At 63.5% G+C, this 44,219-nt stretch carries 40 protein-coding genes and 2 tRNA genes (1 of these 42 running past the window's edge); 12 read left to right on the top strand and 30 right to left on the bottom strand.

Annotation, left to right across the window (positions count from 1 at the left end; all coding sequences use genetic code 11):
* Positions 1–65: 65 nt before the first annotated feature.
* The 3 genes from ACSW29_RS13015 to leuC form a co-directional block, all read right to left on the bottom strand.
* Positions 66–752 carry an HU family DNA-binding protein gene (locus tag ACSW29_RS13015; RefSeq protein ID WP_387404952.1) on the bottom strand — a complete coding sequence of 229 codons (687 nt, stop codon included), beginning with the start codon at positions 750–752 and terminating at the stop codon, positions 66–68.
* 157 nt (positions 753–909) lie between these two features.
* Positions 910–1,518: a 3-isopropylmalate dehydratase small subunit gene (gene leuD / locus ACSW29_RS13010; RefSeq protein ID WP_019747937.1), complete on the bottom strand. Its 609-nt coding sequence runs from the start codon at positions 1,516–1,518 to the stop codon at positions 910–912.
* 28 nt (positions 1,519–1,546) lie between these two features.
* The gene (gene leuC / locus ACSW29_RS13005; RefSeq protein WP_019747936.1) at positions 1,547–2,968 is read right to left on the bottom strand and encodes a 3-isopropylmalate dehydratase large subunit; all 1,422 of its coding nucleotides are present in this window, start codon (positions 2,966–2,968) and stop codon (positions 1,547–1,549) included.
* Positions 2,969–3,146: 178 nt separating this feature from the next.
* On the opposite strand from leuC, the gene ACSW29_RS13000 reads away from it, so the two are divergent.
* The 3 genes from ACSW29_RS13000 to ACSW29_RS12990 all read left to right on the top strand — a co-directional run bounded on the left by ACSW29_RS13000 (position 3,147) and on the right by ACSW29_RS12990 (position 4,688).
* Positions 3,147–3,848, top strand: coding sequence for an IclR family transcriptional regulator (locus tag ACSW29_RS13000; protein WP_230812834.1), 702 nt, complete (start codon positions 3,147–3,149; stop codon positions 3,846–3,848).
* A 55-nt stretch (positions 3,849–3,903) separates the two neighbouring features.
* Positions 3,904–4,416: a pyridoxamine 5'-phosphate oxidase family protein gene (locus ACSW29_RS12995; protein ID WP_230812831.1), complete on the top strand. Its 513-nt coding sequence runs from the start codon at positions 3,904–3,906 to the stop codon at positions 4,414–4,416.
* Positions 4,417–4,490: 74 nt separating this feature from the next.
* Positions 4,491–4,688: a DUF5302 domain-containing protein gene (locus ACSW29_RS12990; RefSeq protein ID WP_095969209.1), complete on the top strand. Its 198-nt coding sequence runs from the start codon at positions 4,491–4,493 to the stop codon at positions 4,686–4,688.
* A 139-nt stretch (positions 4,689–4,827) separates the two neighbouring features.
* On the opposite strand, the gene ACSW29_RS12985 is transcribed toward ACSW29_RS12990, so the two are convergent.
* The 10 genes from ACSW29_RS12985 to ACSW29_RS12940 form a co-directional block, all read right to left on the bottom strand.
* Positions 4,828–4,900: transfer RNA gene (locus ACSW29_RS12985), tRNA-Glu, on the bottom strand.
* A gap of 96 nt (positions 4,901–4,996) precedes the next feature.
* Positions 4,997–5,068: transfer RNA gene (locus ACSW29_RS12980), tRNA-Gln, on the bottom strand.
* A gap of 156 nt (positions 5,069–5,224) precedes the next feature.
* Positions 5,225–6,700, bottom strand: coding sequence for a glutamate--tRNA ligase (gltX, locus tag ACSW29_RS12975; RefSeq protein WP_347872159.1), 1,476 nt, complete (start codon positions 6,698–6,700; stop codon positions 5,225–5,227).
* Between the two features lie 72 nt (positions 6,701–6,772).
* Positions 6,773–7,933 (bottom strand): alkane 1-monooxygenase, encoded by a 1,161-nt coding sequence (locus ACSW29_RS12970; RefSeq protein ID WP_448277382.1) that lies wholly within the window; start codon positions 7,931–7,933, stop codon positions 6,773–6,775.
* 390 nt (positions 7,934–8,323) lie between these two features.
* A complete protein-coding gene (locus ACSW29_RS12965; protein ID WP_095969206.1) occupies positions 8,324–9,097 on the bottom strand; it encodes a fumarylacetoacetate hydrolase family protein in 774 nt (257 codons plus the stop codon).
* Positions 9,098–9,181: 84 nt separating this feature from the next.
* The gene (locus tag ACSW29_RS12960; RefSeq protein WP_448277381.1) at positions 9,182–10,195 is read right to left on the bottom strand and encodes a 3-isopropylmalate dehydrogenase; all 1,014 of its coding nucleotides are present in this window, start codon (positions 10,193–10,195) and stop codon (positions 9,182–9,184) included.
* 75 nt (positions 10,196–10,270) lie between these two features.
* Positions 10,271–11,863, bottom strand: a complete 1,593-nt coding sequence (gene serA, locus ACSW29_RS12955) for a phosphoglycerate dehydrogenase (protein WP_230812823.1) — start codon at positions 11,861–11,863, stop codon at positions 10,271–10,273.
* Positions 11,864–12,113: 250 nt separating this feature from the next.
* Complete coding sequence (gene ilvC, locus ACSW29_RS12950; protein WP_172436500.1) at positions 12,114–13,115, bottom strand: ketol-acid reductoisomerase; 1,002 nt, start codon at positions 13,113–13,115, stop codon at positions 12,114–12,116.
* A 53-nt stretch (positions 13,116–13,168) separates the two neighbouring features.
* A complete protein-coding gene (gene ilvN, locus ACSW29_RS12945) occupies positions 13,169–13,672 on the bottom strand; it encodes an acetolactate synthase small subunit (protein WP_003944718.1) in 504 nt (167 codons plus the stop codon).
* Entirely contained in the window at positions 13,669–15,609 is a 1,941-nt protein-coding gene (locus ACSW29_RS12940) for an acetolactate synthase large subunit (RefSeq protein ID WP_019747929.1), read from the bottom strand. The genes ilvN and ACSW29_RS12940 overlap by 4 nt, the downstream gene beginning before the upstream one ends.
* Positions 15,610–15,874: 265 nt before the next feature.
* Between ACSW29_RS12940 and ACSW29_RS12935 the strand changes: the two genes are divergently transcribed.
* Entirely contained in the window at positions 15,875–16,408 is a 534-nt protein-coding gene (locus ACSW29_RS12935) for a PH domain-containing protein (protein WP_230813218.1), read from the top strand.
* A gap of 72 nt (positions 16,409–16,480) precedes the next feature.
* Positions 16,481–18,322 (top strand): dihydroxy-acid dehydratase, encoded by a 1,842-nt coding sequence (gene ilvD, locus ACSW29_RS12930; RefSeq protein ID WP_230812822.1) that lies wholly within the window; start codon positions 16,481–16,483, stop codon positions 18,320–18,322.
* 191 nt (positions 18,323–18,513) lie between these two features.
* On the opposite strand, the gene ACSW29_RS12925 is transcribed toward ilvD, so the two are convergent.
* Positions 18,514–18,738 (bottom strand): hypothetical protein, encoded by a 225-nt coding sequence (locus ACSW29_RS12925; RefSeq protein ID WP_448277380.1) that lies wholly within the window; start codon positions 18,736–18,738, stop codon positions 18,514–18,516.
* 424 nt (positions 18,739–19,162) lie between these two features.
* On the opposite strand from ACSW29_RS12925, the gene ACSW29_RS12920 reads away from it, so the two are divergent.
* A complete protein-coding gene (locus ACSW29_RS12920; RefSeq protein ID WP_448277379.1) occupies positions 19,163–20,698 on the top strand; it encodes an amino acid permease in 1,536 nt (511 codons plus the stop codon).
* A gap of 68 nt (positions 20,699–20,766) precedes the next feature.
* On the opposite strand, the gene ACSW29_RS12915 is transcribed toward ACSW29_RS12920, so the two are convergent.
* Positions 20,767–21,594 carry a DoxX family protein gene (locus ACSW29_RS12915; RefSeq protein WP_230812817.1) on the bottom strand — a complete coding sequence of 276 codons (828 nt, stop codon included), beginning with the start codon at positions 21,592–21,594 and terminating at the stop codon, positions 20,767–20,769.
* A gap of 90 nt (positions 21,595–21,684) precedes the next feature.
* Here ACSW29_RS12915 and ACSW29_RS12910 point away from each other — a divergent pair, with 90 nt between their 5' ends.
* Together ACSW29_RS12910 and ACSW29_RS12905 are read left to right on the top strand one after the other, a co-directional pair.
* Positions 21,685–22,815, top strand: a complete 1,131-nt coding sequence (locus tag ACSW29_RS12910; RefSeq protein WP_230812815.1) for a PQQ-dependent sugar dehydrogenase — start codon at positions 21,685–21,687, stop codon at positions 22,813–22,815.
* A 139-nt stretch (positions 22,816–22,954) separates the two neighbouring features.
* A complete protein-coding gene (locus tag ACSW29_RS12905; RefSeq protein ID WP_448277378.1) occupies positions 22,955–24,001 on the top strand; it encodes an NAD(P)-dependent alcohol dehydrogenase in 1,047 nt (348 codons plus the stop codon).
* An 86-nt stretch (positions 24,002–24,087) separates the two neighbouring features.
* Here the strand turns inward: ACSW29_RS12905 and gatB are convergent, their stop codons facing one another.
* The 4 genes from gatB to ACSW29_RS12885 all read right to left on the bottom strand — a co-directional run bounded on the left by gatB (position 24,088) and on the right by ACSW29_RS12885 (position 28,718).
* On the bottom strand, positions 24,088–25,599 hold the full coding sequence (gene gatB / locus ACSW29_RS12900; protein WP_230812813.1) for an Asp-tRNA(Asn)/Glu-tRNA(Gln) amidotransferase subunit GatB: 1,512 nt from the start codon (positions 25,597–25,599) through the stop codon (positions 24,088–24,090).
* A 25-nt stretch (positions 25,600–25,624) separates the two neighbouring features.
* The gene (locus ACSW29_RS12895; protein ID WP_230812812.1) at positions 25,625–26,656 is read right to left on the bottom strand and encodes an ATP-dependent 6-phosphofructokinase; all 1,032 of its coding nucleotides are present in this window, start codon (positions 26,654–26,656) and stop codon (positions 25,625–25,627) included.
* 115 nt (positions 26,657–26,771) lie between these two features.
* Positions 26,772–27,434: a response regulator transcription factor gene (locus tag ACSW29_RS12890; protein ID WP_317827898.1), complete on the bottom strand. Its 663-nt coding sequence runs from the start codon at positions 27,432–27,434 to the stop codon at positions 26,772–26,774.
* Between the two features lie 9 nt (positions 27,435–27,443).
* Positions 27,444–28,718, bottom strand: coding sequence for a sensor histidine kinase (locus ACSW29_RS12885; protein WP_347872152.1), 1,275 nt, complete (start codon positions 28,716–28,718; stop codon positions 27,444–27,446).
* 164 nt (positions 28,719–28,882) lie between these two features.
* Between ACSW29_RS12885 and ACSW29_RS12880 the strand changes: the two genes are divergently transcribed.
* Together ACSW29_RS12880 and ACSW29_RS12875 are read left to right on the top strand one after the other, a co-directional pair.
* Positions 28,883–29,557 (top strand): hypothetical protein, encoded by a 675-nt coding sequence (locus ACSW29_RS12880; RefSeq protein ID WP_448277377.1) that lies wholly within the window; start codon positions 28,883–28,885, stop codon positions 29,555–29,557.
* A complete protein-coding gene (locus tag ACSW29_RS12875; RefSeq protein ID WP_448277376.1) occupies positions 29,554–30,948 on the top strand; it encodes an alpha/beta-hydrolase family protein in 1,395 nt (464 codons plus the stop codon). The genes ACSW29_RS12880 and ACSW29_RS12875 overlap by 4 nt, the downstream gene beginning before the upstream one ends.
* A 57-nt stretch (positions 30,949–31,005) precedes the next feature.
* On the opposite strand, the gene gatA is transcribed toward ACSW29_RS12875, so the two are convergent.
* Both gatA and gatC read right to left on the bottom strand, forming a co-directional pair.
* Complete coding sequence (gatA, locus tag ACSW29_RS12870; protein ID WP_030535403.1) at positions 31,006–32,484, bottom strand: Asp-tRNA(Asn)/Glu-tRNA(Gln) amidotransferase subunit GatA; 1,479 nt, start codon at positions 32,482–32,484, stop codon at positions 31,006–31,008.
* The gene (gene gatC, locus ACSW29_RS12865; RefSeq protein WP_003944747.1) at positions 32,481–32,780 is read right to left on the bottom strand and encodes an Asp-tRNA(Asn)/Glu-tRNA(Gln) amidotransferase subunit GatC; all 300 of its coding nucleotides are present in this window, start codon (positions 32,778–32,780) and stop codon (positions 32,481–32,483) included. The genes gatA and gatC overlap by 4 nt, the downstream gene beginning before the upstream one ends.
* A gap of 253 nt (positions 32,781–33,033) precedes the next feature.
* Between gatC and ACSW29_RS12860 the strand changes: the two genes are divergently transcribed.
* A complete protein-coding gene (locus ACSW29_RS12860) occupies positions 33,034–33,684 on the top strand; it encodes an amino acid-binding protein (protein WP_230812806.1) in 651 nt (216 codons plus the stop codon).
* A gap of 13 nt (positions 33,685–33,697) precedes the next feature.
* Here ACSW29_RS12860 and ACSW29_RS12855 read toward each other — a convergent pair whose 3' ends face one another.
* The 9 genes from ACSW29_RS12855 to ACSW29_RS12815 form a co-directional block, all read right to left on the bottom strand.
* The gene (locus ACSW29_RS12855; RefSeq protein WP_230812805.1) at positions 33,698–34,186 is read right to left on the bottom strand and encodes a GNAT family N-acetyltransferase; all 489 of its coding nucleotides are present in this window, start codon (positions 34,184–34,186) and stop codon (positions 33,698–33,700) included.
* Positions 34,187–34,233: 47 nt separating this feature from the next.
* Positions 34,234–36,315, bottom strand: coding sequence for an NAD-dependent DNA ligase LigA (gene ligA / locus ACSW29_RS12850; protein ID WP_448277441.1), 2,082 nt, complete (start codon positions 36,313–36,315; stop codon positions 34,234–34,236).
* Between the two features lie 69 nt (positions 36,316–36,384).
* Positions 36,385–37,407 (bottom strand): methionine synthase, encoded by a 1,023-nt coding sequence (locus ACSW29_RS12845; RefSeq protein ID WP_448277375.1) that lies wholly within the window; start codon positions 37,405–37,407, stop codon positions 36,385–36,387.
* On the bottom strand, positions 37,404–38,516 hold the full coding sequence (gene mnmA, locus ACSW29_RS12840; protein WP_317827904.1) for a tRNA 2-thiouridine(34) synthase MnmA: 1,113 nt from the start codon (positions 38,514–38,516) through the stop codon (positions 37,404–37,406). The genes ACSW29_RS12845 and mnmA overlap by 4 nt, the downstream gene beginning before the upstream one ends.
* Positions 38,516–39,745 (bottom strand): cysteine desulfurase family protein, encoded by a 1,230-nt coding sequence (locus ACSW29_RS12835; RefSeq protein ID WP_347872148.1) that lies wholly within the window; start codon positions 39,743–39,745, stop codon positions 38,516–38,518. The genes mnmA and ACSW29_RS12835 overlap by 1 nt, the downstream gene beginning before the upstream one ends.
* Positions 39,746–39,797: 52 nt before the next feature.
* The gene (locus ACSW29_RS12830; protein WP_317827906.1) at positions 39,798–40,697 is read right to left on the bottom strand and encodes a lysophospholipid acyltransferase family protein; all 900 of its coding nucleotides are present in this window, start codon (positions 40,695–40,697) and stop codon (positions 39,798–39,800) included.
* Entirely contained in the window at positions 40,697–41,533 is an 837-nt protein-coding gene (locus ACSW29_RS12825) for a GNAT family N-acetyltransferase (protein WP_317827907.1), read from the bottom strand. The genes ACSW29_RS12830 and ACSW29_RS12825 overlap by 1 nt, the downstream gene beginning before the upstream one ends.
* Before the next feature lie 135 nt (positions 41,534–41,668).
* Positions 41,669–42,625 (bottom strand): electron transfer flavoprotein subunit alpha/FixB family protein, encoded by a 957-nt coding sequence (locus ACSW29_RS12820; protein ID WP_003944698.1) that lies wholly within the window; start codon positions 42,623–42,625, stop codon positions 41,669–41,671.
* A gap of 48 nt (positions 42,626–42,673) precedes the next feature.
* Positions 42,674–43,474, bottom strand: a complete 801-nt coding sequence (locus tag ACSW29_RS12815) for an electron transfer flavoprotein subunit beta/FixA family protein (protein WP_019747906.1) — start codon at positions 43,472–43,474, stop codon at positions 42,674–42,676.
* Positions 43,475–43,745: 271 nt separating this feature from the next.
* On the opposite strand from ACSW29_RS12815, the gene ACSW29_RS12810 reads away from it, so the two are divergent.
* Positions 43,746–44,219 carry the 5' portion of a class I SAM-dependent methyltransferase gene (locus ACSW29_RS12810; RefSeq protein WP_448277374.1) on the top strand. It continues 336 nt past the right edge of the window, so the window shows 474 of its 810 coding nt (coding positions 1–474); it begins with the start codon at positions 43,746–43,748; its stop codon lies off the right edge, out of view.

Below are 44,219 nucleotides of genomic sequence, written 5' to 3'. Positions count from 1 at the left end.
CGGGGGCTGCCCGCGGCCCCGCCACCTCTTTGTCTTACGGCATCGGGTTTTTCACCCGAACGCGACTACTTGCCGCGCTTGGCCGGAGCCTTCTTGGCCGGAGCCTTCTTGGCTGCGGTCTTGGCCGGAGCCTTCTTGGCGGGAGCCTTCTTGGCCGGAGCCTTGGCTGCGGTCTTGGCCGGAGCCTTCTTGGCGGGAGCCTTGGTGGCAACCGTCTTCTTGGCTGCGGTCTTGGCCGGAGCCTTCTTGGCGGGAGCCTTGGCGGCAACCGTCTTCTTGGCTGCGGTCTTGGCCGGAGCCTTCTTGGCGGGAGCCTTGGCGGCAACCGTCTTCTTGGCTGCGGTCTTGGCCGGAGCCTTCTTAGCCGGAGCCTTCTTGGCTGCGGTCTTCTTGGCAGCAGCCTTCTTGGCTGCAGCCTTGGTGGCCGGTGCTGCTACGCCACGCTTGACTGCCGGGCCGGTGGCCGGAAGCTTCTGTCCACCAGCGATAACAGCCTTGAACTGCGCACCCGGACGGAAAGCCGGAACCGACGTCGGCTTGACCTTGACGGTCTCGCCCGTACGCGGGTTGCGTGCAACACGTGCTGCACGACGACGCTGCTCGAAGACTCCGAAGCCGGTGATGGTCACGCTCTCGCCACGGTGGACGGCGCGGACGATGGTGTCCACGACGTGCTCCACTGCGTCGGTCGCTGTGCGCCTGTCCGAACCCAGCTTTTCAGTCAGAACATCGATGAGCTCTGCCTTGTTCATTGAAATTCCTCCGCTAATTGTGGTCCACCGTCGGACCGACTGAGAACCACGGTAAACCTGATAACGGCAAGAGTCTATGTGCCACGCCAATTCTCATTCAACGTGACTGCGAAATGGTGACCTATTTCTCTTCCCGCGCGGAGTTGCGGATTTCGGTTCAGCCCTGCGAAATTCGAGCCGGAAGGGTAGTCGGTTTCCATGAAGGCCTTGACTTTTCGAACTCGGAAATCGCTTCTACCTGCCGCAATGTCAGTCCGATGTCGTCGAGACCCTCCAGCAGACGCCACCGTGTGTAGTCGTCAATATTGAACGGCACCACCGTAGTTCCGGCGCTCACGGTCCGATTCTCGAGATCTACTGTCAATTCCAGTCCGGGCTGCTCTTCGAGCAACTTCCAGAGCAATTCGACGTCGCTCTGCTCGACCTGTGCCGCTACGAGACCGGCTTTTCCGGCGTTCCCGCGGAAGATGTCGGCGAACCGGGAAGCGATGACGACCCGAAATCCGAAGTCGGAGAGAGCCCACACGGCATGCTCACGCGAAGAGCCCGTGCCGAAATCGGGACCGGCTACGAGGACACTTCCCTTGTCGTACGGAGCCAGATTGAGAATGAAGTTGGGGTCGGTGCGCCAGCCTGCAAACAGCCCGTCCTCGAATCCCGTGCGCGTCACCCGTTTCAGGTACACGGCAGGGATGATCTGATCGGTATCGACATTCGAGCGTCGCAGCGGGACGCCGATACCCTTGTGCGTGGTAAAGGATTCCATCGAAATTCTCCTCGAGATGGTAAGTGGGTCAGACCAGATCGGCCGGTGCCGAGAGCGTTCCGCGGACCGCAGTGGCAGCCGCGACGAGCGGGGAAACCAGATGGGTCCGACCGCCTTTACCCTGTCGGCCTTCGAAATTCCGGTTGGACGTCGATGCCGAACGCTCGCCGGGAGCAAGCTGGTCAGGGTTCATTCCCAAGCACATCGAGCAACCGGCCTGGCGCCATTCGGCCCCTGCCGCCGTGAAGATTTCACCGAGACCTTCACTTTCGGCTTGAGCACGCACCCGCATCGAGCCGGGAACGATGAGCATCCGAACGCCCTCTGCCACATGGCGACCCTCGAGCACCTCGGCCACCGCGCGCAAATCTTCGATGCGTCCGTTGGTGCACGAACCGACGAAGACGGTGTCGACAGCAACATCCCGAAGCGCCATGCCGGCGTCGAGACCCATGTAGGTGAGCGCCTTCTCGGCAGCCTGACGCTCGCTCTCGTCGACGATCAGTTCCGGATCGGGAACACGGTCACCGAGCGGTGCACCCTGTCCCGGATTGGTTCCCCACGTGACAAAAGGTGTCAATGCGCTTGCGTCGATGTGGACCTCGTTGTCGAATTCGGCGCCCTCGTCGGTCTTGAGCAACTCCCACGCGGCGACGGCTTCGTCCCACTCTGCGCCCGACGGTGCATGCGGACGGCCCTTGATGAACTCGTAAGTGGTCTCGTCCGGTGCGATCATGCCCGCACGGGCTCCGGCCTCGATCGACATGTTGCAGATGGTCATACGGGCTTCCATCGACAGTTTGCGAATGGCCTCGCCGCGGTACTCCAGGACGTAGCCCTGGCCGCCGCCGGTGCCGATCTTGGCGATGACTGCCAGGATCAAGTCCTTGCTCGTGACGCCAGGAGGCAGCTCGCCGTCGACCGTGATCGCCATGGTCTTGAAGGGGCGCAACGACAATGTCTGCGTCGCCATCACGTGCTCGACCTCGCTGGTGCCGATTCCCATTGCGAGCGCACCGAATGCGCCGTGCGTCGACGTATGACTGTCGCCGCACACCACGGTGGTTCCCGGCTGAGTCAGGCCGAGCTGCGGTCCGACCACATGCACGATGCCCTGATCGAGATCGCCCATGCGGTGCAAGCGAACTCCGAACTCCTCGCAATTTCGGCGCAAGGTGTCGACCTGAGTCTTGGACACGGGATCGGCGATCGGCTTGTCGATGTCGATCGTCGGAACATTGTGGTCCTCGGTGGCGATCGTCAGGTCGGGACGGCGCAACGGGCGTCCGGCCAAGCGAAGTCCGTCGAATGCCTGCGGGCTCGTCACTTCGTGAACGAGGTGGAGATCGATGTAGATGAGGTCGGGATCCTGCCCCTCCCCTTTCACGACAACGTGGTCGTCCCACACCTTCTCGGCGAGAGTGCGTGCTTTCTGTGCCATGTCTTCCACCTCTGTACGTAGCCTCGCGTCGGCGGACTACGGGCTGGCCCGCCGCGCGTGAAGTAGGTCCCCAGCCCTCGCAGCAGATGCAGACTGCCCCTAGGAAATGCACTAGCCCTTCAGCAAATGCGCTAGTCCACCAGGAAATGCGCTATCATCCCACTATGCGAGAAACTGGTATCGACCTATGAGACAGCATAGCGGCATCGGCGTCCTGGACAAAGCAATGGGCGTGCTTCATGCAGTAGCTGAGGAACCATGCAGCCTCACCGAACTCTGTGCACGAACCGGTTTGCCGCGCGCAACCGCCCATAGACTCGCCGTCGGCCTCGAAGTCCACCGACTCCTCACCCGCGACTCGGACGGTCAGTGGTGCCCGGGGCCCGGACTCGCCGAACTCGCTGCCACCGCTAATGATCCACTCATTGCGGCGGCCGGACTCATCCTCCCCCGCCTTCGCGAAATCACCGGCGAAAGCGTCCAGCTGTACCGCCGAGAAGGCACACAACGCATCTGCGTCGCATCGATGGAACCTCCGACAGGTTTGCGCGACACGGTTCTCGTCGGGGCCCGGCTGCCGATGAATGCCGGATCCGGCGCCAAGGTCCTTCTCGCATGGGCAGATCCACAAACCCAACGGACCGTTCTCGCCGATGCGTCGTTCGGCGAACGAGTGCTCCTCGAGGTGCGTCGGCGCGGCTGGGCACAGAGCGCAGCCGAACGTGAGCCGGGTGTCGCCAGCGTCGCGGCTCCCGTCCGCGACTCCGCAGGTACTGTCATTGCCGCGATTTCGGTCTCCGGCCCCATCGACCGGATGGGTCGGCGACCGGGAGCGCGCTGGGCCGCCGACCTTCTCGCAGCTGCCGAAGCGCTCCACAAGCGTCTGTAATTCGTGACAGAGTAAGGTCTTCAGATCCTCGAGCACGTAGGAGTACGACGCGACCATGGCAGGAAAGCAGCGTAGTCAGATCACGATGACCGAGGCCGAAATTTCGAGCTTCGTCGAAAAGAGCCGCACGGCAACGATGGCGACGTTGAGCGCAGACGGAATGCCTCACCTGATCGCGATGTGGTTCGCGATAGTCGACGGCGAAATCTGGTTCGAGACCAAAGCCAAGTCGCAGAAGGCCGTCAATCTTCGCCGGGACGCCCGTATGTCGGTGCTGATCGAAGACGGCCTGACGTACGACACGCTCCGAGGGGTCTCGATGGAAGGCACGGGAGTGATCGTCGAGGATCCCGATGCCCTCTTCGCCGTGGGAATCAGCGTCTGGGAGCGATACACCGGCCCGTACACCGACGATGTCCGCCCGGCCGTCGACGCGATGCTCCACAAACGCGTCGCGGTACGGTTCGTTCCCGATCGAACTCGTTCGTGGGACCACCGCAAGCTCGGGATGCCTGCGATGCCTCTATCCGGCTCTACCGCACCGCCGCCGCAGCCCCGAGATTCGTGAGCAACAAAATCACGAGCATTCGAATTCGGGCCGGCGTAGTTTCACCAACAGGCCCAACAACAAGGAGTGAGCATATGAGCGATCTCGACAGCAACACCCCGTCCGAATCCGAATCCCAATCGGAGGAGACCAAACGAAAGTTCCGTGAGGCCCTCGAACGGAAGAATCATCAGAACGCAAAATCGACCGACCATCGCGACGGACAGTCCAAGGTCCACAACACGCATGGCCCTGCCGATCACAAGCGAGAGTTCCGCCGCAAGAGCGGATAGCCTTTAGCGGACGACAGAGTGAGATAACGATCACCCCCAGTCGAATTCGATTGGGGGTGATTGCTTTTCGTGACCCGATGAAAGTTTCCTGGACATACGAAAAGACCCTCCGATCGATGATCGAAGGGTCTTTCCTTTGTAGCCCCGACGGGATTCGAACCCGCGCTACCGCCTTGAGAGGGCGGCGTCCTAGGCCGCTAGACGACGGGGCCAGAACACGCTTTTAACCGTGGTATTTCAGTCTTGCTCTTGGATGCTCAGCAAGCTTAGCTTGTCTGAGTCCGGCCACAAAATCGACCGGATTTCCGCTGGGGTACCAGGACTCGAACCTAGAATGGCGGTACCAGAAACCGCTGTGTTGCCAATTACACCATACCCCAAGGTCTTGCTCACCAGCCTTACCCGATCCGCTTCGCTGTTGTGCTCGGCGGCTCGTCTCCGGCCGAAAAGAAGATTACCAGTACCCCTGCCCCAAACACCAAATCGTATGGTCACGGGAGGTTTTTGCTTCATTTTCGGCCGGAAGACCGCCCAATCTAAGCGGTTACGGCTGCCCTACCTGCTCGCAGCCGCGCGAGAGAGACGTCCCGACCGAGCAATTCCATCGACTCGTAGAGCGGAGGGCTGATGTGAGAGCCCGTGATCGCCACTCGCACCGGGGCGAAGGCCTTACGCGGCTTGAGCTCCAGATCCTCGATGAGGGCTTTCTTGAGAGCTTCCTCGATGCTTGCCGCCGTCCACTCCGAGACACCGTCGAGCGCAGCAAGCGATGCGTCCAGAACCGGTCCCGCATCTTCCTTCAGGTTCTTTGCCGCTGCAGCCGGATCGAGGGCAAACGACGCCTCGTCGACGAACAGGAACTTCAGCAGATCCCACGCGTCGGACAGAACGACGATGCGCGTCTGCACGAGGTCCGCAGCAACAGTGAACGTCGCCTCGTCGACGTCGGCGCCGATGTGGCCATGCTCCACCAGGAACGACTTCAGTCGGGCCGCAAAGTCGGCCGGCTCGAGCAAGCGAATGTGCTCGGCGTTGATCGCGTCGGCCTTCTTCTGGTCGAAGCGCGCGGGGTTGGAGTTGACCTTGGAGACGTCGAAGGCCGCCACCATCTCGTCGAGCGAGAAGACGTCGTGATCGTCGGCGATGCTCCACCCGAGCAGAGCCAGATAATTCAGCAGTCCCTCGGGAATGAAGCCCCGATCACGGTGAATAAAGAGGTTGGACTCGGGATCGCGCTTGGAAAGCTTCTTGTTGCCCTGACCCATCACGAACGGCAGGTGCCCGAACGACGGTGTGAAATCGGCAACACCGATGCGGATCAATGCCTCGTACAACGCGAGCTGACGAGGAGTCGAGGACAGCAGGTCCTCACCGCGTAGTACGTGGGTGATCTTCATCAACGCGTCGTCGACCGGGTTGACCAGCGTGTACAGCGGAATGCCGTTGCCGCGAGTCAACGCGAAGTCCGGAACGGTGCCTGCTTTGAACGTGGTCTCGCCGCGGACCAGGTCGTTCCATGTCAGGTCGTGATCGGGCATCCGGAGTCGGACGACGGGCTTGCGACCCTCGGCAATGTAGGCGGCGCGCTGCTCTTCGCTGAGGTCGCGATCGAAATTGTCGTATCCGAGCTTCGGATCGCGGCCGGCAGCCTTGTGCCGTGCTTCCACTTCTTCGTTGGTCGAGTACGACTCGTAGGCCTCACCCGCGGCAAGCAGCTTGGTTACGACGTCGAGATGCAGGTCACGACGCTCGGACTGGCGATACGGCGCGTGCGGCCCACCGACCTCCGGGCCCTCGTCCCAGTTGAGCCCCAACCAGCGGAGGGCGTCGAGGATGGCCTGGTAGGACTCTTCACTGTCGCGCTGCGCATCGGTGTCTTCGATACGGAACACGAACGTGCCGCCGTGGTGTCGTGCGAATGCCCAGTTGAACAAGGCGGTGCGCACCAAACCTACGTGCGGGGTTCCGGTGGGTGACGGGCAGAAACGGACGCGTACTTCGCTGTTGGTCATGGCTCACTTGGCTCGGCGATGGTGGATGGTCGTACTACAGGTTAGTCCGGTAGCGCTTCCTCCATCCCCCGATCACCTACCCGGTAGGACGTTGATTCTCGTCATGTCACCGTCGTAGTAGGCGAGTAGTCGCTTGTCCATGACCTTTCGCCACAGCGGTGGCACCCACGCGCACACGATCATGACCGCGTAACCCGCAGGAAGTTGCGGCGCTTCGTCCGCGCTGCGCAGGCTCTGATACCGCAGACGCGGATTCGCGTGATGGTCGCTGTGGCGTTGAAGCTGATAGAGGAAGAGGTTGCTGACCACGTGGTCACTGTTCCAGCTGTCCTCTGGTGAGCAGCGAACGTACGAGCCGTCAGGCCTCTTTGCGCGAAGCAATCCGTAATGCTCGATATAGTTGGCGGTCTCGAGGAACGTGAATCCCGCAATCGCCTGAACGGCCAGCCACGGAGCGATTTCCCACCCGAACAGCGCAATCAGGCCGCCGAACAGAACAACGCTCATCGCCCACGCGTTCAAGATGTTGTTCCGACAGCTCCAGGTTCGCCGTCCTTGACGCTTCAGTCGAGCGCTTTCGATCCGCCATCCCGAGCGCAGACCGCCGACGACACTGCGAGGCAGGAAGAACCAGAAATTCTCCTTGTAGCGCGAACTGGCCGGATCCTCCGGCGTCGCGACGCGGACGTGGTGACCATGGTTGTGTTCGACGTAGAAATGGCCGTAGAAGGACTGCGCCAGCGCTAGTTTCGCGAGCCACTTCTCGAGCTTCTCACTCTTGTGCCCCAGTTCATGTGCCGCATTGATCCCCACACCGGCAACAACACCGGCGGTCATCGCGAGAGCGAACTTCTCCCCCGCAGCCATCGGCGCGTTCACCCAGCACCACGCGACGAACACGAGACCGAGGTATTGAAGTGGCAGGAACAAGTACGTGCACCAGCGGTAGAAACGATCCTCCTGCAGATGTGGAATCGCTTCGTCCGGAGGACTGTTCCCGTCCTCGCCTGCCAGGAGATCAATCAGAGGAATGACGATGACGATCAGCCACGCCCCGATGGCCCAGAAGAGCCCCAGGCTGAACTTGTCGACCAGGAACCAGGCAGCAAAGGGACTGAGAGGCACCAGCAAACCCAACGGCCACAGGTAGCGCTTCTTGTCTCGCCACACCGGCCGCTGCCCGTTTCGTGCTTCCCCTGTCGCTGACCGGGAGGCTTCCGCGAAGGTCGTCATGTATCACCACGTTTCTGCGCAATCCACTCGATTGCCCCATCGGCTTCTATCCAGTTATCGGTCACCTTACTGCTCAGCGTTACATTTCAGGGAATCTGGTCTGTTACGGGCCGTGGCAGCAAACCGAGGGGCGAACCCTCCCAACCTGACCAATTCAGACATAACGCCAGGAGGATCAGTGGCGAAGCTTCGCCTGGCTCACAAAACTCGCAGGTCAGTCCCAGGGACTGATCACCTCGATCCGAAAGGTAATCCCCATCAATCCCCCGGCGATAGTTACTATCCTGCAACTTTTCTTCGACAGACACCTCTCGACTCACCCCACGACGGAGGCCCCATCCAGTTGGGATGGGGCCTCCGTAGTCACATGACTGAAAGAACCGGGTCAGATCACTTCTTGGCGGTCACCGGGTTGGTGAGCGTGCCGATCCCTGAGACCGTGACCGACACCGAATCACCGTCGACGATCGGGCCCACTCCGGCGGGGGTGCCGGTGAGGATGACGTCGCCGGGCAGGAGGGTCATCACCGCCGAGATCCACTCGATGATCTTCGGAATGTCGTGAAGTAGGAATGCGGTGCTGCTGTCCTGCTTGACCTGACCGTTCACCTCGGTCTTGATGTCGACGTCGGACGCATCCAGGCTGGTCTCGATCCACGGACCGAGTGGGCAGAAGGTGTCGTGCCCCTTCGCGCGCGTCCACTGCCCGTCGTGACGCTGATGATCTCGTGCCGACACGTCGTTGGCGATCGTGTAGCCGAGAACCACGCTCAACGCCTTTGCCGCCGGAACGTCCTTGCACGGTTGACCGATGACTACCGCGAGTTCACCCTCGAAGTGCACCTCGTTGGAGGTGGGAGGCAAGACGATCGGGGCACCCGGGCCGACGATGGACGTATTGGGCTTGAGGAAGATCACGGGATCCGCGGGGGCCTCGCCGCCCATCTCCGCGATGTGATCTGCATAATTCTTGCCGATGCAGATCACCTTGCTGGCGAGAATCGGAGCCAGCAGACGAACATCGGCGAGCGGCCAACTTCGGCCGGTAAATGTGGGGTTCCCGAACGGGTGCTCCGCAATTTCCTTGGCAACGAGGGCATCCTCTTCACCTTCGATACTGACGAACGCAACACCATCGGGACTGGCAATTCGACCAAGACGCATGCCGGCCAGTCTATCGGGGTGTCGGAAACGATTGACGCGCGCAAGCCGAAAGGCTTACGCGCGTCAGTCTCGTGAAAGAAATCCTTACAACGCTGCGGTGATCCGGTCGCCGATCTCCGTGGTGGAGATGGGGCCTTCGCCGCGGGTAGCCAGGTCAGCAGCGACCACAGCCTCCACCCGAGCGGCGTCGTCCTCGCGCCCGAGATGGCGAAGAAGCAGTGCGGCCGAGAGGATCGCGGCGGTGGGATCTGCGATTCCCTTGCCGGCGATGTCCGGGGCACTACCGTGAACGGGCTCGAACATCGAGGGGTTGGCCCCCGACGCGTCGATGTTTCCGCTTGCGGCCAAACCGATTCCACCGGTCACCGCGCCGGCGAGATCGGTGATGATGTCACCGAAGAGGTTGTCCGTGACGATCACGTCGAAGCGCGACGGGTCGGTGACCATGTAGATCGTGGCCGCGTCGATGTGGCAATACGCGGTTTCGACGTCCGGGAACTCGGCGCCGACGGTCTCGATTGCACGCGTCCAGATTGCGCCCGCGTTGGAGAGCACGTTGGTCTTGTGAATCAAGGTGAGGTGCTTGGACCGGGTCTGCGCCAAGGCAAATGCGTAACGCACCACGCGCTCGGCACCGAACCAGGTGTTGATCGACACCTCGGTCGCGATCTCGTGATCGGTACCGACGCGGATCGCTCCACCGTTTCCGGTGTACGGACCCTCGGTTCCTTCACGAACGACGACGAAATCGATCTCCGGCTGAGCCGCCAACGGCGACAACGCACCCGGATACAGCTGTGCGGGGCGAAGATTCACGTGATGATCGAGCTGGAAACGCATGTTCAGCAGCAGACCACGCTCGAGGATGCCGGGTGCGACGATCCGCGGATCCCCGATGGCGCCCAACAGGATTGCGTCGTGCTGACGAATCTGGTCCAGCTCGTCGGCCGGAAGCAGCTCGCCGGTGGCGTTGTAGCGACGGGCACCGAGATCGTATTCGGTGGTTTCCAGATCCGGAACCAACTTGCCGAGCACCTTGAGCGCTTCGGCTGTGACCTCGACGCCGATTCCGTCACCCGGAATGACCGCAAGCTTCATGGAGTCCTCATCTCAGTAGAACTGTGCGCCTTTATTAACCGCAGGCGGTCAACAAAGGCGCACAGCAAAAACAAATCAGGAAAGGTCGACCTGGGCGACGCGAGCGTCGAGCTGCGAGACGATTGCGTCGACCTCGGTGTCACCGACGACGCGGTCGACGCGCAGGATAACCGTTGCGCCTTCGCCTTCGGCGTCCTGGCTCAACGCTGCGGCGAGAATATCGACGCTCGCGTTACCGAGAACCGTGCCGAGCACACCGAGAACGCCCGGACGATCGCTGTAGTGAACGACGATGTTGTGACCCTCGGCGCGCAGGTCGAAGCTGCGTCCGTTGATGTTGACGATCTTCTCGACCTGCTGCAGGCCGGTGAGTGCGCCCGTGACCGACGTGACCGTGCCGTCGGCGGCAACTGCACGAACCTCGACCGCGCTGCGGTGAGCAAGAGCCTCGGAGTGCTTCTCGACCGACACGGTCACGCCGCGCTGCTCGGCAAGTGCCGGAGCGTTGACGAACGTGACAGCCTCGTCGCTGCTGGCGGAGAACACGCCGCGCAGTGCAGCCAGGCCGAGGATGTCGACGGTCTCGGCCGACAGCTCGCCGGTGGCGACAACCTGCACGGTCTGAACTGCCTCGGGCGACAGCGTCGCAGCGAGGAGACCGAGCTTGCGGACGAGCTCGAGCCACGGAGCAACTTCTTCGCCGACGGGGCCGCCGGAGACGTTGACGGCCTCGGGAACGAATTCGCCTGCCAGAGCAAGGAGAACACTCTTCGCCACGTCGATGCCTGCGCGGTCCTGAGCCTCGGACGTCGATGCACCGAGGTGCGGGGTGACAACGACGTTGTCGAGACCGAAGAGCTTGGAATCGGTGCACGGCTCGGTGCTGAACACATCGAGGCCGGCGCCGCGAACCTTGCCGGAGACCAATGCGTCGTAGAGCGCATCTTCGTCGATCAGACCACCGCGTGCGGCGTTGACGATGATGACGCCGTCCTTGGCCTTGGCGAGACGCTCGGCGTTGATCAGGCCGGCCGTTTCCTTGGTCTTGGGCAGGTGCACGGAGATGAAGTCGGCGCGCTCTACGAGCTCGTCGATGGTGACCAGTTCGATGCCGAGCTGCGCTGCGCGCGCTGCGGGCAGGTAGGGGTCGTACGCGATGATCGTGGTCTCGAACGCAGCGAGACGCTGCGCGAAGAGCTGGCCGATGCGGCCGAGTCCGACGACACCGACGGTCTTGCCGAGGATCTCGACACCGTTGAACTTGCTTCGCTTCCAGGTGTTCTCACGCAGGGTCTTGTCTGCTGCGGGAATCTGGCGAGCGGTCGACATGAGGAGCGCGACAGCGTGCTCGGCAGCGGAGTGAATGTTGGAGGTCGGTGCGTTGACGACCATCACGCCGCGCTCGGTGGCTGCGGGGATCTCGACGTTGTCCAGGCCGACACCGGCGCGGCCGATGATCTTCAGCTTGGTGCCGGCAGCCAGAACCTCGGCGTCGACGGTGGTGGCGGAACGGACGAGAATCGCGTCGGCCTCGGGTACCGCGGCGAGCAGCGCCGGGCGGTCGGGTCCGTCGACCCAACGCACCTCCACACCGTCACCGAGCGCCTCGACTGTGGACGGCGCGAGCTTGTCGGCGATCAGAACAACGGGACGGCCAGGCTGGCTCACGTGCAAACTCCCTGATTAGGTGGGCGTGAAGGTGGTTTAACCACCGACAGTTTAGTGCGCGCTGACTTCGAATCCACAACGCGGTAGGCAATACCACATAGTGGACACTTTCGCGGGCAAATTCTCGATGCAATATGAATCCGGGCTCAATCAGCCCGGAAAACAACTCCGGCCCAATGCCGCGCTGGTTCAACGGAATTGAACCGGCGCGGCATCAGGCCAGTGGAGACGTGGAGCGTGAAACTGCGAATTACGCGGTTTCGGTGATCGGACGATCGACCCAGCTCATCAGGTCGCGCAGCTTCTTGCCGGTGACCTCGATGGGGTGCTCGGCATTTGCCTTGCGCAGGCCCTCGAGCTCGGTGTTGCCGTTCTCGACGTTGGCAACCAGACGACGGGTGAACTCGCCGGACTGGATGTCGGCCAGGATCGCCTTCATGCGCTCCTTGGTGTCGGCGTCGATGACGCGCGGTCCGGAGAGGTATCCACCGAACTCAGCGGTGTCGGACACCGAGTAGTTCATGCGTGCGATGCCACCCTCGTACATGAGGTCGACGATGAGCTTGAGCTCGTGCAGAACCTCGAAGTACGCCATCTCGGGTGCGTAGCCGGCCTCGACCATGACCTCGAAACCGGTCTTGACCAGTTCCTCGGTGCCGCCGCACAGCACGGCCTGCTCGCCGAAGAGGTCCGTCTCGGTCTCTTCCTTGAACGTGGTCTTGATGACGCCTGCGCGGGTTCCGCCGATACCCTTGGCGTAGGACAGAGCGAGAGCCTGGCCTTCGCCCTTGGGATCCTGGTCGATGGCGATGAGCGCGGGAACGCCCTTGCCGTCGACGAACTGACGACGCACCAGGTGGCCGGGTCCCTTAGGGGCGACCATGCCGACGGTGACGAACTCCGGAGCCTTGATCAGGTCGAAGTGAATGTTCAGGCCGTGACCGAAGAACAGCGCGTCGCCGTCCTTGAGGTTCGGCTCGATGTCGTTGGTGAAAATGCTCGCCTGAGCGGTGTCAGGTGCGAGCACCATGATGACGTCGGCCCACTCCGAAACCTCGGCCGGCGTACCGACTGTCAGGCCCTGCTCCTGCGCCTTCTCACGCGACTTCGAGCCTTCCTTGAGGCCGATGCGCACATCGACGCCCGAGTCACGCAGGCTCAACGAATGGGCGTGGCCCTGGCTTCCGTAGCCGATCACAGCAACCTTGCGGCCCTGAATGATCGACAGATCGGCATCGTCGTCGTAGAACATCTCGACTGCCACAGTTCTCAACCTCTCCTTGGATTTTTACGTGTCTAAAAGTACTAGCGGGTGGCCGTGATCGACTTCGGCCCTCGACCGACTGCCACGACCCCGGACTGAACGATCTCCCGGATACCGTACGGATCGAGCATCCGCAGCAGTGCATCCAGCTTGGACCGAGTACCGGTCGCCTCGATGGTGACAGACTCCGGGGAGACGTCGATCACCTTGGCGCGGAACAGGTTCACCGTTTCGATGACCTGCGTGCGCACGCTTGCATCTGCGCGCACCTTGATGAGCACGAGCTCGCGAGCGACGGATGCTTCACCGTCCTGCTCGACGATCTTGATGACGTTGATCAGCTTGTTGAGCTGCTTCGTCACCTGCTCGAGAGGGAATTCGTCGACCGTGACGACGATGGTCATACGTGAGATCTCGGGGATCTCGGTTCCACCCACCGCAAGGGATTCGATGTTGAATCCGCGGCGGGAGAAAAGTGCGGAGACGCGAGCCAGCACGCCTGGCTTGTCCTCGACGAGAACACTGAGGGTGTGACTGGTGCTCACTTCTGATCCTCCCCTGTGCCCGCGGCGGGTCCGGCTTGCTCGCGTGACATGGCTTCGTGGATGACGGCGGGCTCGGCTACTGCCTCGTCGTCGTCGAACAGCGGCCGGATGCCCCGGGCCGCCATGATTTCGTCGTTGCTCGTTCCGGCAGCGACCATCGGCCACACCTGCGCGTCGGCGGTGACGATGAAGTCGATCACGACAGGCTTGTCGTTGATGGACTGCGCCTCACGGATCGCAGCTTCGACATCTTCTTCGCGCTCGACACGAATTCCGTGGCAGCCCAATGCTTCTGCGAGCTTGACGAAGTCCGGGATGCGGATGGCGCCGTGCGTTCCGAGGTTGGTGTTGGAGTAGCGCTCTTCGTAGAAGAGTGTCTGCCACTGACGCACCATGCCGAGGTTGCCGTTGTTGATCAGGGCAACCTTGATCGGAATACCTTCGAGTGCGCAGGTTGCGAGTTCCTGATTGGTCATCTGGAAGCAGCCGTCGCCGTCGATCGCCCACACCTCGGTGTCGGGCATGCCCATCTTGGCGCCCATGGCTGCGGGAACCGCGTAGCCCATGGTGCCGAGTCCACCCGAGTTGAGCCACGTGCGGGGCTTCTCGTAACCGACGAACTGCGCGGCCCACATCTGGTGCTGGCCGACGCCGGCACAGTAGATGGCATCCGGTCCGGCGAGCTTGCCGACGGTCTGGATGACGTACTCCGGGCTCAGCTGACCGTCGGTGGGACGGTCGTAGCTCAGCGGGTACGTGCGACGGATGTCGTTCAGGTACGCCCACCATTCAGAGAGTTCGAACGTGGTGCCCGTGGCCATGTCGGCACGGATAGCCTCGATGAGTTCGGTGATGACCTCTTTGCAGTCGCCCACGATCGGGACGTCGGCGTAGCGGTTCTTGCCGATCTCGGCCGGATCGATGTCGGCGTGGATGACCTTGGCATCGGGCGCGAAGGAATTCAGCTGACCGGTGACGCGGTCGTCGAAACGCGCGCCGAGGGTGATCAAGAGATCGCTACGCTGCAGAGCGGCGACCGCGGCAACGGTGCCGTGCATACCGGGCATACCGCAGTTGAGATCGTGGCTGTCCGGGAACGCGCCGCGAGCCATCAATGTAGTGACGACAGGGATTCCGGTCAGCTCGGCCAATTCGAGCAGCTCCGGCGAGGAGTCGGACTTGATGACGCCGCCACCGACGTACAGCACCGGCGACTTGGCGTCTGCAATCAGACGTGCAGCTTCACGTACCTGCTTGCCGTGCGGCTTGGTGACCGGGCGGTATCCCGGCAGACGCATCTCCGGCGGCCACGAGAACGTGGTCTGCGACTGCAGGATGTCCTTCGGGATATCGACCAGGACGGCGCCGGGGCGACCGCTGGCTGCGAGGTAGAACGCCTCGGCCATGATGCGCGGGATGTCGATCGCGTCGGTGATCAGGAAGTTGTGCTTGGTGACCGGCATCGTGATGCCTGAGATGTCGGCTTCCTGGAAGCCGTCGGTACCGATCAGCGAGCGAGCCACCTGTCCGGTGATCGCGACGATCGGAACGGAGTCCATCTGCGCGTCGGCCAGCGGCGTGACCAGGTTGGTCGCACCGGGACCCGAGGTAGCCATGCACACGCCGACCTTGCCGGTCGCCTGGGCGTAACCGGTGGCAGCGTGGCCTGCACCCTGCTCGTGGCGCACGAGCACGTGGCGGACCTTGACCGAATCGAAGAGTGGGTCGTAAACCGGGAGCACGGCACCGCCGGGAATGCCGAATACCGTGTCGACCTCGAGCTCTTCGAGGGCTCGAACCACAGACTGCGCGCCGGTTACCCGCTCAGGCGGGAGCTGGCGACGGTTGGCCGTCTGGGTTGCGGCAGCCGCGGTTGTCGGGCTCGGTGTCCCTGACTTGCGCGGCGTTGGTTGAGGCCGTGCTGTTGGTGCGCTCACTGGGAAATCCTCTGATTTGGCTCCGGGCAACAAAAAACCCCCGTCAGCATCTGCTGAGCGAGGGTGGCGCGTCGTTATCTGGTGAGTTGAAAAATCGACTCAGGCGACGACGCGCCGGCCGATTACGAGCAACTCATTCTGTTTCACGCACTCGACAGTAGAGGCGCTAGTCGCGAACGGCAAACTTGGTGAGTCGACCGTCCCAGAATCTGAGATACATCGGCTGCAATGCGAAGATGTAGAGGTGTCAACTTCGCAGCAGCCCGTGCCACCGGCTCAATCATCCCACACGCCGAAACCACTTCGGCACGTCATCCGCATTTCGCAGCTCGCTTACATGGCTTGCGCATTCCTTCTGTTCGCGGTCAGCTTCCCGATCTTCGGGTGGCCCGTCGCCTTCAGCTGGTTGCTGATCCTTCCGATCATCGCCGTCTATCTCGTCGCGCGACTGCGCACCACCGTCAGCCCTGACGGTCTCGAGGTCCGCTCGACGTTCTCCAAGCGCACCCTCGCCTGGGACGACGTCAAGGGTTTCCGCTTCCCGAAGCGCAGCTGGGCGCGCGCGGAACTCACCGATGGAACCGAGGTGACCTTGCCTGCGGTCAGCTTCGTCAGGCTTCCCGAGATCGCGATCGCCAGCGGCGGCCGTATCACTGATCCCTACGCATCGGCCGCAGAAGCCTTCGCCGCCAAGGAAGCCGAAGAGGAAGAAGCAGCGCCACAATCAGACGAAGAATCAGAGGTCGAGTCCGACATCGCCGACAACGGTCAGGACCAGCCCGAAGAGAAGCGCCGATAGCACGCGAGTAGCGTTGGGAGGCCCTCGCTTCTATTTGAGTGGACCAGCAACGATCACATAAGGAACACGCCCATGCCCCCGTTGAGGTCACGCACCACCACCATCGGACGTAATGCTGCCGGAGCCCGATCCCTTTGGCGCGCCACAGGAATGACGGATTCCGACTTCGGCAAGCCGATCGTCGCCGTAGCGAACTCGTACACCCAGTTCGTACCCGGCCACGTGCATCTCAAGAACGTGGGCGAGATCGTTGCCGAGGCCATCAGTGCAGCCGGCGGCGTCGCTCGTGAGTTCCACACCATCGCAGTCGACGACGGCATCGCTATGGGCCACGGCGGAATGCTCTACTCACTCCCGAGTCGCGAGATCATCGCCGACTCGGTCGAGTACATGGCAAACGCCCACACGGCCGACGCACTGGTGTGTATCTCCAACTGCGACAAGATCACTCCCGGCATGCTCAACGCCGCGATGCGTCTGAACATCCCGACCGTCTTCGTCTCCGGCGGTCCGATGGAGGCCGGTAAGGCAGTGGTCGTCGGCGGTGTGGCCCAAGCCCCCACCGACCTCATCACCGCGATCTCCGCCTCTGCCAACGATGCCGTGTCCGACGAAGGCCTCGACGAGGTCGAGCGCAGCGCGTGCCCGACGTGCGGGTCCTGCTCCGGCATGTTCACCGCCAACTCCATGAACTGCCTGACCGAAGCCCTCGGCCTTGCATTGCCGGGCAACGGTTCCACGCTGGCAACTCACAAAGCGCGTCACGCACTCTTCTCTCGTGCGGGCACCACTGTGGTCGAGGCTGCACTCAAGTACTACCGCGACGGCGACGAGTCGGTTCTGCCGCGCAACATCGCGACCCCGGCAGCGTTCCGCAACGCAATGGCTCTCGACGTCGCCATGGGCGGTTCCACCAACACCGTCCTGCACACGCTGGCGGCGGCGCAGGAAGGCGAGGTCGACTTCGACCTCGACACCATCGACGCGATCAGCCGTAAGGTGCCGTGCCTGTCCAAGGTCTCCCCCAACTCGGACTACCACATGGAAGACGTCCACCGCGCCGGCGGAATCCCCGCCCTGCTCGGTGAGCTTCGCCGCGGTGGACTCCTCGAAACCGACGTGTCCACCGTGCACACCAAGAGCTTCGACCAGTGGCTCGACGACTGGGACATCCGCTCCGGCAAGGCAACCGACGAGGCAATCGAGCTTTTCCACGCTGCTCCCGGCGGCGTGCGCACCATCGAACCGTTCTCCACGGACAACCGTTGGTCTGCCCTCGACACCGATGCGGCCGGCGGCTGCATCCGCGACGTCGCGAACGCCTACACCGTCGAAGGCGGCTTGGTCGTCCTGCGCGGTAACATCGCACTCGACGGCGCAATCCTCAAGACAGCCGGCATCGACGAGGAACTGTTCTCCTTCCAGGGCCCGGCGCTGGTCGTCGAGTCTCAGGAAGAAGCCGTCTCGGTCATCCTGCAGAAGAAGATCAAGGCCGGCGACGTTCTCGTCGTGCGCTACGAAGGCCCCAAGGGCGGACCCGGCATGCAGGAAATGCTGCATCCCACCGCCTTCCTCAAGGGCGCGGGCCTCGGTAAGGAATGCGCACTGATCACCGACGGTCGTTTCTCGGGCGGAACCTCCGGACTGTCCATCGGCCACATCTCCCCCGAGGCTGCCGCAGGCGGAGTCATCGGACTCGTCCAGAACGGCGATCAGGTTCGCATCGACGTCGCCTCGCGCACGCTGGAGATCCTTGTCGACGACGACGTCCTCGCCGAGCGACGCGCCAAGATGGAGACCTCGGAGCGGCCATGGCAGCCGGTCGATCGTCAGCGCACGGTGACGACAGCCCTGCGCGCCTACGCCGCTCTGGCAACGTCGGCGGACAAGGGCGCGGTTCGCTACGTTCCGTAAGTTCTGCCACGAATCGAAAAAATCCCCGGCCGCTTTCGGCCGGGGATTTTTTCTGTCAGCGCGCGGCTCGAGATGCGCGTAGCCGATGTGACAGTCACACAAGGTTTTCGGGCAGTCGGACGTGCGGCAACCAACTCAGCTCCACGAGATGCTCGCCAACGGGCGACTGCAGAGGATCGACAGAGTCGTGTTCATTTCGCCTCGGAGTCCGCCATGTCACGCCTGATGCTGTCGGAGAAGAACGTGATACCGACTGCGTCCGAACACGCAATGTTTCCTCCCGTGTTGTATGAGCCTGAACCACAACCCAATCCGATCATCCCGTCGGTTTTGCACTCGCAGTGGGTTCCGTCGCCGACGCACTCTGCCACGACGCGCGATTGACGCTCGATCGCATCCGGGTACGCAGTGGTCATCTCGCCTGGCGCCCCGATACGGGTAAACAGTTTGCAGGACCCGCACCGCACCTCACAAAACGAGATGGGTTGATGCAACTCATCGACAGCAAGACCGACCGACAGGTACCGAATAACCGGGGCGACACGCGGAGCACCAACGGAACGATATGAGCTATCAGACATTTCAGACTGAATCGCGCGTCCGGCTCGTGAGCGAATTCACTTGGACGTAGGGTTCCAGACACCAGCTGATCAATTCAGATACATGAGGGGGGATGACTTTCAGTCAGGTGATCATTTCGGTCAGTTCGAGCGAGCTGACTTGCACACGGCGCTCACCAGTGGTTCCCTCATCAGGTCGCTGAGACGCACATCACAACGACGACAGTCAGCCACCGCCCGTCACCCACAAGGTCGACGGGAAACAACCAAGGAGCAATACATGCCCGGAGTCGGCATATGGCGCACCAAATCCGTCGAGCAATCGATCGCGGACACCGACGAGCCTGAGACAAAGCTCAAGAAGGAACTGACCGCGAAGGACCTCACGGTATTCGGAGTCGCCGTCGTCATCGGCGCAGGCATCTTCACGCTGACTGCTCGAACCGCAGGCAATGTCGCAGGACCCTCCATTTCACTGGCATTCGTTCTTGCTGCCATCGCCTGCGGCCTTGCCGCACTGTGTTATGCGGAGTTCGCCTCCACTGTTCCGGTCGCCGGCAGCGCATACACGTTCTCCTACGCGACGTTCGGTGAGTTCGCGGCCTGGATCATCGGCTGGGACCTCATCCTCGAGTTCGCCCTCGCCTCCGCTGTCGTCGGCAAGGGTTGGTCGCTCTATCTCGGCAACGTCATCGGTGCCAGCGGCAGTACCACCGCGCACATCGGATCGATCAGCTTCGACTGGGGCGCACTGCTCATCATCGGAGTAATCACGCTGATCCTCGCGATCGGCACCAAGGTTTCCTCGCGAGTCTCTGCTGTCATCACCGCAATCAAGATCGCGGTAGTCCTGCTCGTCATCGTCGTCGGCGCGTTCTACATCAAGAAGGAGAACTACTCCCCCTTCATCCCGCCGTCCGAGGGGTCCGAGAGCTCTGCCAGCGGAATCCACCAGACATTGTTCTCCTGGCTGACCGGTGCCGGCGGAAGCAGCTACGGCGCATACGGATTGCTCGCCGCAGCCAGCCTCGTGTTCTTCGCATTCATCGGATTCGACGTCGTTGCGACCACGGCCGAGGAAACCAAGAACCCGCAGAAGTCGTTGCCGCGAGGAATCTTCGGCTCGCTCGCCATCGTCACCGTGCTCTACGTTGCCGTCACACTCGTCCTCACCGGAATGGTCAAGTACACCGAACTCAAGGACGGCAGCCCATTGGTCGGCGATTCCAGCGCCACCCTTGCCACCGCATTCGAGGCCAACGGAATCGGTTGGGCACAGACGGCCATCAACTTCGGTGGCCTGGCCGGCCTCACGACAGTTGTCATGGTCATGATGCTCGGCCAGACCCGCGTCCTGTTCGCCATGTCCCGTGACGGTCTCATGCCGCGCAGCCTGGCCAAGACCAACGCCAAGGGCATCCCGATGCGCATCACGTTGATCGTCGGTGGCATCGTCGCCGTCCTGGCAGCCTTCTTCCCGATGGGCACGCTCGAAGAGATGGTCAACATCGGAACGCTGTTCGCATTCGTCCTGGTTTGTGTCGGTGTCATCGTCCTACGCCGCACCCGCCCCGACCTGCCGCGCGGATTCCGCGTCCCACTGGTGCCCTTCGTGCCGATCGTCGCCGTGCTCGCCTGCGGTTGGCTGATGCTCAACCTCTCGGTCGAGACCTGGATCCGGTTCCTCGTCTGGATGGCCATCGGTGTGCTCGTGTACTTCGCCTACGGTCACCGCAAGTCGGTCCTCGGTCGCAAGCTCAAGGACGGAACAGCCATCCCGTCCGCGAACGCCGACCCGGTACTCGTCAAGGACTGATCCTTCACAGACGAACCGCCGCTCTCCGATTCGGAGAGCGGCGGTTCGTTTGTTCGACGGCGCGAGTTTCAGATGAGCGGATTGGCACCGTTCAGGAAGATCCAGGTGCAGACGCCCGCAGCGATGCCGAGGATCAAGACCACGAGCGATCCGACGAACGGGCGGGTTGCCCAGCCACGACGACCGTCGAGCGCAATACGGCCAGGACCCGTCAAAATGATGACGCCCGCACAGATTCCGAGCAGCATCTCGTACTCGGTACCGGCAGGGGCGAAGTACTCCAGTCCAGGTGCACTCGCCTGACGCAGCGCCCACGCATTGATCATCACCGCCAGAACCGACGCTGCCGCAACGGGAGTCAGCAACCCGAGTATCAGGAGGGCGCCACCTGCGACCTCACCGACGGCGCCGAGTATCGCCATCCACTTCGCCTGCTGGAACCCGGCGTCCGCCAGCATCGTCTCGAACCCGTTCAGGCCCGGCCCGTTCCAGATACCGGTCAACTTCTGCAGACCGTGCACCAACGCAGTTCCGCCGACGGCCAATCGCAGTGCAAGCAACCCGAGGTCGAGCGTGCCTCGGCCCCGCGGAGACTCCGTTGCACCTGCCACGGCTTCGGCGGTGGGGACGGAGGCGATCGGAGCGTCGTACGCCGTCTCACGCTCGAGAGCCACCGTCGGCTGATCCGCGCCAGGTGCTCGATATGTCGGTATCTGTTCGGTCAAGGAGTTGGCGTTCGTGGAACCGAAATCGAGATCGTCGTCGGTCCGCGGCAACGGATTCTTGGCGCTCACCGTCGGAAATTGTTCGGTGGGCGAATCATACGGACTGGACACATTGCCCGTCGGCTTGTCCGCATCCGACAACTCGCTGGGATCTTTTCGCTCGTCAGTCACGTAGGTGAGCCTATGACCGATTCACGAACTCGACGGGGAACCTTGGTCCGGCGTGGCGACATCTGCCGTGCGTTACGTAACGTCTTGGGCATGACTACGGGTAGGCATGCAACGCTGGGCGCACTGGCTCTGGTGCTCGGGACATCGTTGCTCGCAGGTTGCGCCGACTTCGACGAATCGACTGCCTCGCCGTTCACACCCGAACCGACCAACCAGGCAAGCGCGGAAGTGCAGCCGGAGAATCCTCCGCCGTCCACCACGCCGCCGGCGCCGCGGACCGGCCCCCTCGGACCGTGTCAGGATGCCGACACCGCCGTGATCGCAACCTGTCTCGACACCACCGGTGGCCTTGTCACACTTCCGGACGGAAATTCAGGACTGGTGGCCGAACGACGAACCGGCCGAATCATGCAGGTAGCTCCCAACACGACACCGGTCGAAGTTGCCAAGATCGACGTCGACGGCAGCGGTGACGGCGGCCTGCTCGACATCGCCCTCTCGCCCACCTTCGTCGAAGACAACCTGATCTATGCCTACGTCACCACCGGAACGGACAACCGGGTGGTCCGCATCGCGCCGGGCGACACCGCAAAGGAAGTCCTCGGTGGAATTCCACGCGGCGCGAGTGGCAACGGCGGGTCACTGGAGTTCGCGGCCCCGGACCAGCTCATGGTCCTGACGGGCGATACCGGAAACCCTGCGGTTGCTCAGGATCCCGGCTCGTTGGCGGGGAAACTGTTGCGAGTCCGATCGTTGACGCCCAACGCAGCGCCGCCTCGCCCGGAAGTTGTTCTGTCCGGAATCGGGAACGGCGGCGGCGTGTGCGTGGATCCGGGTATCGCGACGTGGGTCACCGACCGAACCACTCTCGAGGATCGCCTCCAACGTGTCGGCTCCGACGGAACGGTGACGTCCCCCGCTTGGACGTGGCCTGACCGACCCGGCGTCGGAGGGTGCATTGCGGCGCAGGGAGTGGTAGCTGTCGCGCTGGGGGCCGGCAAAGCGATCTCGGCGTTGGCTGCCGACCCCGGAACAGGAGCAGTTACGACCGCGCCGTCGGCAGTGGCGAAGGACACGTACGGCCAACTAGGCGGTTTGGCACTCGGATCCGACGGTTTGATGTGGGCGAGCACGATCAACAAGACCGCGGGCGAGCCAGGGCCGAACGACGACAAGGTGGTCAAGATCCCCATGCCGAGTGGCAGCGGCGGAATCGACTGAGCCGTGATCGACGAGCACCATGTCTGTTCGGTCACGGATCCGGTGACCGAACATGCACAGATGCGTACTCTTTTGTTAGCGGGGCTAAACACCCCGTAGTTGCCAGGACCGGTTGGCCAACCACGACAAAGGAGTCGGAATGAAGGCAATCCAGTACACGAGAATCGGCGCTGAGCCCGAACTCACGGAGATTCCCAAACCCCAGCCCGGTCCCGGTGAAGTGCTCCTGGAAGTAACCGCGGCCGGCGTCTGCCACTCGGACGACTTCATCATGAGCCTGCCAGAAGAGCAGTACACCTACGGCCTTCCGCTCACACTCGGTCACGAAGGCGCCGGCCGAGTCGCGGCCGTCGGCGAGGGTGTCGAGGGACTCGACATCGGAACCAATGTCGTCGTCTACGGACCTTGGGGTTGCGGCAACTGTTGGCACTGCTCGCAGGGACTCGAGAACTACTGTTCTCGCGCAAAAGAACTCGGCATCAATCCTCCAGGACTCGGCGCACCCGGCGCGTTGGCCGAGTTCATGATCGTCGATTCACCTCGCCATCTCGTGCCGATCGGTGACCTCGACCCGATCAAGACAGTGCCACTGACCGACGCCGGCCTGACGCCGTATCACGCGATCAAGCGTTCTCTGCCGAAACTTCGCGGAGGCTCGTACGCGGTTGTCATCGGTACCGGTGGTCTCGGCCACGTCGCCATTCAGCTCCTCCGCCACCTCTCGGCAGCCACGGTCATCGCACTCGACGTGAGCGCGGACAAGCTCGAACTGGCAACCAAGGTCGGCGCTCACGAAGTGGTGCTCTCCGACAAGGATGCGGCCGAGAACGTCCGCAAGATCACCGGAAGTCAGGGCGCCGCACTGGTTCTCGACTTCGTCGGCTACCAGCCCACCATCGACACCGCGATGGCTGTCGCCGGCGTCGGATCCGACGTCACCATCGTCGGGATCGGCGACGGGCAGGCCCACGCCAAAGTCGGATTCTTCCAAAGTCCGTACGAGGCTTCGGTGACCGTGCCTTACTGGGGTGCCCGCAACGAGTTGGTCGAATTGATCGACCTGGCGCACGCCGGCATCTTCGACATCGCGGTGGAAACCTTCAGTCTCGACAACGGAGCCGAAGCGTATCGACGACTGGCTGCCGGAACGCTCAGCGGCCGCGCGGTTGTGGTCCCTGATCTATAGATCGACAGCGGTAAAACGACAGTGGGAAAAACACTGATGCCCGGCCGAATTCGATTCGGCCGGGCATCAGTGTTCGCTACCGAGGACTAGCTGCACGCCTCGATGACAAGCTCCTTCACACGAGCCGCGTCTGCCTGTCCGCGAGTGGCCTTCATGACGTCGCCGACGATCTTTCCGGCGGCCTGCACCTTGCCACTGCGGATCTTGTCCGCGATGTCGGGGTTGGCTGCGAGTGCCTCGTCGACGGCTGCCTTGAGCTTGGTTTCGTCACGCTCGACGACCAACTCCGGGTGGGCCGCGACAACCTGCTCTGGGTCACCCTCGCCGTCGAGGACGTGATCGACGACCTGGCGAGCGACCTTGTTGTTGAGCTTGCCGCTGTCGATGAGAGCGACGACCTGGGCAACCTGCGCCGGGGTGATCGGCAGAGCACCGAGTTCGACGCCACGGGTGTTGGCCTGCTGTGACAGGTAGGACAGCCACCACGACCGCGCTGCCTCGGGCGAAGCACCGGCCTCGGTGGTCGCGATCACCAGATCGATGGCACCGGCATTGACGAGGTCGCGCATGACCTCATCGGAGATTCCCCAGTCCTTCTGGATCCGCGCGCGGCGAATCCAGGGGAGCTCCGGCAAGGTGCCGCGCAGTTCTTCCACCCACTCGGCGCTCGGGGCGACAGGCTCGAGATCCGGCTCCGGGAAGTAGCGGTAGTCCTCGGCCGTTTCCTTACGACGTCCGGCGGCGGTGGTGCCGTCGGCTTCCTGGAAGTGGCGGGTCTCCTGGATAACCTCACCGCCGGCGTCGAGAACTGCTGCCTGACGGCGCATTTCGTAGCGAACTGCGACCTCGACGCTTTTGAGGGAGTTGACGTTCTTGGTTTCGGTACGCGTTCCGAGTTCCGTGGCGCCGATCGGCATCAACGAGATGTTGGCGTCGCAGCGCATCGATCCCTGATCCATCCGCACGTCGGAGACGTCGAGTGATTTGAGCAGATCACGGAGCGCCGTCACGTACGCGCGAGCAACCTCGGGAGCGCGCTCACCGGCACCGTGGATGGTCTTGGTGACGATCTCGACCAGCGGCACACCGGCACGGTTGTAGTCGAGAAGCGAGTGGCTCGCTCCGTGGATACGGCCGGTAGCGCCGCCCACGTGCAAGGACTTTCCGGTGTCCTCTTCCATGTGCGCGCGCTCGATGTCGACACGCCACGTCGTGCCGTCATCGAGGATCACGTCGAGGTATCCCTCGGTTGCGATCGGCTCGTCGTACTGGGAAATCTGGTAGTTCTTCGGCTGATCCGGGTAGAAGTAGTTCTTGCGCGCGAATCGGCCCCACGGCGTGATGGAGCAGTTGAGCGCAAGGCCGATCCGGATCGCGGACTCGACAGCGGCTGCGTTCACCACCGGCAACGAACCGGGCATGCCCAGACAGACCGGGCACACCTGGGTATTGGGTTCGGCACCGAACTCGGTGGGGCACGGGCAGAACATCTTGGTCGCGGTGCCGAGTTCTACGTGCACCTCCATACCCATCACAGGCTCGTACTTGGTCAGTACTTCGTCGTAATCGAGGATGTCGGGCGCATCGACAGCAGTCATGGTGATCAGTTTATGCGTCTGCGGCTCAGCCGAAGAATGCGGCTGCCTCCTCGTAACGCTCCTTGGGCACCGTCTTGAGTTTGCGGGTCGCCTCGGCGAGCGGAACGAGGTCGATGGACGTTCCGTGCAACGCGACCATCTGACCGAAATCTCCGCGGTGAGCTGCGTCGGTGGCATGAACCCCGAAGCGAGTGGCGAGGATGCGATCGTGCGGCGTCGGGGTGCCGCCGCGCTGGATGTGTCCGAGGACGGTGGTGCGAACTTCCTTGCCGATCCGACGCTCGATCTCGTTGCCGAGCTGCTGCGCGACGCCGGTGAAGATCTTGTGTCCGAACTCGTCGATGCCACCTTCGCGCAGAGTCATCGACGTGGGATCGGGCATCGCGCCTTCGGCGACGACGCAGATGAAGTGGGAGTCGCCGCGCTGGAAGCGCTTCTTGACCATCGCGCACACCTCGTCGACGTCGAACGGTTGTTCTGGGACCAGCGTCAGGTGTGCCCCCGACGCCAGTCCGGCTTGCAGCGCGATCCAGCCCGCGTGCCGGCCCATGACCTCGACGAGCATGACCCGCTGGTGTGATTCGGCCGTGGTGTGGAGTCTGTCGATGGCGTCGGTGGCGACGGCCAAGGCGGTGTCGAAGCCGAAAGTCACGTCGGTGCAGTCGATGTCGTTGTCGATCGTCTTGGGCACGCCGATCACGGGTACTCCACTCTCGGAAAGCCAACTGGCCGCAGTGAGTGTGCCTTCGCCGCCGATCGGGATCAGGACGTCGATCCCGTTGTCGTCGAGGGTCTGCTTGATCTGATCGAGGCCCGCGCGCAGTTTGTCGGGGTTCACGCGAGCGGTGCCGAGGATTGTGCCGCCGCGAGTGAGGATGCGGTTGATGCGATCGTCCGCGTCGAGAGGGACCTTGCGGTCCTCGAGAAGTCCTCGCCAGCCGTCCCGGAATCCGACCACGGTACTGCCGTAACGTCCGGCCGACGTACGTACGACGGCGCGGATGACCGCGTTCAAGCCCGGGCAGTCGCCGCCGCCCGTGAGGATTCCGATTCGCATAGTGCAGCACCTCTCGTGACCGGATTGTGGATCTTGGTGTCCATCTTCCCCCAGTCACCGTATTGCCGCAGGATAGCGGCGTTGCCGAGCCGCAACGCCGAGCCGCACGGGACCACTAACCCGGCGTGACGAGCCCGCTTTCGTACGCCAACACGACTGCCTGGGCGCGATCGCGCAGATCGAGCTTGGACAGCACCTTCCCGACATGGGTCTTGACGGTCTGCTCGGCGACGAACAGCCGCTCGGCGATCTCGACGTTAGACAATCCGCGGGCGATCAGTTCGAGGACCTCGCGCTCACGCGGGGTCAGCGCGTCGAGCGCTGCGGGCCGTGCGCGCGGTGCGGCCCGCCGGCTGGTCACATCGGCAATCAGGCGACGCGTCACCGTCGGCGCCAGCAAGGCCTGCCCTTCGGCGACGACGCGTACCGCCCGAATCAGTTCCTCAGCCGGTGCGTCCTTGAGCATGAAACCGCTCGCTCCGACGCTCAGTGCCTCGTAGACGTAGTCATCGATGTCGAAAGTGGTGAGCATGAGGACTCGCACCGGCGGTTCCCACCCGGCGGACAGAATCTGGCGGGCAGCGTCGAGTCCATTCATCTCGGGCATGCGAACATCCATCAACACCACATCCGGACGCAATCGCGAGACCTCGGCGACGGCGATCTTGCCGTCCGGCGCATCGCCGATCACGCTGATGTCGGGCTGGGCGGAGAGTAGGGCTCCGAACCCTTGTCGAACCATCGCCTGGTCGTCTGCGATGAATACTGTGATGGGCACTCGGACAGCCTAGGCGGGCATCGACGGCAACTCGGCCCGGACCTCGAACCCTCCGTCGTCGCGCCGGTTTGCCAACAACATGCCGCCCACGGCCGAAGCCCGCTCACGCATTCCGCGTATTCCGTTGCCACCAGTGGTTTCCGACGCCGAGTGCTGATTGCCACCCAGGGGCGAAGGTCCGTTGTTCACGAGCGCGCTCACCGATTGCGGGCCGAACGCCACGGCGACCTCGATGGGTCCGCCAGGTGAATGCCTGGCCGCATTGGTGATCGACTCCTGAATGATCCGGTAGAGCGCAAGGCCCGTGGATTCCGAGACCGACGCTCGATCTCCGTCGACTCGCCACGACACAGGCAATCCGGCACGTGTACTGCCGAGCAGCAGTTCGTCCAACTGATCGACACCCGGTTGCGGAGCCGTCACCACGGTGTCCCCGTCGCTGCGCAGGACTCCGAGGAGGCCGCGGATCTCGTTGAGCGCTGCTCGCCCAGTCTCACTTATCGATTCGAATTCGGTCCGGATCTCCGGAGTGACTGCATCGAGTCGGTACGGCGCGCTCTGCGCTTGCACGACCACCATCGACATGTGGTGGGCCACGATGTCGTGCAAGTCGCGGGCGATCCGCGCCTTCTCCTCGAGGATCGTTCGCCGAGTGCGCTCGAGTTCACTGACTTCCTCCTGCTTGGCCAACTGACGGCGCGAGAGAACCAACCAGCGGATCAGCAGGCAGAAGACCACCAGGGCGCTGAGTCCGACAGCCCAACCGGCTCCGTCGCTTCCCGGAGCGTTTCCGAGGAAGAGCAGCACAGTGGCGATCCAGGCGACACCGACAACCTGAATGGGCGCTCGCAGACTCACTGCGGCCAGCAACGACATCAGCACGATGATGTGGACGACCTGCCACGGATAGTCGTAACCGGGCGTGTTGTCGAACACCAACGGGATGATCAGTGCCGAGACCGCCGACACCGCCCACCCCAACGGAGCGTTGATCCGGATCAGGACAAACGGAAATGCGGCCAACGCGGCGACGAACGGCATGATCGGCGGCGAAACATGATGCGTCAGTTGCAGTGTCGGCCAGGCAATCGAATAGAGGATCAAGGTGACCGCGACTATGACGAAGTTCCAGAACTGACCGTGGGCCACGAAACGGGTTGCGCGGCGCACTTTCTCCGAATGCACTACCGCCCCGTCGAGGCCGGACAGCATCACCCCGGCGGTGGCGAATGTCGGTGCGGGCACAGCCGGTGCGCCCCTGTTCTTCCTTCGGACCTTGATCACCCGTCAAGCCTATGAAGACGAACCCCGAAAGTCCTCATACTGCAGAGTGAGATCCCCCTACCTCCGAGGTATCAGAGGGGAGGGAATTCTCACCCGAATACGCGTCGGAGAACCCCTCCACAGAGCGATGACCGCCAGGATTGTCCGTTCATAGCGTGAACGGCATGCGGATCACACGGGTGAAAGACCTCTCTCGAAGCGCCGGCACCTGGGCTGCCCTGGCGCTGGCTGCAACGGCGGCAATCATCGTCACTGCCGGATCGAGCGGCGCCGAGCCGCCGCGCACCGAGAACTCGAACGCATCCAGGGCGATCGTCACTGTGACTACCGCGGATGCCTCTGACGCTGTGACCACCATCCCGACGGACTTTGCGGCATTCGCGGGCTACACCCCCACCGTCGTCGATGGATACCTCGCCAATCCCCACGGCGACTGCTCGTCGCCGGTCCCACTTCCCGACGAATTCGACTCGGCCTGCAAAGCGCACGATCTCGGCTACGACCTGCTCCGCTACGCGCATTCGCACGGAACTGAACTGGGGCCGTGGGCACGTCAGGTCCTCGACGGTCAGCTCGACGAGCGAATGCATGCCGCGTGTGAAGACCGCACGACTTTTCTCTCACGAGGGTATTGCTTCGCGATGGCCGATGTAGCCGTCACAGCGGTGAACGGAAATTCCTGGCGCCAAAGCTATCTGACACCGGTCGCTGAATCAGGCTTCGGTTACGGCGCGGCCGGAGTCTTCGCTGTCTCCGCTCTCGGCTTCACCCTAATGCGGTCGCGGCGTCTCGATCCGTCGAACGGGTTCTCCTCCTCTCCGAAAGCGGTTGCAGCATGAGCGTTCTGAATGCGTCACGGACCCCTGCCCTCGCCCGAGTCGGGGCGCTCGCACTCCCCCGAGTGTCGACGAGCGTCGCCGTGGCAGCGATGTCCGCCATCTCACTTGCCCCCGGACTGCTGCCGAGATCAGCCGTGCTCCAGGGCGTGTTCAGCGGTCTGCTCGTCGCGGCCGGACTACTGGCGATGTGGGCGTTCTCCGCGGTTGCGCGTCGACTCGTCTCCGATCGTGTGAAGGCCCGATTCGACGAACATCATTGGCGCATCAGCGCGTTGGGGTTGTCGACGGCCGCCGCCGCGATCGCTGTCTTCGCCGCCTCCAGTTGGCAGAACTCGTTGCGAGCGGCGATGGGCGCACCGTCTGCCGGACTTGTCCACTGGGCGGAGGCGGGTTGCATTGCAGCACTGACCGCACTTGGTCTCTGGGGCATCGGGGTCGGAATTTCGAAGGCGCTGCGGTGGATGGGTTTCGCGCGGAGCGTCGGCGCACTGGTCATGGGTGTTCTCGGAGTGCAGTTGGTAGTTGGTCCCGCCGTGTGGAACGGTCTTTCCGATTCGTTCGACAGTTCCAACGCGTACATCGACACTGCTCTGACACAGCCACTTTCGGCCTCCGTGTCAGGCAGCCCCGAATCTCTCATCTCATGGACGTCGATGGGCGCGGAGGGACGTAAGTTCGTTGCCACCGATCCGCGTGAAGACTCGGTGCGCGTCTACGCCGGTGTGGATTCCGCACCCAACGCCGCATCGCGTGCCGCTCTCGCCGTGAGTGAACTCGATCGCGTCGGCGGCTTTGCCCGCAACAGCGTCGTGGTAGCCGTTCCGACCGGCTCGGGGTGGATCGACACGCACGCAGTCGACGGTATCGAGCAACGGTTCGGCGGCGACGTCGCGATAGTCGGCCAGCAGTACTCCGACGCACCCAGTTGGGCTACATTCCTGTTCAGCCGAGACGAGGCCGAAGATTCGGCCACCGCTCTGTTCACCGCGGTCGGTACACACATCGCCTCGATGCCGACCGAAGAGCGACCGGACTTGTTCCTCTACGGACAGAGCCTGGGCGCCGTCGGGGGCAGTGCTGCGTTAATGGAGAAAAGCCCCACCACCGCGTGCGACGTGTTGTGGGCCGGTCCCCCGGCGGGCGCGACGCGGACGGAGGGCGCAACCGTCCTCGCGAACACGTCCGACCCGGTGGTGTGGTGGTCCCCCGCCCTCGCCACACAGAAGCCGGACCTGAGCCGCGCCGTCCAGGATGCCCCGATCCCGCAGTGGATTCCAGGCGTCACGTTCTTGCAGACGACCGCAGACATGCTCGGTTCGCTCGGTGTTCCCGCCGGCCACGGTCATCGCTACGGAACCGATCAGGGGACGGCTTTGGGGACCTGCTCCTGAAACTGCTGTGCGCCTTTATCAACCGCGGAGGGTTGATTAAGGCGCACAGCAAACAAGTCAGACTGCAGTTGCAATCGGGCCGCGTGCAGCTTCGTAGGCGGCACCGACGCGGTAGAGGCGCTCGTCAGCCATGGCGGGCGCCATGATCTGCAAGCCCACCGGCAGGTTGTCGTCTGCGGACAGACCCGAGGGCACCGACATCGCGCAGTGTCCGGCCAGGTTGGTCGGCAACGTGCACAGGTCCGAGAGGTACATGGCCAGCGGATCGCCGACCTTCTCGCCCAACTTCCACGGGGTGAACGGGCTGGTCGGCGAGACCAGTACGTCCACCTTCTCGTAGGCCTTGTCGAAATCGCGCGCGATGAGCGTACGAACCTTGAGCGCCGAACCGTAGTAGGCGTCGTAGTAGCCCGAGGACAGTGCGTAGGTACCGATCATGATGCGGCGCTTGACCTCCGGACCGAAACCGGCGGCGCGAGTTGCGGCCATGACCTGGTCGGCACTCATGTTGCCGTCGTCGACACGCAGTCCGTAGCGCATGGCGTCGAAGCGAGCCAGGTTGGACGAGACCTCACTGGGCAGCACCAGGTAGTACGACGCGAGTGCGTGCTCGAAGCTCGGGCACGAGACCTCGACGACCTCGGCACCGAGTGCCTTGAGCTGCTCGACGGCCGCGTCGAAGGACGCGATGACGCCGGGCTGATAGCTGTCGGAGTGAAGTTCCTTGACCACACCGACCTTGACGCCGCGCAGGTCGCCGTTTGCACCTTCGCGTGCTGCGGCGACGACCGGACGCACGGGGGCGTCGATGGACGTGGAGTCACGCGGATCGTGCCCGGCGATGACCTCGTGCAGCAGAGCGGTGTCGAGCACGGTTCGACCACAGGGACCGCCCTGATCGAGCGAGGAGGCGCACGCGACGAGTCCGAAGCGTGAGACAGTTCCGTACGTCGGCTTGGTTCCGACCGTCGCGGTGACCGCAGCGGGCTGACGGATCGAACCGCCGGTGTCGGTGCCGATGGCCAGCGGGGCCTGACGGGACGCGAGCGCCGCTGCGCTACCGCCGCCCGAACCACCGGGGATGCGGGTGACGTCCCACGGGTTACGCGTCGGGCCGAAGGCCGAGTTCTCGGTCGAAGAGCCCATCGCGAACTCGTCGAGGTTCGTCTTGCCGAGGATCGGGATGCCGGCAGCGCGCAGCTTCGACGTCAGAGTCGCGTCGTACGGCGCGACCCAGCCTTCGAGAATCTTCGACGCACAGGTGGTCGGCATGTCCGTCGTGGTGAAGATGTCCTTCAACGCGATCGGAACGCCGGCGAGTGCCGAAGCGGGTTCGTTTCCGCCTGCGAGCGAGTTGTCCACTGCTGCGGCGGCTTCGAGAGCCTGTTCGCCTGCAACGTGCAGGAAGGCGTGATACTCGGTGTCGACGGCCGCGATGCGGTCGAGATGCGCCTGCGTGACCTCTACGGAGGACACCTCACGCGAGTGGATCTTGCCGGCCAGCTCAGCGGCGTCCAGCGTGGTCAGATCGGTCATTCGCCCTCTCCAAGGATCTGCGGAACCGCAAAGCGATCCTGTTCGACTGCGGGTGCTCCGGACAATGCCTGCTCGGGGGTCAACCCGGGCACGATCACGTCAGGGCGGGTCACGTTGGTGACGGCATTGGGGTTCGCCATGGGCGGGACGTCGTCGGCCGCAACCTCGGTGACCACCTTGACGTGGTTGAGAATCGAATCCAACTGACCGGCGAACTCGTCGAGTTCGGCATCGGACAGGGCGAGTCTGGACAGCCGCGCGAGGTGCGCGACCTCGTCACGGGAGATGGCAGGCACCGCGGGGCCCCTTTCGGAAGAGGACGTGAACATTGCCGGTCCAGCCTAGTTCCTCGCCGACACAGACCTGTAAGCACGCCTACTGTGTCCACCGCCACGTCGAATCCACCTCGTGTTTCGCTCGTGTGACAAGCATGTGCACCCGATGTGACCCCGCCGCGGCGCCCACCAACGCGTGCTGAGCAAGTGCAAAGATGGGTGTGGCCCGGGTCGACGTGATCCGGGCAAGAACCGATGAGCGAAAGGCACGCACGTGTCGTACCTGCTTCGCGTCCAACTGCCCGACCGACCCGGCAGCCTCGGCGCGCTCGCCGTAGCTCTCGGATCCGTGGGCGCAGACATCCTCTCGCTCGACGTCGTGGAGCGAGGCGACGGTTTTGCCATAGACGACCTCGTGGTCGACGTCGAACCCGGCGCACTGCCCGACACTTTGATCACCGCTGCCGAGCATCTGCCCGACGTGCTGGTCGATTCGATCCGCCCCTACGCCGGGATTCTCGACACTCACCGTGAACTCGAGCTGATCGACTCCGTCGCCACCGCCAGAAACGATCGACTACAGGTCCTCGTCGACGGCGCGCCGCGTGTACTGCGAGTCGGATGGTGCGTCGTCGCGGACATCGGCAAGCGCGGGGCGTACCGCGTCGTCGGGAGCGCCGGTGCGCCGGAAACCCACGCCACCGACATTCCATGGATGCCGCTGGACAAGCCCACTGCACTCGACGGCGAGGCGGATTGGGTTCCGGACGTATGGCGCGACATGAACACCAGCCTCGCTGCCGCACCTCTCGGTTCCGGCAATCGAGTCCTCATGCTCGGCCGCCCCGGTGGACCCGAATTCCGCCCCTCTGAGATAGCCCGCCTCGGCTACCTCGCAGGAATCGTCGCGACGGTACTGGGTTGACCAGCCTGGGTAATCAGGCCAGACCGCGAACCATGACGGTCAGTTCCATGCCGCGAATGGGCTCCCACGCGCGCTCGGGATCCGGGACAAAACCGTTGCGGTCGTAGATACGACGCGCATCAACCATCTCGGGCTGCGTCGAAATGACCACCGAGTGATCGCCGCGATCGTAAGCGTCGGCGATCACGGCGCGAACCAATGCGGTTCCGGCGCCCGATCCCCGAGCCTGTGGCGATACCGCAAGCATGCGGAACTCGAGTTCACCCTTCTGCGCAACGTCGGCGAAGGGCGTACCGGGCTCGGCAATCGTCAACGAACCCACGACCTGATCGCCGAGAACGGCCACCAGCACCCGCCCCTGCTCCACCCGAGTTGCGGTGTCGCGCAGGCGCTCCGCGTACGGGGATCCGTCGGCGACAAATCCGCCACCCACGTACGACTGCACAGTCAGCTCACCGACGGTCTCGAACTCTGCCGGCAGAACTTCACGAATCTCGATCATGGCGTCACTATGGCACCCCACACGCCAATCTCAGAAATCGGACAAAGTCACTCTGCTGCGTCCAATTCGGTGGGAGCGACTGCATCCGGGCCATCTTCGAGCAACCGGCGGAAGCCGTCCTCGTCGAGCACCGGCACACCCAATTCGACGGCCTTGTCGTGCTTGGAACCGGGCGCTTCACCAACGACGACAAAGGCGGTCTTCTTCGAGACCGAACCTGCCGCCTTGCCCCCGCGCACCAGAATCGCTTCCTTTGCCTGATCGCGCGAGTACGTCTCGAGCGAACCGGTGACAACGATCGAGAGGCCCTCGAGATTGCGCGGAATCGAATCGTCTCGTTCGTCCTCCATGCGCACTCCGGCCGACGCCCACTTGTCGACGATCTGCTCGTGCCAGTCGACCGAGAACCACTCCACGACCGCCGCCGCGATCGTGGATCCGACGCCGTCCACTGCAGCCAACTCATCGACCGACGCTTCCCGAATGCGTTGCAACGAACCGAATTCGCCGGCCAACGCCCTGGCGGCAGTAGGGCCGACGTGCCGAATCGACAGTGCCACAAGCACTCTCCACAGCGGCTTGTCCTTGGCCGAATCCAGATTGGCCAGCAAGCGTTTTCCGTTGGCGGACAGTGCTCCCGCATTGGTGCGGAAGATAGGAACATCGATCAGTTTCTCGGCGTCGAGGGAAAAGAGATCGCCCTCGTCGCCGATGACCTTCGCTTCCAGCAGACCGGTCGCGGCCTCGTATCCGAGCACCTCGATGTCGAATGCCCCGCGACCGGCAACGTGGAACACGCGCTCGCGCAACTGCGCCGGGCAGTACTGCTGATTGGGGCATCGCACGTCGACGTCGCCCTCTTTTGCGGGTGCCAACAACGTGCCGCACTCGGGGCAGTGCGTCGGCATGACGAACTCGCGCTCGGTACCGTCGCGCACGTCTGCCACGGGCCCGAGGACCTCTGGGATAACGTCTCCGGCCTTACGCAACACCACGGTGTCGCCGATCAGCACACCCTTGCGCTTGACCTCGGATCCGTTGTGCAGCGTGGCCAAGGACACAGTGGAACCCGCCACCGTGACGGGTTCCATGTACGCGAACGGCGTCACACGTCCCGTGCGGCCGACACTGACCCGGATGTCGAGGAGCTTGGTCGTGACCTCTTCCGGCGGGTACTTGTACGCGATCGCCCACCGCGGTGCGCGAGACGTGGTGCCCAGACGTCGATGCAACGACATCTCGTCGACCTTGACCACCAGGCCGTCGATCTCATGCTCGACGTCGTGGCGATGTTCTCCCCAGTACTTCATCTTCTCGACCACGGCGTCGGCGCCGACCACCCGCGAAGTGTGCGTGGACACCGGCAGACCCCAGGCGGCGAGGGCCACGTATGCGTCGTACTGCGAAGCCGGATCGAAACCTTCCATGCGCCCGAATCCGTGGCAGATCATGCCGAGGCGACGACGCGCTGTGACGGCCGGATTCTTCTGGCGCAGGGAGCCCGCCGCGGAGTTGCGTGGATTGGCGAACGGCGCTTTGCCCTCCTCCACCAGCGAGGCATTGAGTGCAGCGAAGTCCTCGAGGCGGAAGAACACCTCACCGCGCACCTCGAGCAGGCTCGGAATCGGGTACTCGTCCGTGGCGGTGAGCCGCTCCGGTATGTCGTTGATCGTCAGGGCGTTGAGTGTGACCAGCTCGCCGGTGCGACCGTCGCCGCGGGTAGCGGCGCGCACGAGTTTGCCGTTCTCGTAGACAAGGTTGAGAGCGACACCGTCGATCTTCACTTCGCACAGAAAGTGCAGTTCGGGCCCGGTTTCCTGCTCTACCTTGGCGATCCATCCCCGGAGTTCGGACTCGTCGAAGACGTTGTCGAGGCTGAGCATCCGCTCGAGGTGATCGACGGATGTGAAGTCCGTCGCGAATCCGCCGCCGACCAGTTGCGTCGGGGAGTCGGGAGTCCGCAGATCCGGATACTGCTCTTCGAGAGCATTGAGCTGCCCGAGCAATATGTCGAATGCACCGTCCGAAATGACGGGCGCATCACGAACGTAGTAGCGGAACTGATGCTGGCGTACCTCTTCGGCCAGCTCCGTCCACTGCTCGCGCGCCTCGTTGGGCGCTGGCTGCATTGCATCCGCGGTTTCAGTCACAGCTAGAAGATTATCGGTTCACACCGACACACCACATGACTCCACGCATCAGAACGCCGAGGGATCGTCCACCAATGCCTTGCCGGCGTCTGTGCTCAGTCGAAGAGCGGCACGAGCCCACTCCAGGCTCGCACCCGCAAGACCGCAGCGTGGGGTCACCGCGACCTGGGTCTGCAGGAGTTCACGCGAGAATCCGAGACGATCGATCAGCGTGACGGCAGGCATCGCGCACTCTTTCCACGTCACCGGCTTTTCCGGCTCCACGGACGGAACCAGACCGAGCGCCAGTTCCTTGCCGGCGTCGAACAATTGGCCGATGCCGTCGAGATCGCGTGAGCCGATGAGGGACATGTCGAAGCTAACGCCGAACGCGTGGCTTCGCCTCAGCAGATCCCACGGCATGTCGGCGCCGCAGCTGTGGACGATCGTGGGCAGCCCGCTACCGCTGATCGTCGAGTCGAGAACGGCGAGCGCCTCAGGTTCGGGCAGTGCCGGAACGCTCTCCATCTTGGTGCGCCCTGGCAGCGAACCGGCCAGTACGGCCGCGATCTGAGGCTCGTCCAACTGGATCACCACTGTGGCGCCCGTGCGGCGAGTGACCTCGGCCGCATGACGCGCGAGGCCCTCACCGAGTGATTCTGCGATGTCGCGGAGCGCCCCGCGGTCGACGAGAACTCGCGAGCCGTTCGCGACCTCGATCTCGGCGCCGAGCGTCAGCGGGCCGGCAGCTTGGAGCTTGATCACGTGATCTCCGCCGACCAAGCGGGCCGACTCCCAGGCTTCCTCGAGTGCGTCGAGATCCTGATTCAGGAAGTCCTCGGCCCGCTTCGCCACGTTGCCCCGCCGAGGCACGACGCGATAGGCACGCGTCGAGGCGTCGAGGTTGATGTCGACCAAAATGGCGCCTGCCCGGCCGACCATGTCTGCGCCGAGACCGCGGCCCGGCAGCTCCACCAGATGTGGGAAACCGCCAAGCTCGCCGAGGATGGTTGCGGCACTTTCGCGGGCGTCCGCGCCCGGCCAGGATCCGATTCCGGTGACGAGGCCACCGATGGAAACCTGCTGCGTCACAGTGTGTTCGGCTCGGATTCGGTGCCCGAGATGGTGCCACTGCCGAGGACCTGGTCGCCCAGTTCGCTGTCGGGGCGATACAACACGACAGCTTGTCCCCTTGCGACGCCGGTCAGTGGTTCGCGCAACGAGATCGATATACCGCCGCTTGAAGTACCGTCATCGACGGCCTCCGCGACGGCCTCCGCCAGCCCGCCGTGCGCACGAACCTGCACCATGCATTCGACCGGGCCCTCCGGCGCCTGGCCCGAAGTCCAGATCGCACGCTGCGCCGCGATGGCCCAGACGTCGAGATTCTTGGCCGAACCCACTCGGACCGTTCCGGTTTCGGGCTCGATCGCGGTCACGTACCGCGGACGGCCGTCACCCGCCGGACCTTCGACGCCGAGACCCTTACGCTGCCCGATCGTGAAGCCGTGGACGCCGTCGTGCGCAGCGAGGACTTCACCCGAATCGGCGTCGACAACGCTTCCGGGACGAACGCCGATGCGCGCACCCAGGAATGCTCGTGTGTCGCCGGTCGGGATGAAGCAGATGTCGTGACTGTCAGGCTTGTTCGCCACAGCGAGGCCGCGCTCGGCGGCTTCCTCGCGGATCTGTTCCTTCGGGGTGTCACCGATCGGGAACATCGCGCGTGAAAGCTGCTCTGCCGTCAGCACACCAAGGACGTACGACTGGTCCTTGTCCGCGTCGACCGCCCGGCGCAGCACACCGTCTTCGAGGCGTGCGTAGTGACCCGTCGCCACGGCGTCGAAGCCGAGAGCGATCGCACGATCGGCGAGTGCGGTGAACTTGATCTTCTCGTTGCAGCGCAGGCAGGGGTTGGGGGTCTCACCTGCCGCGTAGGACGCCACGAAGTCGTCGATCACGTCTTCCTTGAAGCGATCGGCGAAATCCCAGACGTAGAAAGGTATTCCGAGGACGTCGGCGGCGCGCCTGGCGTCGCCGGCATCTTCTTTCGAGCAGCAACCCCGCGAACCTGTCCGCAATGCGCCCGGCGCCGTGGACAGCGCAAGGTGAACGCCGACGACGTCATGTCCGGCGGCAACAGCGCGGGCGGCGGCGACAGCGGAGTCGACACCTCCGCTCATGGCTGCGAGTACTCGCATCAGCGATCCCCTCCACGCGAACCGGCACCGGCAAGACCGGCGGCCCGAGCGCGCTCTACTACTTGTGGAAGCGCTGCGAGCAGCGCATCCACATCGGTGACACTCGACGTATGTCCGAGCGAAAATCTCAGTGAGCCACGCGCTACGGGCGATTCGACGCCCATCGCGATCAACACGTGGCTGGCCCTGGCCACACCGGCGGTGCAGGCCGAACCGGTGGAACATTCGATACCGGCTGCGTCGAGGAGCATCAGCAACGAATCGCCTTCGCAGCCGGGGAAGGTGAAGTGCGCGTTACCGGGAAGCCGATCGGATCCGGTCGGGCCGTTGAGCACCGACTCGGGAAGGACCTCCAGGACTCCCTCGATCAAACGGTCACGCAGCTGCGCCAATTCCCTTGTGCTGGAATCGAAGTTCTCGACGTTTGCGCGCAACGCCGCAGCCATGCCGACAACTCCCGCGGTATCCGGAGTGCCCGAACGCAGATCACGTTCGTGCCCACCGCCGTGAAGGAGCGGCACACAGGGAACCTGGCGTCCGAGCAAGAGGGCACCGACGCCGTGCGGACCACCGAACTTATGCGCCGCGATGCTCAGCGCGGACAACTTGCTCGCTGCGAAGTCGACGGGCAATTGGGCAACGGCCTGGACCGCGTCGCTGTGCATCGGAATCTCGAACTCGGCCGAGACCTCCGCCAACTCCACGATCGGCATGATCGAGCCGACCTCGTTGTTGGCCCACATCACCGTCACCAGTGCTACTTCGTCGGCGTGGACGGACAGTTCGTCGCGCAACGTCTGCGGATCGACCACACCGTTCTCGTCGACCGGCAACCACGTCACACGCGCGCCCTCGTGCTGCTCGAGCCACTCGACGGCGTCGAGCACCGCATGATGCTCGACGGAGCTGGCCAGAATGCGAGTGCGTCGTGGATCGGCGTCACGGCGAGCCCAGTAGATGCCCTTGACCGCGAGGTTGTCGCTCTCTGTTCCCCCGGAGGTGAAAATGACCTCCGACGGCCGCGCGCCCAGGCTGGCGGCGATCGATTCGCGCGATTCCTCGACGCGGCGCCGGGCCGCACGACCGGAGCCGTGCAGCGAGGACGCGTTGCCCACGGTTTTGAAGGCATCGGTCATCGCCTCGATAGCGGCTGCCGACATCGGAGTCGTGGCGGCATGATCGAGGTACACCGGAGATCCGGCGTGGGCACTGTGTGCAGGCAGAGTCATGGCTTGACAAGGATAGCCCAGCACGAGAGCTCTCCCGGCCTCGCTCAGCAGGCTAAGCGCTCATCACTCGGGAGGGATCGATTTGTCCCACGGCTTGTGTCACGAGTTCCGGTGCGGGGTCGAAGATGTCGTGAGCTGCCAGATCGATGATGTCGACGCCGCGTACGGCTCTCTCGCATCGCTGGGCGAGATCGGCTCGGCACTCCCCTGCCTCTTCGAGCGGAGCCAGCCTGACCTTCACCTCGACGTTCTTCTGACGCAGGATCCGACGGATGGACTGACCGATCGTTTCGGTGCCGACAAAGCACGGTCCGGTGCACAGGGAACCGTCGGCGTTCTCGTATCGGATCGCCATCGGCTGAACTGGGCATTCGGCGTCGACGGCAGCTTGGAACATCGCCGGGCGAAAACCGCCGTACGCCCGGCCACACCAGGTCGTTCCCTCGGGAAACACCATCACGCGGACACCGCGCTGCAAGCGTTCGCGAACGACGTCGACGGTTCCGGGGAGATCCCGCAGTCGGGCGCGGTCGATGGGCACTACGCGCATCCGCCGTGCGAGGCCGCCGAGTACTGCCCAGTCGAGCAGGTCCGCGCGGGCGACGAAGTTGGCCGGCGCAACGGCACTCGCGACGAGGACGTCGGTCCACGACACGTGACCGGCGACAACCATCACGCCTGCCGGTTCGGCGCGCCCCAACCGTTGATCGTCGACCGTGAGCTTCATCCCCAGACAGCGCAGCAACGCCCGCGAGTATCCGCGTTGCATCTCCGTGCGCCAAGTGCGCGGGAGTAGCCAGCCTGCCGACAGCACCGGCGCAGTCACCAGGGCGGCACCAACCATGACCCCGCGGGCAATCACGGTGATACTCGACACAGCGGGTGCGTCCGCAGGTAGACACCCGTCGCCGCAGGGGCTCGTGGGTACCCAGTACGGCACCGCCGCGGTCATCAGCCCATCCCCGACTCGTGTGCGGCGGCCGCCGATCGCAGCCGTTCGAGATAACGCTTGTTTGCGGAGTGAAGGCCTTGCAGCGCAACAAAATCGGCCACACCGAACTCGGGATCGTAGGCAGGCTCCCCGCAGATCGTCGCGCCCATCCGTAGGTAGCCACGGAGCAACGGCGGCATCGTGAGGCGTTCCGGTACGCCGATCTCGTCGAGCGTCAGACCGCCGAGGACCACCGGGTTTCGTGGGATCACCCGTCGCGAAACCGGGCTGGCGTGCTTCTTCATAACGAAGTCACGCACGCCGCGGACATCTGCGCCGGCAATGGCATCGGGGCGCGGCAGGATGGGCACGGAGACGCAACCCATCACCCACTCGTATCCGGTCAGTTCGAGATAGTGCAAGATACCCGACCACATCAGGCTCAGGACGGATCCGGTGCGGTGAGCGGGATCGACACACGCGCGCCCCATCTCCACGATCCTGTTCGCCACCGGGTCGAGCGCGGAGATGTCGAATTCCGTTGCGGTGTAATACCCACCGGCCATCGCAGCGGAATCCGGAGGCAGCATTCGGTAGCAGCCGACGTACTCCTCGGTGATGTTGTCACGAACGAGAAGATGATCACAGAATTCGTCGAAGGCGTCGGCGTCGAGTTCGAACACCCCAGCCGTTGCCGGGAGGGAGAAGCCTGGCTCGGAGGCGAACACTCGGTATCGAAGGCGCTGCGCAGCGACACGATGCTCGCGGTCGGAGGAGACGATCAGGGAATATCTCGGCTGGGCGACCTCACGGCCGAGATTGTCACTCGCGGAGCGAAGGACTGACGTAATTGTCATGCGCAAGGTTTATCGAGCGCGAACGGCATCCCGGTATCGACGAAGTGACATACCGATGCAGGCCGGGTGAATAAAGCACTGTGCGCCTTTATCAACCGCGGGGGGTTGATAAAGGCGCACAGCAGATTGTGCGTTTCAGCCCTTGTGGGACTTCACAGCTTCGGTGAGCTGCGGTGCGACGTTGAACAGGTCGCCCACGATGCCGAAGTCGGCGATCTCGAAGATGGGTGCCTCTTCGTCCTTGTTGACCGCGACGATGGTCTTGGACGTCTGCATGCCGGCGCGGTGCTGGATGGCACCGGAAATGCCGAGCGCGATGTACAGCTGCGGGGAGACCGTCTTACCGGTCTGACCGACCTGGAACTGTCCGGGGTAGTAACCCGAGTCCACAGCGGCACGCGAAGCACCGACTGCAGCACCGAGGGAATCGGCCAGCTCTTCGACGACGGAGAACTTGTCAGCGCTGCCGACGCCACGTCCACCGGAGACGACAACCGACGCCTCGGTGAGCTCGGGGCGGTCGCCGCCGACGATGGGCTCACGCGAGGTGACCTTGACGGCACTCTCGTCCTGAGCCGGAACCTCGACGGTGATCTGCTCGCCTGCGCCGGCCTGCGGAGCAGCCTCGACGGCACCCGGACGAACCGAGTAGACGGGAACGTCGCCGTTGGCTTTGGCCTCGACGGTGAACGCGCCACCGAAGATGGAGTGGACGCCGGTGCCGTCAGCCTTGATCTCGATGACGTCGGTCAGCAGTCCGGAGCCCAGACGTGCGGCCAGACGACCGGCAACCTCTTTGCCCTCAGTGCCGGCTGCGGTGATGACTGCTGCCGGGCTGGTGGACTCGACCAGAGCGGCGAGAACGTCGACCTTGGGGGTGACGAGGTAGCCGTCGATGTCGTCGGACTCGGCGACGTAGATCTTTTCGGCGCCGGCTGCTGCCAGCGCGTCGGCGAGCTTTGCTGCGGTGCCCGCGGGGCCGGCGACAACTGCCGACGGCTCACCGAGTGCGCGTGCAGCGGTGATGAGTTCGGTGCTGACCTTCTTCAGCGCACCCTCTGCGTGCTCTACGAGCACAAGTACTTCTGCCATGACTTAACTCTCCCTGAGTTCTTCTGCTGGATGTCTAGAAGGGCGCGATCAGATGACCTTGTTGCTGACGAGGTAGGCGGCAATCTTGGTGCCACCGTCTCCCTCGTCGGCGATGCGCTCACCAGCGGTACGGGGGGGCTTCGGGGTGGAGGACGTCACGGTGGTGCCGGCGTTGGCAACACCGACGGTCTCCGGATCGACTCCGAGGTCGGCCAGCGTGTAGACGAGAACTTCCTTCTTCTTCGCGGCCATGATGCCCTTGAAGGACGGGAAGCGCGGCTCGTTGATCTTCTCGGTGACCGAGACGATCGCGGGCAGCGAAGCCTCGAGGCCGAAGACGCCCTCGTCGGTCTCGCGCTCACCGGTGATCTTGCCGTCGGCGACGACGACCTTGCGCAGCTGCGTGAGCTGCGGGATGCCCAGGTACTCGGCGATGATGGCCGGGACAGCGCCGACGCGACCGTCGGTGGCCTCGTTACCGGCGATGATCAGGTCGGCAGGCTCGTCGTTCTCGAAGGTGATCTGTCCGAGAGCAGCAGCGAGGGTCCATGCGGTCTGGATCGCGTCGGAGCCGTGCAGTGCCGGGTCGTTGATGTGGACAGCCTTGTCGGCGCCCATCGAGAGAGCCTTGCGGATAGCGTCGGTGGCGCGGTCGGGACCTGCAGACAGCACCGTTACCTCACCGCCCTGAGCTTCCTTGATGAGGAGTGCTTCTTCGACGGAGCGCTCGTTGATCTCGTCGAGGACTGCGTCGGCGGCTTCACGGTCAAGCGTGTAGTCGCCGTCGGTCAGCTTGCGCTCGGACCATGTGTCGGGGACCTGCTTGATCAAAACAACGATATTCGTCATGGGTCTTCGTCGACCTCCTGTGTGTAATTCACCTGATAAATCGTCTGTGGTGCTCGCGCAGTCCGAGCGTCCGAAAAGAGAGTCCGACAGGTCTCCCTACGGGCGGATTTCTCGGTTCACGTCGGCTGTGCGTTAGATTACCCCACGTTAAGTTACCGGTGGGTAACTTAACGTGGAACCTCGTCCACCATAACGGCACGAACAGGAATTGACAGCAGTGATCTGGACCACGGCGAACACGTTCTACTCGGATGGCACTAATCTCGCACGGGTGAGTGAAACGAGTGTCAGCAACCACGAGGACGCACCCCTGCCCCTGACGGGCGAACGAACGGTGCCAGGAATCCCCGAGGAGAACTACTGGTTCCGACGCCACGAAGTGGTGTACCGCACACTTCTGGAGCGCTGCACGGACCGCCGAGTCCTCGAAGCCGGATCCGGAGAAGGCTACGGCGCCAACATGATTGCCGACGTCGCAACGAAGGTGACCGGCCTCGACTACGACATCTCCGCGGTCGAACACGTCCGTGCCCGCTACCCCCGCGTCGAGATGCTTCACGGCAACCTCGCCGAGCTTCCACTGGCCGACAACTCCGTTGACGTCGTCGTCAATTTCCAGGTGATCGAGCATCTGTGGGATCAGGGTCAGTTCCTGCGCGAGTGCTTCCGAGTTCTCGCTCCCGGCGGTGAACTTCTGATCAGCACCCCCAACCGGATCACCTTCTCCCCCGGCCGCGACACGCCA

Source organism: Rhodococcus sp. GB-02 (assembly GCF_053470465.1).
Note: the sequence above shows the minus strand (reverse complement) of the source record. Positions and strands in the feature narration are given on the sequence as shown.

What these genes read in the sequence shown, in the direction of transcription:
- ACSW29_RS13015 (WP_387404952.1), bottom strand. Translation starts at nt 752, where the DNA reads ATGAACAAGGCAGAGCTCATCGATGTTCTGACTGAAAAGCTGGGTTCG.
- leuD (WP_019747937.1), bottom strand. Translation starts at nt 1,518, where the DNA reads ATGGAATCCTTTACCACGCACAAGGGTATCGGCGTCCCGCTGCGACGC.
- ACSW29_RS13000 (WP_230812834.1), top strand. Translation starts at nt 3,147, where the DNA reads ATGAGACAGCATAGCGGCATCGGCGTCCTGGACAAAGCAATGGGCGTG.
- ACSW29_RS12995 (WP_230812831.1), top strand. Translation starts at nt 3,904, where the DNA reads ATGGCAGGAAAGCAGCGTAGTCAGATCACGATGACCGAGGCCGAAATT.
- ACSW29_RS12990 (WP_095969209.1), top strand. Translation starts at nt 4,491, where the DNA reads ATGAGCGATCTCGACAGCAACACCCCGTCCGAATCCGAATCCCAATCG.
- gltX (WP_347872159.1), bottom strand. Translation starts at nt 6,700, where the DNA reads ATGACCAACAGCGAAGTACGCGTCCGTTTCTGCCCGTCACCCACCGGA.
- ACSW29_RS12970 (WP_448277382.1), bottom strand. Translation starts at nt 7,933, where the DNA reads ATGACGACCTTCGCGGAAGCCTCCCGGTCAGCGACAGGGGAAGCACGA.
- ACSW29_RS12965 (WP_095969206.1), bottom strand. Translation starts at nt 9,097, where the DNA reads ATGCGTCTTGGTCGAATTGCCAGTCCCGATGGTGTTGCGTTCGTCAGT.
- ACSW29_RS12960 (WP_448277381.1), bottom strand. Translation starts at nt 10,195, where the DNA reads ATGAAGCTTGCGGTCATTCCGGGTGACGGAATCGGCGTCGAGGTCACA.
- ilvC (WP_172436500.1), bottom strand. Translation starts at nt 13,115, where the DNA reads ATGTTCTACGACGACGATGCCGATCTGTCGATCATTCAGGGCCGCAAG.
- ilvD (WP_230812822.1), top strand. Translation starts at nt 16,481, where the DNA reads ATGCCCCCGTTGAGGTCACGCACCACCACCATCGGACGTAATGCTGCC.
- ACSW29_RS12925 (WP_448277380.1), bottom strand. Translation starts at nt 18,738, where the DNA reads ATGACCACTGCGTACCCGGATGCGATCGAGCGTCAATCGCGCGTCGTG.
- ACSW29_RS12920 (WP_448277379.1), top strand. Translation starts at nt 19,163, where the DNA reads ATGCCCGGAGTCGGCATATGGCGCACCAAATCCGTCGAGCAATCGATC.
- ACSW29_RS12910 (WP_230812815.1), top strand. Translation starts at nt 21,685, where the DNA reads ATGACTACGGGTAGGCATGCAACGCTGGGCGCACTGGCTCTGGTGCTC.
- ACSW29_RS12905 (WP_448277378.1), top strand. Translation starts at nt 22,955, where the DNA reads ATGAAGGCAATCCAGTACACGAGAATCGGCGCTGAGCCCGAACTCACG.
- gatB (WP_230812813.1), bottom strand. Translation starts at nt 25,599, where the DNA reads ATGACTGCTGTCGATGCGCCCGACATCCTCGATTACGACGAAGTACTG.
- ACSW29_RS12895 (WP_230812812.1), bottom strand. Translation starts at nt 26,656, where the DNA reads ATGCGAATCGGAATCCTCACGGGCGGCGGCGACTGCCCGGGCTTGAAC.
- ACSW29_RS12880 (WP_448277377.1), top strand. Translation starts at nt 28,883, where the DNA reads ATGCGGATCACACGGGTGAAAGACCTCTCTCGAAGCGCCGGCACCTGG.
- ACSW29_RS12875 (WP_448277376.1), top strand. Translation starts at nt 29,554, where the DNA reads ATGAGCGTTCTGAATGCGTCACGGACCCCTGCCCTCGCCCGAGTCGGG.
- gatA (WP_030535403.1), bottom strand. Translation starts at nt 32,484, where the DNA reads ATGACCGATCTGACCACGCTGGACGCCGCTGAGCTGGCCGGCAAGATC.
- ACSW29_RS12855 (WP_230812805.1), bottom strand. Translation starts at nt 34,186, where the DNA reads ATGATCGAGATTCGTGAAGTTCTGCCGGCAGAGTTCGAGACCGTCGGT.
- ligA (WP_448277441.1), bottom strand. Translation starts at nt 36,315, where the DNA reads ATGCAGCCAGCGCCCAACGAGGCGCGCGAGCAGTGGACGGAGCTGGCC.
- mnmA (WP_317827904.1), bottom strand. Translation starts at nt 38,516, where the DNA reads ATGCGAGTACTCGCAGCCATGAGCGGAGGTGTCGACTCCGCTGTCGCC.
- ACSW29_RS12835 (WP_347872148.1), bottom strand. Translation starts at nt 39,745, where the DNA reads ATGACTCTGCCTGCACACAGTGCCCACGCCGGATCTCCGGTGTACCTC.
- ACSW29_RS12830 (WP_317827906.1), bottom strand. Translation starts at nt 40,697, where the DNA reads ATGACCGCGGCGGTGCCGTACTGGGTACCCACGAGCCCCTGCGGCGAC.
- ACSW29_RS12825 (WP_317827907.1), bottom strand. Translation starts at nt 41,533, where the DNA reads ATGACAATTACGTCAGTCCTTCGCTCCGCGAGTGACAATCTCGGCCGT.
- ACSW29_RS12820 (WP_003944698.1), bottom strand. Translation starts at nt 42,625, where the DNA reads ATGGCAGAAGTACTTGTGCTCGTAGAGCACGCAGAGGGTGCGCTGAAG.
- ACSW29_RS12815 (WP_019747906.1), bottom strand. Translation starts at nt 43,474, where the DNA reads ATGACGAATATCGTTGTTTTGATCAAGCAGGTCCCCGACACATGGTCC.